41 protein-coding genes, 3 pseudogenes and 1 riboswitch (1 of these 45 only partly in view) are annotated in these 57,671 nt (G+C 39.3%); of the genes and pseudogenes, 23 read left to right on the top strand and 21 right to left on the bottom strand.

The window, feature by feature from the left end:
* Positions 1 to 262: 262 nt before the first annotated feature.
* On the bottom strand, positions 263 to 790 hold the full coding sequence (locus MR181_RS05575) for a GNAT family N-acetyltransferase (protein WP_242335875.1): 528 nt from the start codon (positions 788 to 790) through the stop codon (positions 263 to 265).
* Positions 791 to 965: 175 nt separating this feature from the next.
* Between MR181_RS05575 and MR181_RS05580 the strand changes: the two genes are divergently transcribed.
* The gene (locus MR181_RS05580) at positions 966 to 1,607 is read left to right on the top strand and encodes an endonuclease III domain-containing protein (RefSeq protein ID WP_242335878.1); all 642 of its coding nucleotides are present in this window, start codon (positions 966 to 968) and stop codon (positions 1,605 to 1,607) included.
* Here MR181_RS05580 and MR181_RS05585 read toward each other — a convergent pair.
* Entirely contained in the window at positions 1,596 to 2,423 is an 828-nt protein-coding gene (locus MR181_RS05585; RefSeq protein ID WP_242335881.1) for a glycosyltransferase family 8 protein, read from the bottom strand. The two genes, MR181_RS05580 and MR181_RS05585, sit on opposite strands and share 12 nt — an antisense overlap.
* A 71-nt stretch (positions 2,424 to 2,494) precedes the next feature.
* Between MR181_RS05585 and MR181_RS05590 the strand changes: the two genes are divergently transcribed.
* Complete coding sequence (locus tag MR181_RS05590; protein WP_191913219.1) at positions 2,495 to 3,151, top strand: HD domain-containing protein; 657 nt, start codon at positions 2,495 to 2,497, stop codon at positions 3,149 to 3,151.
* Positions 3,152 to 3,196: 45 nt separating this feature from the next.
* On the opposite strand, the gene MR181_RS05595 is transcribed toward MR181_RS05590, so the two are convergent.
* Together MR181_RS05595 and MR181_RS05600 are read right to left on the bottom strand one after the other, a co-directional pair.
* The gene (locus MR181_RS05595; RefSeq protein ID WP_242335884.1) at positions 3,197 to 3,826 is read right to left on the bottom strand and encodes a hypothetical protein; all 630 of its coding nucleotides are present in this window, start codon (positions 3,824 to 3,826) and stop codon (positions 3,197 to 3,199) included.
* Positions 3,823 to 4,701, bottom strand: a complete 879-nt coding sequence (locus tag MR181_RS05600) for a DegV family protein (RefSeq protein ID WP_102169344.1) — start codon at positions 4,699 to 4,701, stop codon at positions 3,823 to 3,825. Before MR181_RS05600 ends, MR181_RS05595 begins: the two co-directional genes overlap by 4 nt.
* Positions 4,702 to 4,914: 213 nt before the next feature.
* Here MR181_RS05600 and MR181_RS05605 point away from each other — a divergent pair, with 213 nt between their 5' ends.
* On the top strand, positions 4,915 to 6,603 hold the full coding sequence (locus tag MR181_RS05605) for an NFACT RNA binding domain-containing protein (RefSeq protein WP_242335887.1): 1,689 nt from the start codon (positions 4,915 to 4,917) through the stop codon (positions 6,601 to 6,603).
* An 82-nt stretch (positions 6,604 to 6,685) separates the two neighbouring features.
* Here the strand turns inward: MR181_RS05605 and MR181_RS05610 are convergent, their stop codons facing one another.
* The 5 genes from MR181_RS05610 to MR181_RS05630 all read right to left on the bottom strand — a co-directional run bounded on the left by MR181_RS05610 (position 6,686) and on the right by MR181_RS05630 (position 12,153).
* Positions 6,686 to 9,175, bottom strand: a complete 2,490-nt coding sequence (locus tag MR181_RS05610) for an ATP-binding protein (protein WP_242335890.1) — start codon at positions 9,173 to 9,175, stop codon at positions 6,686 to 6,688.
* Positions 9,175 to 10,257 (bottom strand): carbamoyl phosphate synthase small subunit, encoded by a 1,083-nt coding sequence (locus MR181_RS05615; RefSeq protein WP_102169341.1) that lies wholly within the window; start codon positions 10,255 to 10,257, stop codon positions 9,175 to 9,177. The genes MR181_RS05610 and MR181_RS05615 overlap by 1 nt, the downstream gene beginning before the upstream one ends.
* A 131-nt stretch (positions 10,258 to 10,388) precedes the next feature.
* Positions 10,389 to 11,306: an RluA family pseudouridine synthase gene (locus MR181_RS05620; protein ID WP_242335893.1), complete on the bottom strand. Its 918-nt coding sequence runs from the start codon at positions 11,304 to 11,306 to the stop codon at positions 10,389 to 10,391.
* Positions 11,303 to 11,755, bottom strand: a complete 453-nt coding sequence (gene lspA, locus MR181_RS05625) for a signal peptidase II (protein ID WP_242335896.1) — start codon at positions 11,753 to 11,755, stop codon at positions 11,303 to 11,305. The genes MR181_RS05620 and lspA overlap by 4 nt, the downstream gene beginning before the upstream one ends.
* A 2-nt stretch (positions 11,756 to 11,757) precedes the next feature.
* Entirely contained in the window at positions 11,758 to 12,153 is a 396-nt protein-coding gene (locus MR181_RS05630) for an EbsA family protein (RefSeq protein WP_102169338.1), read from the bottom strand.
* 39 nt (positions 12,154 to 12,192) lie between these two features.
* Between MR181_RS05630 and MR181_RS05635 the strand changes: the two genes are divergently transcribed.
* Complete coding sequence (locus MR181_RS05635; protein ID WP_191913213.1) at positions 12,193 to 12,582, top strand: ribonuclease HI family protein; 390 nt, start codon at positions 12,193 to 12,195, stop codon at positions 12,580 to 12,582.
* Positions 12,583 to 12,702: 120 nt separating this feature from the next.
* The gene (locus MR181_RS05640; RefSeq protein ID WP_242335899.1) at positions 12,703 to 15,237 is read left to right on the top strand and encodes a M1 family metallopeptidase; all 2,535 of its coding nucleotides are present in this window, start codon (positions 12,703 to 12,705) and stop codon (positions 15,235 to 15,237) included.
* Positions 15,238 to 15,450: 213 nt separating this feature from the next.
* Here MR181_RS05640 and MR181_RS08810 read toward each other — a convergent pair.
* The 4 genes and pseudogenes from MR181_RS08810 to MR181_RS05665 form a co-directional block, all read right to left on the bottom strand.
* Positions 15,451 to 16,430: pseudogene (locus MR181_RS08810) on the bottom strand (IS3 family transposase); the annotation flags it as partial.
* A gap of 63 nt (positions 16,431 to 16,493) precedes the next feature.
* Positions 16,494 to 17,402, bottom strand: coding sequence for an IS3 family transposase (locus MR181_RS05655; RefSeq protein WP_242335992.1), 909 nt, complete (start codon positions 17,400 to 17,402; stop codon positions 16,494 to 16,496).
* The gene (locus MR181_RS05660) at positions 17,339 to 17,938 is read right to left on the bottom strand and encodes a helix-turn-helix domain-containing protein (protein ID WP_242335995.1); all 600 of its coding nucleotides are present in this window, start codon (positions 17,936 to 17,938) and stop codon (positions 17,339 to 17,341) included. The genes MR181_RS05655 and MR181_RS05660 overlap by 64 nt, the downstream gene beginning before the upstream one ends.
* 175 nt (positions 17,939 to 18,113) lie before the next feature.
* Entirely contained in the window at positions 18,114 to 18,263 is a 150-nt protein-coding gene (locus MR181_RS05665) for a helix-turn-helix domain-containing protein (RefSeq protein WP_340139458.1), read from the bottom strand.
* Positions 18,264 to 18,687: 424 nt separating this feature from the next.
* Here MR181_RS05665 and MR181_RS05670 point away from each other — a divergent pair.
* A pseudogene (locus MR181_RS05670) lies at positions 18,688 to 19,661 on the top strand (IS30 family transposase); the annotation flags it as partial.
* Between the two features lie 90 nt (positions 19,662 to 19,751).
* Positions 19,752 to 20,967 (top strand): annotated as a pseudogene (locus MR181_RS05675) (ISL3 family transposase).
* Between the two features lie 235 nt (positions 20,968 to 21,202).
* Here MR181_RS05675 and MR181_RS05680 read toward each other — a convergent pair.
* On the bottom strand, positions 21,203 to 32,323 hold the full coding sequence (locus MR181_RS05680; protein ID WP_242335904.1) for an MBG domain-containing protein: 11,121 nt from the start codon (positions 32,321 to 32,323) through the stop codon (positions 21,203 to 21,205).
* Positions 32,324 to 32,957: 634 nt separating this feature from the next.
* On the opposite strand from MR181_RS05680, the gene MR181_RS05685 reads away from it, so the two are divergent.
* Positions 32,958 to 33,311: a transposase gene (locus MR181_RS05685; RefSeq protein WP_242335907.1), complete on the top strand. Its 354-nt coding sequence runs from the start codon at positions 32,958 to 32,960 to the stop codon at positions 33,309 to 33,311.
* 11 nt (positions 33,312 to 33,322) lie between these two features.
* Entirely contained in the window at positions 33,323 to 33,616 is a 294-nt protein-coding gene (locus MR181_RS05690) for a hypothetical protein (RefSeq protein WP_242336001.1), read from the top strand.
* A 207-nt stretch (positions 33,617 to 33,823) separates the two neighbouring features.
* Here the strand turns inward: MR181_RS05690 and asd are convergent, their stop codons facing one another.
* The 7 genes from asd to lysA are packed head-to-tail and all read right to left on the bottom strand — an operon-like array spanning position 33,824 to position 41,077.
* Positions 33,824 to 34,921 carry an aspartate-semialdehyde dehydrogenase gene (gene asd / locus MR181_RS05695; RefSeq protein WP_242335910.1) on the bottom strand — a complete coding sequence of 366 codons (1,098 nt, stop codon included), beginning with the start codon at positions 34,919 to 34,921 and terminating at the stop codon, positions 33,824 to 33,826.
* An 18-nt stretch (positions 34,922 to 34,939) separates the two neighbouring features.
* Positions 34,940 to 36,124, bottom strand: a complete 1,185-nt coding sequence (locus MR181_RS05700) for an aminotransferase class I/II-fold pyridoxal phosphate-dependent enzyme (RefSeq protein ID WP_242335913.1) — start codon at positions 36,122 to 36,124, stop codon at positions 34,940 to 34,942.
* A 12-nt stretch (positions 36,125 to 36,136) separates the two neighbouring features.
* The gene (gene dapB, locus MR181_RS05705) at positions 36,137 to 36,916 is read right to left on the bottom strand and encodes a 4-hydroxy-tetrahydrodipicolinate reductase (RefSeq protein ID WP_242335916.1); all 780 of its coding nucleotides are present in this window, start codon (positions 36,914 to 36,916) and stop codon (positions 36,137 to 36,139) included.
* A 19-nt stretch (positions 36,917 to 36,935) separates the two neighbouring features.
* Complete coding sequence (gene dapA, locus MR181_RS05710; RefSeq protein WP_242335919.1) at positions 36,936 to 37,853, bottom strand: 4-hydroxy-tetrahydrodipicolinate synthase; 918 nt, start codon at positions 37,851 to 37,853, stop codon at positions 36,936 to 36,938.
* A gap of 15 nt (positions 37,854 to 37,868) precedes the next feature.
* On the bottom strand, positions 37,869 to 39,014 hold the full coding sequence (locus tag MR181_RS05715) for an N-acetyldiaminopimelate deacetylase (protein WP_242335922.1): 1,146 nt from the start codon (positions 39,012 to 39,014) through the stop codon (positions 37,869 to 37,871).
* Between the two features lie 9 nt (positions 39,015 to 39,023).
* Complete coding sequence (gene dapD, locus MR181_RS05720; RefSeq protein ID WP_242335925.1) at positions 39,024 to 39,734, bottom strand: 2,3,4,5-tetrahydropyridine-2,6-dicarboxylate N-acetyltransferase; 711 nt, start codon at positions 39,732 to 39,734, stop codon at positions 39,024 to 39,026.
* Between the two features lie 32 nt (positions 39,735 to 39,766).
* Entirely contained in the window at positions 39,767 to 41,077 is a 1,311-nt protein-coding gene (gene lysA / locus MR181_RS05725; protein WP_242335928.1) for a diaminopimelate decarboxylase, read from the bottom strand.
* A 90-nt stretch (positions 41,078 to 41,167) separates the two neighbouring features.
* A riboswitch (Lysine riboswitch) is annotated at positions 41,168 to 41,347 on the bottom strand.
* A gap of 199 nt (positions 41,348 to 41,546) precedes the next feature.
* Between lysA and MR181_RS05730 the strand changes: the two genes are divergently transcribed.
* From MR181_RS05730 to MR181_RS05795, 14 genes are all read left to right on the top strand, one after another.
* Complete coding sequence (locus MR181_RS05730; protein WP_003717161.1) at positions 41,547 to 42,854, top strand: NCS2 family permease; 1,308 nt, start codon at positions 41,547 to 41,549, stop codon at positions 42,852 to 42,854.
* 640 nt (positions 42,855 to 43,494) lie between these two features.
* The gene (locus MR181_RS05735; RefSeq protein ID WP_242335931.1) at positions 43,495 to 44,856 is read left to right on the top strand and encodes an aspartate kinase; all 1,362 of its coding nucleotides are present in this window, start codon (positions 43,495 to 43,497) and stop codon (positions 44,854 to 44,856) included.
* A 14-nt stretch (positions 44,857 to 44,870) separates the two neighbouring features.
* Positions 44,871 to 45,860 (top strand): diaminopimelate epimerase, encoded by a 990-nt coding sequence (dapF, locus tag MR181_RS05740; protein WP_242335934.1) that lies wholly within the window; start codon positions 44,871 to 44,873, stop codon positions 45,858 to 45,860.
* 367 nt (positions 45,861 to 46,227) lie between these two features.
* Positions 46,228 to 47,343: a tyrosine-type recombinase/integrase gene (locus tag MR181_RS05745; protein WP_242335938.1), complete on the top strand. Its 1,116-nt coding sequence runs from the start codon at positions 46,228 to 46,230 to the stop codon at positions 47,341 to 47,343.
* A 99-nt stretch (positions 47,344 to 47,442) separates the two neighbouring features.
* Entirely contained in the window at positions 47,443 to 49,536 is a 2,094-nt protein-coding gene (locus MR181_RS05750) for a KxYKxGKxW signal peptide domain-containing protein (RefSeq protein ID WP_242335941.1), read from the top strand.
* Positions 49,537 to 49,651: 115 nt separating this feature from the next.
* Positions 49,652 to 50,443, top strand: a complete 792-nt coding sequence (locus MR181_RS05755) for a DUF4422 domain-containing protein (protein ID WP_242335944.1) — start codon at positions 49,652 to 49,654, stop codon at positions 50,441 to 50,443.
* Complete coding sequence (locus MR181_RS05760) at positions 50,444 to 51,340, top strand: capsular polysaccharide synthesis protein (RefSeq protein ID WP_242335947.1); 897 nt, start codon at positions 50,444 to 50,446, stop codon at positions 51,338 to 51,340.
* Positions 51,341 to 51,350: 10 nt separating this feature from the next.
* Positions 51,351 to 52,034, top strand: coding sequence for a YveK family protein (locus MR181_RS05765; RefSeq protein ID WP_242335950.1), 684 nt, complete (start codon positions 51,351 to 51,353; stop codon positions 52,032 to 52,034).
* Between the two features lie 9 nt (positions 52,035 to 52,043).
* Positions 52,044 to 52,664, top strand: coding sequence for a sugar transferase (locus MR181_RS05770; RefSeq protein WP_242335953.1), 621 nt, complete (start codon positions 52,044 to 52,046; stop codon positions 52,662 to 52,664).
* 15 nt (positions 52,665 to 52,679) lie between these two features.
* Positions 52,680 to 53,834, top strand: a complete 1,155-nt coding sequence (locus MR181_RS05775) for a glycosyltransferase (RefSeq protein ID WP_242335956.1) — start codon at positions 52,680 to 52,682, stop codon at positions 53,832 to 53,834.
* Between the two features lie 9 nt (positions 53,835 to 53,843).
* Complete coding sequence (locus tag MR181_RS05780; RefSeq protein WP_242335958.1) at positions 53,844 to 54,341, top strand: serine acetyltransferase; 498 nt, start codon at positions 53,844 to 53,846, stop codon at positions 54,339 to 54,341.
* Complete coding sequence (locus tag MR181_RS05785; RefSeq protein WP_242335961.1) at positions 54,342 to 55,574, top strand: hypothetical protein; 1,233 nt, start codon at positions 54,342 to 54,344, stop codon at positions 55,572 to 55,574.
* A 566-nt stretch (positions 55,575 to 56,140) separates the two neighbouring features.
* Positions 56,141 to 57,571: an oligosaccharide flippase family protein gene (locus MR181_RS05790; protein WP_242335964.1), complete on the top strand. Its 1,431-nt coding sequence runs from the start codon at positions 56,141 to 56,143 to the stop codon at positions 57,569 to 57,571.
* A gap of 79 nt (positions 57,572 to 57,650) precedes the next feature.
* Positions 57,651 to 57,671 carry the 5' portion of a THUMP domain-containing class I SAM-dependent RNA methyltransferase gene (locus tag MR181_RS05795; RefSeq protein WP_242335967.1) on the top strand. The gene runs 1,113 nt beyond the window's last position, so 21 of the gene's 1,134 nt are visible here — the first part of the coding sequence; its start codon is at positions 57,651 to 57,653; its stop codon lies beyond the right edge, outside the window.

Below are 57,671 nucleotides of genomic sequence, written 5' to 3' on the forward strand. Positions count from 1 at the left end.
CTTACTCCCCCCCTCGGAATAAAATCAATTGCCTTTTATTTTAGCGAACGACCAGGATGCATACAAGAACTAAATTGTATGCATTACAATGTAACCAGATGATGATTCAATTTTCACGTCCCCATCGATGCGCAGCTAGTCTTTAGAAAAAATAAAACTCCAGAGTTCGGCTTTACCGGGCTCTGGAGTTGATTTGTGGACTCGTATTTTATCTAAGAAGTAGTAGGACTTATGTCACAACCTCGACTCAGATTATAATTGTTTAATCCTTTTGTGTCACTAGTTCGTAAACGTAGGATTCTTCTTCAGGACGGTATACACCATGAAGTTCACCAACTTTAGTGAAACCATTCTTGGTAATCAAATGTTGCATAATTTCGTTGTCTTCATGGGTATCAATCCGGAGGGACTTAATATCCTTCCGATTTTCTTTGATATAATCAATCACACTTTCAAAAAGTCGTGAGGCATAACCATGACCGGCATGCTTTGAATGAATCGCAACCCGGTGAATAACCTGGTACTTATCAGTATCTAGCAACCACTTGCCATCCAGAGCATCATATGAGTGATCTGGAGCATCCACAATTGCTAAGGCACCTACAGTTTGGTCATCGTCTGACTCAACTAGGTATGCCCAACCGTGTTGAATATCTTCCTTAATGTGTTCTTCGTTCGGGTAATCACCCTGCCATTGATCAATTCCTCGTTCTGCTAATTGGTTACGACCATCACGAAGAATATCCATCACTGTATCCAGATCTTCCATGGTAGCTTTGCGTAATCGCATTCGTATTACCTTCCCTTCTGATAAATTGAAATTTAACTTTCACAAATTAACAACCATATTAACTTACCATATTAATAATGACATGTGCAAGCCAAAAGTTCTTCTTCCCTTAATCCTACCGCAAAGACCGGTTTAATGATAACTTAAAGGTATCATCATGAAGAGGAGAAGAAGTATGAAGCTTACTATTACGGAATTATATGAAAAAATGCACCAAAATATGGGAGATTCCGGTTGGTGGCCCGCTGAATCAAAAGCCGAGATCATTGTTGGTGCAATAATGATTCAGAATACTAATTGGCGTAATGCTGATAAGGCTGTTGCCGGGTTTCGGAAGCAAACTAATTTTGATCCCAATCACATTCGCCAACTAACTACTGCAGAATTATACGATCTCGTTCGGCCAGCAGGTTTCTACAAGAATAAAAGCCGAGCAGTTGCGGCTGTCTTTACCTGGTTATCGCAATATAATGACGATTACCGACAGGTTTGCCAAGATCTGGGGCCAACATTGCGGAAAGAATTGCTTAAACTTCACGGAATTGGTGATGAAACCGCTGATGTCCTACTCACCTATATCTTTGAACAACCAACATTCATCAGTGATAAATATGCCCGAGTATTATTTACCCAACTTGGCATCCCTAACCTTACTAACTACCAAAGTCTCGCAAGGCAAGTCAAACTGCCTGCTAACTTCACTAGTGCAGCCGCCCAAGATTTCCATGGTTTAATTGATGAGTTCGGTAAGGTCTACTTTCACCCGCTTACAAAGTTTCAAGAAAGTTTTCTCGCTGGTGATCGGCTAATCCTGTAAACTTGACTGGAGTTTTACTGTCATGTGGAAATACTGTTTATATAAGGCCGTCAGTCTTCCTGAGTTTTTCGTTGGTAACCACGGCTTTTCACGGCCACAATAATGCAAAATCACTGTATTTTTGATCACCCAATCAAGATCCCATTCACCAAGCGATATTGTTTCATAAATTTTTCCGTTACGGGTATCAAAGTTATATAATTGGTCAGGAATTGTTTTGATTCGCTCACTATAGAGTGCATTTAGAACATCCTGATCGGGTAATAGCAAAATGTGGCGGCGGATGTAATCAAAGATTTGATTTGCATCAACCTCCTGACGCATCAAATCAAGATTCATTAAGAGCACCCCCGAGTTATAATAACCATCTGCCCCAAAGTTCTGTAAACGAATCTTATTAATTACGTCAGTAGTATTCGTTAAGCTGGCATGGATTGCTGACGCAAAGAGGTTATTGCCCAATGCGGTATTATATAAGGGTGAAAGGTCATTAATACAAAGTATGTCAGCATCCAGATACAGGATTTTATGGAGAGCCTGAGGAAGCATTTGGTGAGCTAACAATCGGTAATAAATCGTGGTTGGATAGCGATCGGTTACTGGGGCATTTTCAAATAATGATTGTTTGACCATTACTGGATGGTACGTCATCTTTAACTGCTTACAAAAAGCTGCTAATTCTGCTTCCTTCGCTAGCCGCTTTTTCTGTAAAACATAAATGTTGAATTCTTGAGACTTGGTGTTTAAATGAATCGACAGTAAGACGGTTTCTAATTGTTGAACAAAATTGTCATCAATCGCAAATAATAAGTTCATTATGAATTTCCTCCAAACACTCCTGATTATATCAATTATACTAAATTAAAATACTGGAAAGGATTGATTTGATGAATCAAGAACAACAACTAGCGGCAGTTAAGCAATTTACGGTTAATAAACTCGCCAATGATCGGACTGGTCACGGGATGGACCATATTAATCGAGTTGTAAAAAACGCTGCCCGAATTGCTGCCGGTGAGGATTACGATCCCTTCCTCCCCCAAGTAGCAGCTTATCTTCACGATACTGTAGACGAAAAGATTGTTGATAGTGTTATCGCTGCTCAAAATGAGGTCAAGGAATTTCTTCAAAAAATCGAAATGACAACCGAGTACGTGGATACCGTGATGGAAACAATTGATAACATCTCGTTTGCTCATACACTGGAGGGACATCAGATTCAGCTTAGCAAAACAGCCCAAATTGTCCGGGATGCTGACTGGTTAGATGCAATCGGGGCAATTGGAATCACCCGTGCAATCTATTATGGCGGTGCTCATGGCGAGACTATTTATGACCCGAAAATCAAGCCACGGGAAAAGATGAGTAAACAAGAATATCGCAATCTTGACGACGAGACAATTATTAATCATTTTGATGAAAAGCTTCTTGGATTAAAAGACAAACTTTTTACGCCGACTGCACGCACCATTGCCGAACACCGACAACAAGTAATGCTTGATTTTCTTCATGAATTTCATCAAGAATGGGACGCTAAAGCATAAAAAACATCCCTGTAGTTAACACAATTGTTAATTACAGGGATGTTTTTATTTTTGATTATCCTGATCTTTTTTCTTCTGTTTTTTACCCATGTCAATAATTACCGAATCGTTTGAAGACTCATGGTTTGTTGAACTAGGCAACCATTTCTTCCCGAGACGTAATAATAGAATACTAATTGGCGGAACCAAGAATGCATAGCAAAGCCCTGTTAGCAAAGAAGTGGGTAATGCTAATCGAGCAATTTCAATCATTCCATTGCTACTGCCAGTTAATCGCCAACCGACAATTAAGTAGGCAAGTTCTAGCAACACCAGAATGATCAATCCACAGCTAATCCCAATAGTAATCATTTGTTGATGACGTAATTCTTGTGAAGTCGCCTGTTGCCACCTAACTACCCAGCCACTAAAAAGAGTAGCTAAAGCAGTGACCACTACAGTTAACCAATCACTTTGGTTGAACCCTAACAAAATTAATTGGGAAACGACCATTAACAAAGCGGAATTCAACATTCCTAACAATGGGATCGCTGCAATTGCTAGCAAAGAGGTCACCGGAGCAATAACTGTTCCGCTCGGCAATACGCCATGAAGGTTTAGCGGTGACAACAGACAAATCGCTAGTAGGATAACTAGCCAAACGATAACGTGAAATAAACGAACTCTCTTCATCATGATAAAGGCTTCTTTTCCGTATCTTGCAGCCAAGCAAGTGCTAATGCTCCCTGACCCAAATGAACACCAATTACCGGGCCAAAGTAAGACAATTCAAATTTAATATCAGGATGTTCTTCCTGTAACTTGGTCATCCATTTTTCTCCTGCTTCTCTAGCATTAGCATGAAAAACAATTGCCCGTACAGGATAATCGAGTTTTTCAATCGACTCATTGAAAAGCTGTTCACACCGGGCCTTTGCCTTCTTCATTGACCGAACCTTTTCAAAGGCTTCAATATCATGGTTAGGATTATCAAAAGAAAGCAACGGTTTAATCCTTAAAATCGATCCAACAAAGGCGGATGCGTTTGATAATCGTCCCCCACGCACTAAGTTTTGCAGGTCATCAACAACAAAGACATCATGGAACGTATCCCGTAACTCGGTTAATTTCTTTATAATTTCGTCAACGTCCGCTCCTTGCTTAGCCAATCGTGAAGCTTCAATTGCAAGGTATCCCATTAACTTAACCGTGATTCCAGAATCAAAGGGAACAATCTTAATTGTATCTTTCATTTGTTCTGCAAGCTGAGTAATATTGTTGAGAAATCCTGAAATAGTCTTTGTAAGGTGAATACTAATCGCAGCATCATAGCCATCGTCAGCAAGTTTCTGGTAAAGTTCCATCATCTCACCAATTGAGGGCTGAGAAGTACTGGGGAAAGTACTAGCCGTCTTTAATTGATCATAAAATTCCTCGGTGGTGATATCAACACCTTCACGGTAAGTCTTACCATTGAGGATGAACGGGATTGGTACCACATGAATATTATTGGCTGCGATCTCCTCTTCAGAAAGATAGCAGGTACTGTCAGTTACAACAGCTATTTTCATTAATACTACCTCCATTGGAATGTTGTTATTAATGATTAAAGAATAATTGCATAATATAGGTATTTTAACAACATCGTAATAGATATAGAATACCACATCACTGTACAGAAACCAATAATCCTAATCCTTTGAATTGTCCATTTAGTAAAACAAACGGTATAATAGTGATCGCTATGAAAAATCGTTTAATTAAAACAAAGGAGGAACTAACTAATGGCATTTGATGGTTTCTTTACCCATGCAGTCGTCCACGAATTAAATCAGACCCTAGCGACTGGACGAGTAGCTAAAGTTAACCAACCTTACCCTGCAGAATTAATTATGACCATCCGCGCACATCGGCATAATTACTCTCTGCTTCTTTCAGCCAACCCGACATATCCACGAATGCAAATTACACAAATTGCCTACCAGAATCCCGCAGTTCCCAGTAATTTTGCAATGACTATACGTAAATACCTTGAGGGGGCAATTTTAGAATCGATTGAGCAAGTCGATAATGACCGGATTATTAAAATGAATTTTAAAACCCGGGATGAATTGGGAGATCAACAACGACTTATCCTGGTGACCGAAATAATGGCCCGGCACAGTAATGTTTCATTAGTTAACGAAAAGAGCAATAAAATCATCGATACAATTAAGCATGTTGGTTCCGATCAAAACCGTGTCCGCCTGCTTCTCCCTGGAGCAACCTTTGTGATGCCACCGAAACAAGATAAGGTCAATCCATACCTTCCTAATCAAATCTATACGGATCTAATTCGTGAAGACCTCGATGAAAGCGAATTGGCTAAGCAACTTCAAGCACGTTACCAAGGATTAGGTCGCCAGTCTGCTCAAGAACTAGCTCGTGAACTTAAGGCAAGTTCCGATTTGCCAACGACTTATCACACTTTTTTGAAGCGGTTTGAAAATCCGGATCCCGTGATTTATGACGACAATAATGGAAAACGGCAATTTGCGGCATTTCCACCAAGCAACATTAAAGAAGAGCAGCTTACCCATTATGATACCCTTTCTGTAATGCTTGATGCTTTCTATGCACAAAAAGCAGAACGGGACCGGTCTAAAGAATTAGCTGGTCAGGTTCTTAAAGTGCTTCATAATGAACTAAAGAAGGACCGCCGTAAAGTCAAGAAGCTCAACCAGCAACTTGAGGATGCAGCAAAAGCAGATTACTACCGGATTCGTGGTGAAATTTTGACGACTTATTTAGGGAAGCTGACTGCGGGGATGACAGAAATTACCCTGCCGAACTTTTATGATGATAATAAACCACTCAAGATCAAACTTGATCCAGAGCTTTCCCCTTCACGAAACGCCCAAAAGTACTTTACTAAGTACGACAAGTTAAAGACGTCGGTTGATTATGTTAAGGAACAGCTAAAACTTGCCAATGACGAAATTCGCTACCTTGCAAATATTGAGAGTCAAATTGACCTTGCTTCACCAGCTGATATTCAGGAAATTCGTTTAGAACTTCAGCAACAAGGTTACATTAAACAAAAACGACAGAAAAGTAAGAAACGGCGAAAAGTTAGGGTAAGTAAGCCGGAAGAATTTCATACTAGCAACGGGACAACCGTTCTTGTCGGGAAAAATAACCTGCAAAACGATCGCCTTAGCTTTAAGATTGCCAACAAAAACGATATTTGGCTTCACGTTAAGGATATTCCTGGTTCGCACGTCATTATTCGTGATAGTGATCCGGATGACCAAACACTGCTTGAAGCTGCTCAACTTGCTGCCTACTTCTCAAAGGGACGCAATTCTGATAACGTTCCTGTTGATTATCTGCCCGCTAAACGTCTCCACAAACCAAATGGTGCTAAGCCCGGTTTTGTGATTTTTACCGGTCAGAAAACATTGTATGTTACACCACATAAACTAAAAAATTAATCTAATGTTAGATTGAAAATGAGGATTCAAAGCTCGTTAACCCCGGTCTTTGAATCCTCACTTTTTATAATTATGTAATTTTTTAATCCATAAATTGGATCTCAGCACCGATAATCTTATTTGGACCAAGAATTTCTTGAGGCTTCATCTGGAGCGACTCAACTGGAAAAGTGGCACGATAGGTCACGGTTCCTGTTGGTTGCGTGATTTCAGTATCAGCAAGATTAAAGCTCTGATCACTAACAACTCTTCCCAGAAGCGCTGGAAGATTAATCCCTAGTGATTTTGAAAGGAACGCTACTTCCGGAAGGCTAATTGATTGAACTGTTAATGCTTTATATTCCAGTCCATCTTGCTCAAAAATTACCTGATAAAAGCCTGGCTTCGACTGCTGCTCAACTACCTCACAAGCAGTAGCCTGCATTTTCTTTAACTCCTCATCTTTGATTGCAGCCGGTAACTGTAAATTAACCATCTCGTAATCAAAATTAGTGGCAGATTGTAAAGCTGCGGTTGAAGCGAGAAACTTTTCATTTTTCCCGTCCCAGAGGTAATCAAGTGCTACTAACTGGTTAGAGCGTGGTTGCAAATTGCCTAAACGGTCATCTGGCAAGGTAATAACTTTGCTTTGCAAATCATATTGCTTTAACGTTTCTAAGAGATTGGTGTAACTAGCGGGAATGAAAATTAACTGTGGCTGATCGATCTCAACAACCGAAAGAACATTCTCAGCTGATGCGGGTTCAATATACCGCTTGTCGGCAATTAATGTGTTAAGGGTCACAGAACTTGGATTACAATTCATAATAATTGTGTGGAAATTCTGTCGGTGAAGCTGCATCATCATAGAAGCAACAAAAAAGTCCCCAGCATTACTAAGTCCCAATCGTAAGCCACCCGTGCCGATAAATAAAGCACTTGGTTGTGGCAATGTTAATGCTTCATTTTCATCCTCATAGGCCGAATAAAACGTCTGGGTATGTTGATCAAATTCACCAGCAGACGGTTCAACTTCCTTATACTTCACTGTAAGATTATGATCCTGCATCATTTGGTAAATTTGTTTAGGAGTCGTTTCCCAGAGCTTAGCAATTAACTGGTTGCTTAATCCGTTGTGCTTAGCCTTAGCTAAAACCGGCTCTTTTCCTGGATGTTCAATCAATTCGGTTATAAGTTCCTTCATCTTTGCTAGTTGATCAAAATAAAAGGGATCGATCTTAGTCATTTCAACTAGTTCGTAGGCGGTATAGCCACGTTGCATCGCTTCCAAAAGAGAAAATAGCCGTTCAGCATGTGGATGGACTAGCCGATCAACCAATTCATCATCAGATAACTTTGCCTGCGATTGGAGGTGAAAGTCAGTTGGCTCATGATACCGCGATTCAATCGCCTTAAATAACGCTTCCGCTGGGCTTCTGCCAATGCCAAAAACTGTCCCAACAGATTTCTTTTCAGTCCCCAATAATTGCTTTTGCGCTTGTTCCGGACTAAATCCCCAAACGGGTACCCGTGCCGCAATATGATCCATTGCTGGTTCAATTAAGGCCGCATGTTTAGCAAATCCCGGACCTAAATCAATCTCCCGCAATGTTTTGCCTAAATATAACTGGGCGCTCACCATCGCTACTGGATAGCCAGTTGACTGAGCGACAAAGGACACCATCCGGTCAAAGTATGGACTACTCTTAATGACATAAAAATTATCATTAACTGGATCTAGGGCAAATTGAACGTGATTAACCCCAACAATCCGTAATTTTCGAGTAATCGCAAATGCAGTATCCCGCATATCCTGGATTTGGCGGTCAAGGAGCGTCTGCACGGGATTAAAGGCAATCGAATCACCAGCATGAATCCCAATCGGATCCATATCCTCAACCATCCCGAGCATCATCATTGTTCCGGATCGATCACGCTGAACAACCACTTCAATTTCCTTATAGCCAGCAAGACTTTGCTGAACGTAAACCTGCTCTGCTCGCGATTGACTTAGGCACTTGCTGACAGCAGCAGCTAACTCACTTTGGTCGTGAACGATCTGCCGGGTACTTGTAATTTTAGGTAACACGGAGCGAATAATTACCGGATAACCAAGTCGCTGAGCTTCTTCTAGTGCATCGGGATAATTATTAACCGTAACGATCTTCTTCATCGGCGCACCCATTTGACGGAGAGTTCGCTCAAGTAACACTGGGTTATTAACTTGACGCACGGTTGCTTCCGGTACTCCAAGAAGTTCAATCTCCTTTTTTCGCAAAATTCCCTTTTCAAGCAACTCCTGCGTAAGAAGAAAAGCTTGCCGATTACCTAATGTCGGCAGGATTGCCCGTGGTTGGTATTTTTCGATCAATTCAATCAAATGGTTAACGGTCAATGGTCCAATTGATGAATGATCGATAACGGAAGAATCATTCAGGCTATAAGAAAATGGGTTATTGTCCGCTAAGATAGTGGTAACACCAGCTCGACGAAGGTAGGTTGCTAGCTGATAAGTTGCGGAATCAACTTCATCCCCATGCTGAATATTGTTCGGACCAGCACCGATAATCAAAATTGATTTTTTATTTGTCACTACCGTCGTTCCTCCTTCCGCTTCATCGTGTCAATAAATTCATCAAATAAGCCATCTGTTTCATCTGGTCCTGGTGCACCATCCGGGAAGAATTGGACGGAGAAAGCTGGAAACTGCCGATGACGCAATCCTTGGACGCTACTGTCAATCATATCAGTATACGTAACGAATAATTTTGACCGATCGACTGTACTCCAATCAACTGTATAACCCTCTGATTGGTTCGCATAAACGATGTGATCAGTAATGATTTCCTTAATTGGGTGATTCATCCCGTGATGCTCAACACCAAGCGGCATTACCTGAGCGCCATTAGCCAACGCAAATAGTTCATGGCCAAGGCCAATTCCGAAGAGCGGTACTTGTTCCTGAACTTTTCGGATCATTTCCAGGACCGCTGACTTCACATAATGCGGATCGCCAGGACCACTTGAAAGGACTACCCCGTCAGGATCAAGCCGTAAAATTTCGTCGGCAGTCGCGTTATATGGCAGAACAGTGACATTGCACTTTCGCCGACTCAGCTCCCGAAGGATCCCGTTCTTTAAGCCAAAATCAACCACAACCACACTCATTCCAACTCCAGGATTAGGATATGGTTTAGGTGTCGAAACCTGGGCGACCTGCTGATTCGTCAAAACAGTCGCGTGAAGCTGATCAAAGGCATGGTCATCAGGAACCGGAACGATACTTCCCTTTAATGGTTTGCCAGCATCACGAAGTTTATGGGTGATTGCCCGAGTATCAATATTAGTAATTCCCGGAATATTCATTTGGTTTAAATATTGATCCAGGGTTAATCGACGGATATTATCGGTTGCTACATTCGATAACGAGCGAACAATTACCCCTTTAATAGTCGGGACAATTGATTCATAAATATTCCGTTGGATCCCGTAACCGCCAATATTCGGTTGGGTAAAGGTTACAATTTGATTATCGTAAATCTGGTTAGTAATAATTTCCTGATAACCCGTCATGCTTGTATTAAAAACTACTTCACCAAAGGTTACTGCTGGTGAGCCAAATCCATCACCTTTAAAGATGGTTCCGTCTTCAAAAATTAGGTAGCGTGCTGCCACAGTGCTCACTCCTTTTTTCACCGCATTTGTTTCCTTAACTATTATATAAATGATCGGAAATGTTTCAAAGAGCTATTAAATAAAAAGCCTAGCAAATTTTAAAAATAGTTTGCTAGACGTTTACCAATTCACTATGAAGGGCGATCCGTTTTTTCTAAGCGAGCGATCATTTTTTGAAAATACTCCGGGAGCGGCGACGTAAAGGTCATCTGCTTACCTGTCCGAGGGTGCTTAAACCCTAACAACCGTGCATGAAGATACTGACCGTTACCAGAAAGTGTTTTCCGTGGTCCATATAGTGGATCGCCTGCTAACGGGTGGCCAATATACTTCATATGAACACGAATCTGGTGTGTCCGTCCCGTTTCTAACTGGCAGCTGACCAACGTATAGTGCTGAAAACGTTCTAAAACCTTAAAATGGGTTACCGCGTGCCGACCATCTTCAACCACTGCCTGCTTTTTCCGATCCTTCTTTGATCGACCAAGCGGCGCATCAATCGTTCCACGCTCTTCCTTAATCACACCATGAACCAGGGCGACGTATTCCCGTTCATTAGTCTTTGCTTTTAGCTGAGCAGCTAATGAGCGGTGGGCGAGATCATTTTTAGCAATCATTAATAACCCAGAAGTGTCCTTATCAATTCGGTGAACAATTCCTGGACGAAACTCGCCGTTAATTGTCGACAATGGCGAATGGTAAAGAAGAGCGTTAACTAGGGTATGGTTGGGATGCCCGGGAGCCGGGTGCACGACCATCCCCTGGGGCTTATTAACGACAATTACGTCATCATCCTCATACACAATGTCTAAGGGGATGTTTTCTGGCTCTAAGTCAATTTTCTGTGGCTTTTCCGGCTGAACAACAACCTCGTCGCCAACAGCAAGCTTGTACTTTGGCTTAACGGTCTCACCGTTGACGGTAACGTTACCGTCCTCGATCCACTTTTGGAGTTGTGAACGGGAGATATCGGTTAGATGGTGGGCAAGCTCCTTATCAATTCGCCCAGTCATTGCTGAATCAATCGTTAACTTCAACTCATCTGTCACTTTTCATCATCCTCACGAAGCACAATAATAATCAGCATAATTACCCCAATCGTTAGGCACATATCCGCAATATTAAACACCGGGAAATTAACTGGTAAAAATTCAAACATATCAACGACATAGCCTTGAAGCAAGCGGTCAATAAAGTTGCCAATTGCCCCTGCCAAAATTAGACTCAAACATAGTAAAATCTGGTGACTTTGACGAAAGCGCCAAAAACAGTATCCAATTCCCACAATTACAACAACCGTTACAATGCTGAAAAATAATTGCTGACCCTGAAACATACTCCAAGCAGCTCCATAGTTATGGAGGTTAGTTAAATCCATAATCCCAGGAATAAAGTGTTGACTGTGATTCAACGCAATATTAGTGCTGACCCAAATTTTCAGCCATTGATCAAGACAGATTAAAGCAAGGATCAATAAGAGGTAACTAAAAAAGATCATCCCTACTGTTCCTCCTTTAAGTTGCTCAACGCCAGTTTCAGTCGCCGAATAGCCTTATTTGAAAAGGCAAAGTTAAATACTTCCCCATTTACAGTAAAACTAACCGTATGTTTAGTGAACCGTGGCTGACGAATATCAGCTAATGGAATTACTAAATAGTCTTTTTGCAAAACTCTGCTAAAGACCATTTTACTTGGAGTAATTAGCACGGTCCGCCGAAAGATTCCCAAAAGCGTTACAATAATAAAAAGCAAAAAAAGAAGGGCTGTTAACCACTGGAAGTGAGTAATCTCAAGCCAGACAACTAGACCAGCGATAAAAATCAAGAATGTCCAGCACCAGCTAATAATTGTCGTGGTAAGGTTAGGTTGGTAAAAATAACGAGTTTCTTCTTCCATAAAGTAAAGTTTTCCTTTCAATTGGGGTGAATTAATTTTATGCTAAAAATATATACAGATGCTGCAACTAAGGGTAATCCCGGACCAACAGGACTTGGAATCCTAATTATTAATCAGCACCAACAGCAACAACTCTCACAAACTCTTGAGTCCGCAACAAACCACGAGGGTGAATTTGCGGCAGCGATTGCTGGTTTTCAGTACCTAGTTGACCATTATGACCATCAGGAAACAGTTTTATTCTATACCGATAGTCGGTTATTAAGCGATGCAATTGGTAAAAATTATACTAAACATTACCAATCGCAATTAAAACAGTTAAATCAGCTTCTTAGCCAATTTACAACGGTGGTTACCCAGTGGATTAGTGAGCACGAAAATCACGGTGCCCATCATCTAGCCAATCAAGCTCTCCAACAACTTGAATGAAATCGCCCACTATTATAGCAAATTTTAGGCTAAAATGCTGTCTTATTCAGCTAAGAACCAAGTTACGGTATAATGGTAAAAGAATTTGTTAAAGCAGTTAAGTAAAGGACTGGTGAATTTATGTCAACAATTAAACATCTTTATGAAAAGTTTCAACCTTCCCACTACGATGTCTTTATTGATATCAATCGGGAAAAGAAAACCATCACTGGTAACACAACCATTACGGGAAATGCAAGTGAACCCCAAATCAGTGTTAATCAAAAATTCCTCACAATCTCATCCGTCCAAATTGCTGGTGAAGATGTTCCCTTCACAGTAAATAACGATGATGAAACGGTAAATATTACCGTACCGGAAACCGGAGAAGTTACCTTAACAATTAATTACTCTGCACCATTAACAGATACAATGATGGGGATCTACCCTTCATACTACAAGGTTAACGGTGAAAAGAAGCAAATCATCGGAACCCAATTTGAGACTACCTTTGCTCGTCAAGCGTTCCCTTGTGTTGATGAGCCTGAAGCCAAGGCTACTTTTAGTTTAGCAATTAAATTCGATGAACATCCAGGAGAAACAATCATCGCTAACATGCCAGAAGATCACGTTTCAGCTGGAGTACACTACTTCCAGCAAACCGTTCGGATGTCGACTTACCTAGTCGCCTTTGCTTTTGGTGAACTTCAATCCAAGAAGACAACTACTGAAAGCGGTGTTGAGGTCGGTGTTTTCGCCACTAAGGCTCACCAACCAAAAGAATTGGACTTTGCTCTTGAAATTGCGAAAAAGGCAATTGAATTTTACGAAAAGTTCTACCAAACTCCATACCCGCTTCCCCACTCATGGCAATTAGCGCTCCCTGACTTTTCTGCCGGGGCAATGGAAAACTGGGGATTGGTAACATACCGAGAAGCGTACCTCCTTCTCGATCCAGACAATACTTCATTAGATATGAAGCGCCTTGTTGCTACTGTTATTACTCATGAATTGGCTCACCAATGGTTTGGTGATCTGGTCACAATGAAATGGTGGGATGATCTCTGGCTTAACGAAAGTTTCGCTAACATGATGGAATACGTTGCGGTAGACGCAATTCATCCTGAATGGAAGATTTGGGAATTGTTCCAAACTTCTGAAGCACCAATGGCTTTGCAACGGGATGCCACCGATGGTGTCCAATCAGTCCACGTTCAAGTTAACAATCCGGCTGAAATTGATGCCTTGTTTGATGGCGCAATTGTCTATGCGAAGGGCGCACGGATGCTGGTAATGGTTCGCGCATTAATTGGCGATGATGCTTTACGTGAAGGGCTGAAGAACTACTTTGAAGCTCATCAGTACCATAATGCAACTGGAGCGGATCTCTGGGACGCTCTTGGTAAAGCCGCTAACCTTGATATCGGTGCCATCATGAAGTCATGGCTTGAACAACCTGGTTACCCAGTTGTTGAGGCAAAAGTGGTTGATGGGCAGCTTCAATTAAATCAACAACAGTTCTTTATTGGTGATGGTCATGATACTGGTCGGTTATGGCAAATTCCATTAAATGCTAACTATAAGGAAGCACCGCAAATTATGAAGGAACAGACCATTAACCTTGGTGACTATCAAGAATTACGCCGGCAAGAAGGGAAGCCATTCAGGCTCAATATTGGCAACAATTCACACTTTATTATTAAGTATGATCAAACCTTAATGAACGATTTACTTGATCACCTCGATGAGTTAACCGCGATTGATCAACGACAACTACTTCAAGATTTCCGGCTCTTAGCCGATGGTCAACAATTATCCTACGCGGACATCATTCCGCTCCTGCCGCGCTTTGCGGATAGTCATTCCGAAATCGTTAATACCGCGCTTTATGCAATTGTGAATAAGTTAAAGCAATTCGTAACTCCCGGTAACGCAGAGGAAAGTGCCCTAAAGAAATTTGTGAACCAATTAAGTGCCAAGCAGGTTAGTCGACTTGGCTGGAAGCCACAAAGCAATGAATCAAATGATGATCAATTAACTCGGCCAATCGTCTTAGGAGCTGCACTCTATGCAGAAAATCCAGAAGTAATTAAGGCTGCTCATGAAATCTTCACTAACAACTATCAGCGGTTAGAAAAGCTCCCTGCTGATATTCGACCATTAGTATTGCGGAATGAAGTTAAGCATTACGGAAGCAAGGAACTCTTCAACGAATTGCTTGAAGATTACCGGGAGACAACCGATGCTAGTTATAAAGGTGACTTAAACGGTGCAATTACTAGCACTCCAGATAATTCATTAATCACCGAACTAATTAATGAATTTGAAAACGCTGATACAATTAAGCCCCAAGACCTTCGTGGCTGGTACCGCAACGTTCTTGCAAACAATGCCGGTCAACAAGCAGCTTGGGATTGGATCCGCAATGATTGGGATTGGCTTGAGAAGACTGTCGGTGGTGATATGGAATTTGCGACCTACATTACTGTAACCGCGAATGTATTCCATACTTCAGCCCGTCTAGCAGAATTCAAGCAGTTCTTTGAACCAAAGATTGATACCCCAGGATTAACCCGTGAAATCAATATGGACATTAATGTGATCGAAAGTAAGGTTAACCTGATTCAAGCCGAAAAGGATGCCGTTGTTAAGGCTCTTCAATCGGCCACTCGTTAATAAACTAAGATCATTTAAAAAGGAAAGGGACTGTGACATAAGTTCCTAATAATAAGCGGAGTTAGATGAAATCTTCGGATTTCATTTAACTCCGTTTTCCTTTAAAATATGTATTAGTAAAAGAAAAAGACACCGACCAACCTGTCGATGTCTGACATGTACCCATAAAGTTGGAAGCTGAATATTTCAACTGAAAAACTGAATAATAATTTCTTAGGCAACTAAGCTTTGCTCATACTGGAGTGGAGTTTGGTTGCCTAATTTTGTTTGGATGCGTCTTTCATTGTAGAAGTGGATCCACTTTTCAATGGCCTGGATTAATTCTAATTGGTTACGATAACTTGTGTCAGGGGCAATTTCCGCTTTTAACTTACTAAAAACTGTTTCACAGGCTGCATTATCAAGGCAAGTAGCTCGGTGTGACATGCTTTGTCAGATGTGACCTTTCCGTAATAAATGGCGCCAAGCCTTGTGTTGATACTGCCAACCCTGATCGGTATGAAGGGTTAATTGATAACCAGTATGTGGTAGCTGCATAAGCAGCTGTTTTAATGGAGCCAGTGAGAAATGGAGATTGGGATGCAGGCCAAGGGACCAAGTTAAAATCTGGTTGGTTGCCAAATCTTTAATAATTTCTAGATACACGGGTTTCTGATTCTGAGCCTTAAATTCCGTGACATCACAGACTATTTTTTGATACTTACGATCGCTCATAAAACGACGACGAAGTTTATTTTTGGCCTTTTTACCATTCGGTCCTTTAGAAGAATCATACTTGCGAACTCGGCGATTATACTTCGTGCACTTCAGTCCCATTTCATGCATCAAGCGCTGAACGCGCTCATTTGCTTGCCAATCAAACGGTAATACTCGCGGACTTGAGCACTCAGCTGACGAACCCCATATTCAGCTTCAAAGTGCTCGAAGAGCCCTTTGATGACCTCTTTCAGTTCTTCTTCATCCTCATCCGGATGTTGGAAGCAGTTTTGCCAGTATTAGTAAGTTGACATTGAAATGGGGAGCGCCTCAATCAGGTTCTTTAATAGGTACTTCGCCTTGAGCTCATAGATTACTTGCGCGATTTCTTTGTTGGATACTTTCTCAAGGCTTGTAATTTTTTTGAGGCGTCGAGTTGTATCTTTAATAATAAGTTTTCTCTTTGTAGGGTTTGATTCTGCTTTTGGAGTTGATGCAGTTTGTTGGATTGATGTTCGTGGTACTGTGCCCTGTCAAGTTTACACATTAAATAATAAAAATTAGTTGGCCTTGCCAAAGCGGTATTCCGCTGCGGTAAGGTCATTTCTCTTCGCTGAGATAAATTTTTCAGTGAAATAGGTAATTCCTTCTCTAACTTGTTCTTCTAGTTCTAATAATGTTTGTGCTTTAGGTAGATGTGCGATCCAAATAGCCTTAAAATCTGCCCACCAATGTTCTATTACGGCATTGTCAGCCGGTGTCCCTGGTGCTGAATAACTGTGTTGGGCACCATTAACTACTAAATACTGATTAAATGCTTTGGAAGTATACGCCGCACCACGATCAGTATGAATTAACGGAGCTAGTGCTCCTTCTTTCATCCGTGCTTGCTCGAACACTTGAACTACTTCTTCAGCGGTTTCTGTAGGTGTAATTAACCAGCTTACTGGGTATTGACCATATAAATCTAATACTATATGTAGACGAACTTTATTAAGCCAGATTCCGTAATTCAGTTCCGTCGTATCCGTAACCCAAACTTGGTTAGCTGCAGTTTGGTCAAATTGTCGGTTAAGAATATTTTCAGCTTCATAAGTTTGCTGGGCTTGAATACGTTTGTGGGTTGGCTGACGATAGTCGGCCTTGATACTATGGCCTTTCATAATACGAATGACTCGTTTCTTATTAACGGTATAAGAGATCTGCTGACTTAACTTGATTAACCTAGTCATTTTGTCATAACCAACGCTTTGCTTATGTTCATTTTCTAACTGTTTAATCAATTGGAGAATCTCCGATTCTTCAATCTCATATTTAGTCGGTTCATGTTTCAACCATTTGTAGTAAGCCTGTCTAGTAATTCCAGCGACCTTGGCCAATTCACTAATGGAATAACCTTCATTGTTCATTTCTTGAATCGCTTGATATCGTCCGGTCGTTTCACCTCCCGATTGCGTATTTCGACTAATTTTTTTGCGAAAGCGATTTGCAGCTCCCGTTCACGGTCACGAGCTTCTAGCTCACGAACTCGTTTCCTTAGTTTTTCTAGTTCATTAGTGGGCTCTTTTCCTTTATTACGCCCACGGTTATCTTTTAGTACTTCCCAGTCGCTATTTACTCGGTACTTCCGTACCCAAGAATAAACTCGTTGGTAACTAATATCATACTTCTCTGCAGCCGCTTTATAGTTATTGCTATGTTCAATTGTCCATCGGACAATCTGCCTCTTTTCATCAAAGGTTACTTTTCGTCCCATTTTTCTGACTCGCTTTCTCGTTGTCTGATTAACTCGGAGTTTGTCATTATTGTAACTGATAACCCATTGATGTAGTTGAGAAATATTTCTAATTTGATACTGCTGGAGAATTGCTTGATTAGTATACTTGCCAGAAAGATAAGCTTTTACAGCAGTTAACTTAGTCTCTAATGAGTACTTCTGATTATGCTTAGGTCTAATTAATCCCGCCAATCCAGCGAGTAGGAATTGCTTAATCCACTTACTCATGTTTGCTGGTCGGACACCATGGTAATCGGAGTACACCGTTAAACCATAATCCGATTTCTGATAATCATGAAGTAATTTAAGCTTTTCAATAGTTGAATAACTTACAATGCAAAACACCCCCTAGGATTCACACTTTTATTATTTAAAGTGTCAACCCTAAGGGGTATTGTACGCGTCATGACGATTGACCATTTTTCGTTTTCCTTCCTGAGCGCAATCGCAGTAAGGCTTGTGGTCCTTGCTTATTGTAAAGACATTCCCATTGATATACGAAACCAGGAGAACGATAAGCAAAGTGAATGCATGTCTCGGCAATTGACGCCAGATTAGTTTGTTTCTACTTTACCAAATTCACTCGAAAATCCCCAGTTACAACTGGCGGATGAAGTAGTACTTCCTTACCAAATCGTGCATAAATTCCCACTAAAATTTGAAAATCAAATCTGGCAATCCCGTATTTCTTAGCTACAGACATTAAACTGTCTATGCCTTTCGCGTACTCTTGAATCGCCTTAACCTTAGTATTGATACTGATTTTTGTTATAAAAATACCCCCAGAGTTGATTTCCAACTCTAGGATACACGTCAGTCTTCAAAATACCGGGTATACACTTTTTGGTATTGATGAAAAATCAATACCAGTTTTTTGTGGCGAATTTACAATTGAAATGCAACACAAAGTAAAAAAATAAACCCATACCGGGTAGAATATGTTTAACGACCAAATCAAACAATTCGAGGTACCCGGTATGAGCTATAAACATCTTACTATAAAAGAACGTGAAATGCTTATGTTTTTACGAGCTAAGGGGTTATCTATCCGGGCTGTTGCGTTACGGCTGGGACGAAATCCAAGTACTATTTCACGAGAATTAAAACGTTGTGCAGGTAATTATTCCCCAAGTAAAGCAGAAAATGACTATCATCAAAAGCGGCAGAATTGTCATAAGAAGCGGCTATTAGACAGCCATCCACAACTACGCCGTCAAATTGTTCATTACATCTTAGATCTGCACTGGTCACCAGAGCAGATTACCGCTCGCTTTAATAAGGAACATCAATGGTGTGTTAGCTACAACTCCATTTACCGTCATATCTATCAACACAATTTAGGTGAGAAGTACTCCTCACGTGGTGATACCGGTATTCAGCGCCATCTCAGACATAAACATCGGACTCGGCATTCAAAGAACACTAGACGACATCGAGCAGTACAGACGGACTATATCTCAATTCATGAGCGCCCTGGTTTTATCAACCAGCGTCAACGTATAGGTGACTGGGAAATCGATACTGTGATTGTTACTTCATCCTTTTAACGGTTGTCGATCGGCTTAGTCGGCTTACTCTTATCAAAAAGGTTGCGCAAAAGGACTCGCAGGAGATAAATAAAGGCTTAGTTGAACTGTTAGGGGCCATTCCTAAAGAATTTGTTCATTCTATTACACCAGATCATGGGACCGAGTTTCTTCATCTTGATGAAATCAGCGAAAGGTTAGGTGTTATTGTCTATTGGCCTGATCCATATTCCCCCGAACAGCGTGGAACAAATGAGAATACAAATGGATTAATCCGGGAATATTTTCCCAAGCGAACAGATATTGATAATTATACAGAACAGGACGTTGAGCAGTGCCAAAAGCAGTTAAATCAACGTCCGCGCAAGGTGTTAAACTATGAAACCCCATATGAAGTATTTTTTGACAAACCGTTGCACTTAGTTCGACAATTCGCCGTACACAAAAAGGACAACTACTGCCCTCGTGCTGTACAATCAATTCACCACAAAAATCATATAAAGAAAGTTATACAGATATTCCTAAATAATTCTATCCTAAATCTCCTCGGAATTGAAGACCAAAACATTAAAGATCTTAACGTTGAAACGACTTCGAAAAACAATGATCAGCTTAAAGTAATCCATGCTTCCTTATCTTATCCGGTGTCACGCTATATAAATTATGGATTTAAAATTGTGGTCAAAAATGGCTTTCGTAAAACTCATCTTCGCTTAGCTAGTCTTAATGGCATGCGGTATGAAATGATCCTGGCCAAGCAACGTTATTACTGTTCCAATTGCCAGACAACCTTCGGTGCGACAACTGATTTAACTAAGCCCAATCAGACCCTTACTCGAAAACTCAAAAGTCAAATTATGCTATTTGCTCATGAAGGTATGAATGGCGAGCTAATCGCTCGCCTCTGTCATTGCTCGCCCAGTAGTGTTCGGCAGACGATTATCGAACGCGTTAAACCACATTATCGGATGGCCGTTCTTCCTAAACACCTCTGCTTCGATGAGTTTCGTTCGACTAAGTCCATCGTGTCATTTATTTGTTGTGACAGTGAAAGCCACCAACTAGTGGTTAAACTTCACAATCGGCTTTCACCATCGATTATTGATTACTTTGAAAATCATCGTTATAGTCAAACCGAACGAGCTCTCGTTATCGACCTCAATGCACAATACCAGAGTTTTATTTACCGTCTATTTCCGAATTATTGATCGTTTTCATATCGTCCAATTGGCCGGCTGAGCTTTAGATAACTGTCGACTTAATATTCTTAAGTTCTTAGATAAACACAGTCGCGAATATAAAATCATGAAAATTCAATGGCGTTTATTTCATCTTAAGCAGACCGAACTTCACCCTGAGAAGCCTGTTTATCTCCGGGAGATAAATGAATATATGACGAAGCAAAACGCCGTTGACTTAATCACCAGTAAATTCACTGACTTTAAGGGCGTTTACCAAACATATCAAGCAATTACTCAAGCCCTTCGGAAGCGTGATCCTAAACTTCTTCAAGCGGTTTTACAAAATTACCAGACTACCAATACTGAAATGGATACCACGATTAACACCCTTAGGAAGAACCAACAAGCGGTAATTAACAACACCAAGTATGAGTTTTCGAATGGTCCATTAGAGGAAATTAATTGGAAAATCAAAACTCTTAAACGAACCTGTTATGGGTTTGCCAATCAAAACTTCTCCTTTTTAAGAATTGATTGCCTATTTGCATAAAAAATACCACCCACATTTCTGTGAGTGGCATCGATATCCATCAATACCAGTTGACAGATACCCCATTTTGTTAGTTCTTAACTATTATAAAGATAACGTGCGAAATAACTACAGAGCTAGTGTCTAACTACGAACGCTAGCCGTGCCCACTATCGTTCTAGGTTAGCCATACATCCTGTCAAGAAAGTTATTTCTCACTCACTTGTTTAGCTTGGTTTCGCTCTTAGTTAAAATACTATTTCTCGCGTTTTTTCTTCATCCCAGCTAAACCAAAGATACCTGCAAGGGTTGCAAATGCAAACCCAAATAAAGAATTATTATTTTGATCATTACCAGTTTGGGGAAGAACATTAGCTTTTGATTTTCCTTTTATTGGAATCTGAACTAATCGATGTGAGGCAAAGTGTTGATTTGTAACATGTTGGATTACCTGTTCAACTGGTTTATTTTTCGGCTGATCATCAGTTACCTGCTTGTCACCACTACTTGTTGGTACTACTGGTTTAATAGGTTCTGATGGTTGATTATCCTTGACGTATTCAATTTCAATATTTTCGTTTTGATCACTAGGAACAACCATTTCAGTTGGCACAGTAGTCTGACTAGCTATATAACCATCAATTTCCGGCACAGAATATGTTGGCCATTCATTACTACCATTAGCTTGCCAACCACTATAAGTTACCTTGCCAGTAACCGCATCAAATGTTGCAGTCCGTATAAATTTAACCGTTTGAGTAATTACCTGTCGTTGTCCATCAGGTAATTTAACAGTAATGATCCGCATTACCTCTTTTGTTAGGGATTTCATCTTTTCATAAGTAGTTGATGGATTACCCGGAACTTTGCCAGTTGGAATATCAGTCGTAGGAGTTTCCGGAGTAACAATAATTGTACCATGTTCAACCTGGATTACCACAGTTGGAATACCTTCTGCTGTTGCTGTAACAGTCTTTGGAATTTCTTGACTTGGAACTAGCTGCCAGCCTGCTGGAATTTCCGGTTTAACTGCTACTGCCTCTCCAGTCTTTCCGCTAAGTGGACTTGTACTAATTTCATTACCTTCTTTGTCTTGGTAAGAAATAATACCACTTTGTTCATTAGCTGTATAAGTAACCTCGATAGTCTCATCTTTTTGACCATTCTTAACTTCAACAGCTGGAATTACTTCTTCACTTGCGGTGTAGCCCTTGACTTCTGCTGGAACAAATTCGCTCCAATTTGCAGTTGACCATGAACCATAAGTTACTTTACCTGTTACATCATCGTAACTCGCGTCACGGTATATCTTCGCAGTTTGAACTTCTGTACTCTTAGTTCCATCTGGGTTAATTACATTGATCGTCCGAGTAATTGCTTGGTTCAAGTCATTTTCATGAGCTCCATCAATTTCTTTACCCGTTGGTGTCTTTTCACCTTCTGGAACTGGATTATTATGATCAACATTGGTTGTCCCATGCTTAATCATAATTAAAGTAGTCCCATTATCAACAATGATTTCAGTAGGTACATCACTTGGATCACTTGCTACCCAACCTACTGGAATTTCAGGAGTAAATGGAAGTTTTGTTCCTTTTATATGACCATCAATATTAACTGAACTAATTACATTATTATCGGCATCCACGTAGTTAATAGTTTGGCTACTATTTTCCAAAGTAAATGTTGCTGTTGAACTAAAGTCAATATTGTAATTTGGATTTTCATGACGAATCTTATTGATTACATCTCCACTAAACTCGACATCATAAGTCCCAGCTTCAGTTAATTGAGCTGGATGACCATCTTTACTGAATACAAAATCACTCGCTGTTAATCCAGTAATAGTTTGTTGTTGTCCATTTAACACTACAACAACTGAATAGTTATGAGGATCAAGTTCTAAGTCTTGAGTAGTTTGAGAGCCACTTATTATTGCATTCGTCTTAGCAGGAATAATTACTAATAATCCCTGACTGCCGTCATAGTTGTAGTTGTAGTTACTATCAGCTACTTTGATAGCATCAATACCAGCTTGACTTAATTCAACTTGATAAGTACCTACATTTATTGGATTTCCAACAACTTGAATATCTTTATCAGTTAAGTGATAAGTTTGACCATTAGAAAGTTTAACTTCAAATTTATCAGGATCTAATGTCACTGCACTTCCTGTATAAGGAGTTTCTTGATTGCCATTAAAGCAAATTGTTACATTCGCTTTACTAATTGTGACACTAGCTAAACCACTGAAGTTCCAAATGTAGTTATTGTTAGTAGCAATTTTACTTTGACTAGAGTCCTTAAGCTTTAAGTAATAAGTACCAACATTTATTGGGTTTACAATCACTTTACCAGTTTCATCAACCCACTCATAGTCATCAGCAGATAAAGTAGGTGCCATAAGATTTACGCCATTGTTAGTTACAATGCTATTAGTAATCTTATCAACATTAATTACAGGAATTTGACCATTGTAAACCACTTCATATGAACCTGAAGTGGTTACATCAGCGTTAGCTTTTTCAATTGTAAAGTCTACCGTATCATTATTATAAGTATAGTTATAATGATTACTTTCAAGATTTCGAATTTGACCTAATGCTGCTTCGGTTAATCTAACCTTGTAAGTACCTGCATTAGTTGGTGCAGGAATTGGATTGCCTTGATCATTTACAAATTCAAGATCTGTCGGCTTTAAGACATAAGTTTGGCCATTTGATAACTTCACATTAATGCCGTTAACAACTCCATCAGTAGCTGGAATAACTACTGGATTTCCCGTGTAAATTGTAGAACCGGCACCGTCAAGGGTAATGGTTGCAGTTGCCTTTTCAATATGATAATTACCCGCGCCTTGGTAATTCCAAGTATAGTTGGCATTTCCAGCAATCGCATTTTGAACTTTTTGCCAACCAGTTTGGCTCAAGCGTACTTGATAAGTTCCAACTTCACTTGGTGTAGAAATCACTTTTCCATCTTGCAAGAACTCGTAATCGCTTGCCGTTAATTGCAAATCACTCGGCAACGCAATTGTCTGTTCATTTGGATTATCGGTAGTGATTTCTGGAATAAAGTTAGCTGGCTTAATTGTTGCTGGATTACCAGTCCAAGTAATAGTTTGAGTACTAGTATCTGTCAAAGTGATCGTAGCGTTAGCTTGATTAATCTTATAAGTGTACTCACCACTAATTGCGCCAGTGGCAAAACTATAGTTAGGGTTAGCAGCCTGAATCTTAGCGATCGAACTATCCTTAAGCTTCAAGTAGTAAGTGCCGGCATTAGTTGGTAAGCCAGTCATTTCAGTGTAAGTACCGTCTGCATTCTTGGTGTACCAAGCGTAGTCATCAGCGGTTAAATTAGAAAGATCTAAACTTTGACCATCGACTAAGCCACTTGGCGTCCAAGTAATTGAATTAAGAACATCACTAACTGAAGTTCCTTGACCGTTGTAAAACTTATTGCCATTTCCGCCTAAAGTATCAGTAGCTGCTTTTTGATTAATCGTGTATTTAATCGTGCCACTTGCGGTATTAAAGCTGTAGTTAGGATTATTCTTTTGCAATGCTTGCAGAGCAGAAGGTTTCAAACGGGCTTCATAAGTGCCAGCATCAGTTGGGATCGCATCTAGCTTCTCACCTTGGGCATTATACCAATCAAAATCACTGATAGTAATACCTTTCATTGATAATGGGTTATCAGTAACAAGATCATTAGCGTTAATCGTTAAGTCTTTTACATCTAAACTAGCAGGCTGACCATCGTAAGTCTTTTCTTGATCCTTGCCCGAAATAGTTACATCGGTAATTGACTGAGGAACGATTTCAAAGGTAGCTGAACCAGTTAAGCTGTCCGTACTAATTTTTACATTCCCTGAACCAGCATATTGATCAATTGCAGCTTGCAAATGAGCCAAACCAGCTTGGGTCAAGTTAATAGTGTAAGTCCCTACATTAGTTGGTGCTTCACCATTAACCCAAATGTAATCACCATCTTGCAAGTGGTAAATGCTATTTTCAGTGCTACCAGGGAAGGTCAAGTTAACAATAATGTCACCACCATTGTTAAGTTCAGCGGTAGTTACTGCTGATCCATTAAATGTCATTTGGTTAGAACCTGACAAGCTTGCACTAGCCTTAGTAGCTGCATTAATCGTATAAGTGGCCTTAGTATTAAATGTCCACTTGTAGTTATCGCCATTGTTACCAGTTAAATTCTTCAACTTAGCTTCACCGGCTGGTGATAATTCAACCGTATAAGTTCCAGCATTAATAGGATCGCCATTAGTAAACTGCAAATCATCACTAGTTAACTTAATTATTTGTGCAGTACCGTCTGGAGCATAAACAGTTGCTGAATAAGTTAAATTATACTTACCAATGTTCAAATCAGCTGGTGTAGTAACTTTCCGGTCGTAGGTCTTACTATCGCTACCATTTAAGCTAATCGTTAGTTTACCTGAGTTAACGGTAAAGGTGCCATAAGAAGTTACATCACTTGCGGCCTGGGGATAAGCATAGTTAGTACCCAAGGCCGCCTTGATATTATCCAGGCCTTGAGATGATAAGACAACTTGGTAACTACCAACGTTGCCTGGTGTTTGACTAAAAATCAAATCGCCATCTTTAGCTTGGTAATTTAAAGTAGTACCATTTTCGGTCAGCACAGTTAGGGTGTAACCTTGAGGATTCTTCTTAATAGCAGTTAACCAATCAGTGGAACCATAAATTACGTTTTGCTCATTACCACCGACAGTAATCGTTACTGGCATTTGGTCAACAAAGAAATTAGCTCGTGCTGCAGAAGCTTGCGTCCAATTATAGTTCGTTGATCCAGTTAAATCTTGGAGTTTCTTTAGACCCTGAGCAGACAATTGCACTTGATAAGTGCCAACATTACCTGGAGTAGTTACAAACTCTAAATCGCCTGTTTCAAGCTTCAAATCTGTATAAATTGGCTCATGTTCATTGTCAGTTGTCGCATTCTTGACCGGTGCAGTAATGGTTATACTGTAACCATTATCGCCGCCATATTGAATCGTCGAATTTTCACCATATTTAATGCGCTCAACACCATTAATCATAATAGTAGTATCAGCAGGGGTAATTACATATGTTGCTGGTTCATGCTCTGCATCGACAATATTTGCATTAGCCGAACTATTTTTAGCGCTACCATTTGTTTCAATCACAGTGTCCCAATCATAATCTGGGAAGGCAGTCTTTAGTTTCTGCAATAATTGATTAGAAATCTTAACTTGATACGTACCTACATTAGTTGGCATTTGACCATTGGTAAAGCCATCAATGTAAACATCACCAGTTTGCAAACCACCAATTGCTTTAATAATTTCAGCAGCGGTTGGCACAGGAATATTATTATCAGTCCAGTTAGTCAATTCAACATGGTAGGCATTTGGATCAAGGGGTAAATTAGTTCCGTAAATGGTCGTTTGATTACCATTTAAGGTAACCTGAGCCTTGCGGGCATAAATCAAAAAATCACCAGTTGCATTACCTAAACTAATATCATAATTACTTGCGCCGGTTAGGTTCTTAATCTTATTAAGTGCAGAACTTGTTAAACGAACATAATAAGTTGGATTACCTGTTTTATCGTTTTCTTGGGCGTTAGCATGGCTGACTGGATTACCAGCAATATCAACCACTTCTAAATCTTCTGGGGTTAAAGTGAAGCTTCCCAATCCAATTGGCTCATCATTTGAGTTACCCCATACTAGTTTAATATCACCATTATCAAGCTGTGTTTGGGTAATGGATGCATTTTGACCATTATAAACTTGTGACGCAGTTCCACTTACGCCGATAATCAAGCTTGCTGGATAAATGTGGTAAGTAATGCGGCCTGAAATCGTACTATTTCCATCCTTAACAAATGTGTAGTTAGGGTTAGCATTCGCAAAAACGGACTTACCTTTTTCATTCAATTGGAGGTAGTAGTAACCTGCATCAGTTGGTGCAGAAATTGGGTTGCCATCTTGATCGACCCATTCAAAGTCATCAGCAGTTAAATCTGGAATAGTCAAACCTTCAACATTATTGAAGCCAAAGTTCTTCTTGGTTTCTTCATTATTTGGATCGAAGCTGACTGCGTGACCATTGTATTCACTCTTTTCGTTACCATCTAACTGAACGTCTGGTGACACGGCTTGTGTAATTTGGAAAGTGGCACTCCCTGTATTGTCCTTAGACAAGATAACATTGCCTTTACCAACGGCTTCATCGATTGCAGCTTGAATTTTATCAAGACCTGCGCTAGAAAGAGTCAGAGTATAGGAACCGGTATTAACAGGGGCTTTACCATCTGGAGTATTCCAAACGTACTCTCCATCTGCAAGAGTAAAACTAGTTGGTAAGTTAACAATATTATTACCACTAATAGCTACCTTGATGGTTGAACCATCAGTATACAAATCAGCTGTCGTTACTGAGTTGCCATTATAAACCATCGAATTGTGACCGCTAAGTTCAGTATTAGCGCTAGCAGGAGTAATGGTGTAAGTACCAGTTCCACTAGATGCGGTGGCAAACCAAGTTACATTATCACTATTAATTTCTTTAATACGATCCCAACCGGCTTGTGATAAGCGAACTGCATATTTTCCAACATTAACTGGAACAGCAGTAGTCCAAGTCCCATCAACATTAAATTCAATATCACCAGCAACTAAGTTATAGGTTGGATTATTTGGTTCATTCAGCTTGATTGAGAAGCCGTTTAAGTAATCACTATTAGGACTACCAGTGTAAGTGTATGAAGGATTGCCACTAAATTCTGCAGATGCTTGAGCCTTGTTAATAACTAAAGTACCAAAACTCGTGCCTTGGCTAATCTTGTAATTATCACCAACCGCTTGTTGAATCTTCGCAACACCAGTATCAGTTAGGACAATATGATAAACATCACCAGCATTTGTTGCAGTGATAGGCTTACCGCTGACATCAACAATTTGGAAATCATCAGAATCTAGTTGTACATTGCTTAAGCTAGCTGTTGCTCCATCTTTAGAGCTAATACTTACTTGAATGCTGTTATTCCCATTAGCATTATAATCAACGCTAATTGGTTGGCCCGTGTAAGTTTCGGTTTGTGTTCCATCCACACTTACAGTATTTTCAGCAGCATTAATTGTATAACTAGCACTTCCAGTAAAGGCATTATCAGAAAATACTACATTCGGTGTGTTATTTTGACCAGAACCTGCTAAACCAAGAATATATTTTTCAAGGTTGGAAATACCATCCGGTGTCAAAGTAATCGTGTATGACCCAGCATTAGTTGGTGCAGAACCACTACTCCACTTGTAGTCACAATCTTTAAGAATATAGGTCTTGTTAGCATCAGTAACACCTGGGAAGGTTACCGTTACACCAATTTGCCCATTGCTATTTACTTCAGCAGTTGTAGTAGCTTGACCATCGTATGTCCGTAAGTTAGAGCCACTTAATACCCCACCTGCCTGAGCTTGTGTAATAGTGTACTCAGCTAATTTATTACCATTAGTCAAAGTAAAGTTAGGATTATCCTTCTGTAGAGTAGAGAGCGCAGAGTCCTTAAGTTTTATGTGGTAAGTTCCAACATTTTCAGGATTACTGATCAAATTACCCTGAGCGTCTACCCACTCATAACTATCATTAGTAAGGCCAGTAGTATTTAAAGCAACCTTGGCATTGTTAAAGTTAGTAGTAATTGTTAATTTGGAAGGATCGATGCTAGTCGTTGGTTGGGCATCATAGATCTTAGTATAATTTCCAGATGTCTGGTTGCTTAAAGTGAAAGTAACTGGTGCCGGATTAATAATATAGGTGGCAGTACTGGTAAAGGTTGAATTACCCTGAGCATCTACCCATTTAATACTGTTATTACCAAATTCTTTTATAACATTTTGCTTACCTTGTTCCGACCAACGTAACTCATAGGTGCCGGCATTAGTTGGCATTTCAGTCGTCCAAGTTTGACCATTATCAGATGAAAATTCAACATCTCCCGCTTGTAACTCATAGACATTTCCAGTTGGCCCTGTAATTCCAATTATGATTGGATTGTCACCATCCCCATTATTAAGGTCATCAAGAGTGATTGGACTGCCAGTATAAGTTGACTCATTAGTACCTGCCAAAAATGCTGTTGCAGTTGCCATATAGGTTATATTAATTACAGTCGGAAGTGTATCGATAGTGACAGTTTGAGCTGGAATAGGTCTATAGTTAGGAATATCTAACGTTGTTTCAGTAGTTGTCCCATCAGGATGAGTAACTATTTGTTTAATGTCTGCTGATGTATAGCCTGTAGGTGGCATTATTGGAAACCTACTCCACTTACCTGTAGTCCAGCCACTACCATCAAAACCATCAAATACTACTCCGCTATCATCAGCATTTACGCGTACAGGTCTAGTAATCGTTGCGGATTGAGTTATAGTTGCTGGTCTAGGGCTTATAATGTTAATTACACGGTTAATAGTTTTTTGCGTCAATGATTTAGGTACATAGTAAGTCGTTAATTTACTGGTGATATTATCGACCGTACCAAAGTCCGTAGTTAACTGCCCATTAACTAGAGAATCCGCTTTTTCATAGCCGTCAAGATCAGGGGCAGTGATAGTGATCTTAGAACTACTATCTGTTGGTAAAGTCCAAGCTCCACTAACTATTTGGAAGCCATTGCTACCCTTATTTGTATTTAATTGCCAGTCACCATAAGTAACTTTACCAGTTACCAAATCTTTAGTAGCTTTGCGAATGTAGTAAACATCTAAAGTGGCTGAATCAAAAGGTGTAGCTTCGAGTGTGCAATTTTCATTAATCTTAACAAAATCAGCCATCACCGTGCGTGTTTCTTGTGCAGCTGGATCAGTATTAGTTACGTCTTGAGTTTTATGAACTAAGTGAACCACAACATTTGCACCATAGAATGAAGAAGCGGCCTCAGTCGTCCATCTATAATTTGGTATTGTCCAATTACAACTTGAATCTGTAAATGATACCCAGAAATCCCCAGCAACTGTTGCTCCTGCAGGTACTCCAGAGACACTAACAGATTGATACTTAGCTGGATTTACGCCATTTGGAAATGTAAGTCGAGTATATGCCCCATTACCAGCATTTTTTATATCAAATTGAGTAATTTCCTTATTTTCCGTATCATCCCAGTAAGTGATCGTAAACTGCATTTGTTGAGTAACGGTAACATTAGCAGTAGCTGGAGCAGTTACGGCAGTGTATTGCTGGCCATTCACAGAAACTGGATAAGTGGCAATAATTTTAACATTATATGTTCCTACTTGATTCCAGTTTGGTTCACTATTATCAGCAAATTCAAATGTAGTACCTGATGGAAAATCAGCCACATTAGCAACTAAATCTTTAGCTGTTAAAGTCTTCCCCTTATAGGTAGTCTTATCTTGAATTTGAAGATTTTTCTTTTGATCTGCCGGGATAGTAACAACTTGGTATGTAGCAGTTGCATAGTTAACCAAGTGATTGTTGTGACCAGTTACATCATCAACAGGGTCAGTTGAAACTCTCTTTAATACATAGTTATGTTCAGTAACATAATCCTCAAGCTTTTGATCAACTATGTCTTTGTAACTATTAATGGCATCCGTCATGTTACTTGCGCTAGCTGCATCATAAACAACCGGGAACGAAAGGGTTGTACTTTGTCCACCATCTACATTATTAATAGTAATATTGTGGGTAGTATTGTTTTTACTGGATAAAAGAGTGTAGAGATTACCACTAGCTAAAATGATTGGCTGAGTAAAGCCGCCATTGGCAATACCCAAAGTGTTTAACTTATCAGCAGTAAGTGTGGAGTTATTGCCGAGATAAACAACTGACTGAGTATTATTTATGACATTAGATGCACTGGTTACCTTACTAAAGTCCCAATTAGAAAAATCAACATACTGAGCCGATGAACCAGCAAACAAGTTTGTCATATTGGTAACATTACTCGTATTCCAGTTAGCAATCGCACTTGCATCAACTAAGGATCCTTCATTGGCAAAAGTTGCTTCAAGATTAGTGACCTTACTGGTATTCCAGTTTTCCAAACCATGCAGGCTTGTTAATTCGTGGTTAACATTAAATGCCCGATTCAAATCAGTCACATTGCTAGTATTCCAATTAATTAAGGCACTAATGTCAGTCAGATTAGCATCACTCATAAAAATGACACCCATGTCAGTTACATGGCTTACATTCCAATTTTCTAGACCTTGTAAGTTTGTAAAACTATTATTAGCAAATGCAGTGTTGAGTTTTTGTAAACTGTCAGTCTTCCAATTGCTCAAAGGAGAAAGATCTGTAACTTTGTTAATATTGTTGAAAATCCGAGTCATATTCGTAACTTTTTGAACATCCCAGTTTTCCAAACCAGTTAAACTAGTCACGCCCGTCGCATTTTGAAATAAAAAGGCCATATTAGTTACATTAGAAACATCCCAATCACTAATTCCAGTCAAAGAGGAGAGCTTAGTAGTACGTTCAAAAGTACTTTGCATCGAAGTAACACTACTGGTATCTAAACTGTTGGCATCTAAATTGGTCAAAGTAGTGTTATTTTGGAAAGTATTATCTAAATTAGTACTTACAAGCTTAATCTTCTTGTCATCAGTCTTACTAAAAGCAATAGTAGTAGCATTTTGCCAGCTTTTAATTAAATCATTAGAGATCGATACTTGAAGATTATTAGTTGATTTTCCAGCTTGCTCAAAGTCAGCTTCATTAGGCACAATAATGTGAGTTTGATCGCCAGTGTAGCCAGTTAATTGGTAATAATTGTTTCCATCAAATGTCGTGTTCTGCCCTGTCCACTTAGAAGTATCTAATGTCCCCCAAGTAGCAGCATCATATCCGCCGTTAGTTGTGGCTGTTGTTGTAGCAATCTTATTTTCTTGAAGTGCTTCATTGGCAGGATTGTCAGCAGTATTTACATTGAGAGTAAGAAAAGCATTTTTATTTTCTTCTTCACTATTAGTTTTATTTGCAGAAGAAGCGGCACTTGAATTTTCAGTATCTTGAGCAGTTGTAGTCTTTTGTTCACTGGTTTTAGAAATGTCAGTAGTATTAGCTACAATATTTCTCTTCGCTTCATCAGTATTTTGGGCAGTCTCAGCCACTGAACTTTGCGTTTGCGCCGGTTCAGCTGAAATTGAAGTGACAGAAATGCTACCTGCTTGCGCTGTTGCTGGGGTAGTCGTATCTGCTTGGACACTAGCATTTACTACTGCAGTTGCCCCAAAAGCCAACATAAATGTGGCACAAGCAGTAATCCACTGCTTCTTGGCCTTATATAATTTATAATTCTTATTTTTTGGAGTCATACTTCGTAAAGGATTATTTTTACTCATAAGATCTCCTCCGTTTCTTAATCATTTATCTTCTTATAATTATAGACTAATCTAAATCTTTTTAAATCATTTTTTATTATCCCCTTATAATTAAAAGTCAACATAATTTATACTTAGCATTATTAAGAGCAAAATTAATAAAGAACGAATGGTCGCTTTACACTTAATACGATCCGCTACCGCAATACATTAGTCATTGCTTTTCGTTGTTTCTTTCGGCTACTCCTTTGCAAATAGGTAATACACAAGTCGGGCAACCAGTGCTTGTAAAACAATCGTGACTACGCTTTGTGCAAGTTTTCTTTCCCATTCATAATTTCAGCTCCATTATTCAAACCATTCCTTGTAATTAAAACCAAGATTCCATAATTTTAATTATACTCGTTTTTTATTACTTTGTTTAATAGAATCTTCTATCTAAATAATTATTAATCATCATAATAATCTTTAATTTACCAATATAAGCACCAAAAAAGGGGGCTGTGACATAAGTCCCTAATAATAAGCGGAGTTAGATGAAATCTTCGGATTTCATTTAACTCCGTTTTCCTTTAAAATATGTATTAGTAAAAGAAAAAGACACCGACCAGCCCGTCGATGTCTTCAAAATACCCTCGAAAGGATATATAAAACATTGGAAACTAATTATAACATGAATCAACTTAGTTTGAACATACCTACTGCCTATGAACCTGAATTAAACCATCCTGCTCGTTATATTAACCAATTAGTTGAAGGCCTTGCGATCCGCAAGCCTAATATTATGGGGCGACCAAGGGAATACAATCCGAGAATGTTATTAAAATTGGTCCTTTTAGCCTACAGTTACGGTATTATTTCCTGTCGGAAAATTGAACGCTTTGCTCGTGAAAATATTGTCGCAATATGGTTAACTCAAGAACAGCGACCGACTTACCGTACGATTGCTCGCTTGATGATTTCTAAAGACTTAGCCAAAGCAGTTTTAAGGAGTTTCATGACTACCTGAAAGCTCAAGGAATGATTGATGAGGCTTCATTTATTAATGGCACTAAAATTCTGGCTAACGCAAATAAGTACTCCTTTGTTTGGAAGAAGTGTACGATCAAATATAGTGAATTAAACGTTGAAAAAGCCCGTAAACTGCTTCAAGAAATCAAGCAAGCTGAAGTTAAAATCGCCGTTGACGAGAATAACTTTGACGTTGATCAGCTCGATACTATTATTGCGCTTCTTGAACAACGTATCAAAGAATTGAATCAACAGGTAAGCGAAACCGCTAAGGTTTCGCCTAATCCGGCCAAACAAGAATGACGCCACGCCAAAAAATATCGCCGCGCTTTAGAACATTGTCGCCAAAAAAATTTAGAATATCGTACTCAAATGCAGATCGCCGGGAGGTTGTCCATATTTAGTATTAATTTTAAGAAAAGGAAGAACCGCTCAGAATTTCAAATGAAATTCCGAACGGTTCTCTTAATTTAAAGGACTTATGTCACAACCCCTTTCTTTTTTATACTACTAATTCCGTGGTTCTAAGTAACCCTTAGCTGCCAAAAGTTCGGCTAGTTCAATTGCTCCACCAGCAGCTCCTCGAGCAGTGTTATGGGATAAGCCAACAAACTTCCAATCGAAGATCTTGTCAGGACGAAGCCGACCAATTGAAATTCCCATGCCGTGTTCAAAATTAACGTCGTAGCGGACTTGTGGACGGTCGTCATCATTCAAGTATCGAATAAACTGACGTGGTGCACTTGGCAATTCCAACTCTTGGGGAACCCCACTGTATTCCTCCAACGCTTCAATTAATTGTTCCTTACTTGGCTTTTGCTTGAAGTTAATAAAGGTAGCAACGGTATGCCCATAAAGTACGGGAACCCGCAAACACTGACTCGTAATCACTGGGGAGTTTGCCTTCACGATCTCCTTCTTTGCTGAATCAAGGTGACCAAAGATCTTTAATGGTTCATCTTCAGACTTAGCCTCTTCACCGGGAATATATGGGATAACATTATTTTGGATTTCAGGAGCAGTCTCAAGAGTTTTTCCAGCACCGGAAATTGCTTGGTAGGTACATGCCAGTACTTGGGTTGGTTCAAACTTCTGCCAAGCAGCAATTGCAGGGGTGTAACTTTGAATGGAGCAGTTTGGCTTAACGGCAACAAAGCCTCGCTGTGTCCCTAACCGTTTCCGTTGTGCTTTAATGACTTCAATGTGATCGGGATTAATTTCCGGAACCACCATCGGAACATCAGGAGTCCACCGATGTGCACTATTATTTGAAACTACTGGAATTTCGTGCTTAGCATACTCATCTTCCAGCTTCCGGGTATCTGCCTTATCCAAATTAATTGCTGAAAAAATAAAGTCAACTTGTGAAGCAACCGCAGCAACATCTTCTGCATCAAGCACTGGCAAATCCTTAACCGCATCCGGAATTGGCGTTCCCCCCATCTTCCAGCGACCGCTAACGGCTTCACCATACGTTTTTCCAGCACTGTGCTTACTAGCAGCAACTGTTGTTACGTCGAACCAGGGATGGTTAGCGAGCAGGGTAACATAACGCTGACCAACCATTCCCGTTGCCCCGATAATTCCCACTTTTAATTTTTCACTCATCATAAATTCCTTCTTACTTTAATTTAACTGTTCCATAAAGGATCCTAACCGACTAATTACTGTTTCAATATCGTCGTCCGAAGCAGCATAGGAAAGACGAATGTGTCCTTCACCACCAGGACCAAATGCTTGACCAGGAATTACCCCGACCTTAGCTTCATGGGCTAACTGACGAGCAAACTTGAAATCATCACTACCAAACGCTGCTGGGATCTTAGCGAAAATGTAGAACGCCCCATCTGGTACCGCAATTTCAAAGCCCAGCTTCTTCATTGCTCCTGCCAAGCGATCTCGCCGCTTTTGGTAATGCTGCTTAAATTCAACTGGATCAGCAGCACCGTTAGTCAGAGCTTCAAGCGCTGCTGCCTGAGCAGTATCGTTTGGCGCCGTTACCATGAACGAATGCATCTTTGAGATCTGATTGATTGCGTCTTGCGGGGCAGCCACGTAGCCTAATCGCCAACCCGTCATCGCATGAGACTTTGAAAGGCCACTAATGACAATCGTCTGTGCAGGAAGGAGCGTTGCCAACGAGGTAAACGGTTGATCGTAAATTAACTCACTATAAATCTCATCTACAATCGCTAACAGGTGATGTTCCTTAATCACCTTTGCCAACGAAACCAATTCATCTCGGGAATAGGATCGGCCGGTAGGGTTATTCGGGTAATTAAGAATGATTGCTTTAACCTTGCTTCCCTCACGCTGAAGAACCTTTTCTAATCGGTCTGCAGTTAGCAAGAAGCCATCATTTGAAGTATCAACTTTGACTGGCGTTGCTCCCGTAAGTGAAACACTCGGAAAGTAGAGGGAGAAGGTCGGTGTCGGAATAATCACCTCGTCTCCGGGATTTAGCAGAGCAAAAGTCGTCGCTGTAATCGCTTCGGTTGCCCCAACGGTTACGATAATCTCTTCCGCTGGATCATAATGAACTGACCGGGTCTTCATTAAATAATCACTAATTGCTTTACGCAACGGCAGCGTTCCCCGACTTGCCGAATAGTGAGAATCATTGGCATTAATACTATTAATGGCTGCTTGTTTAACGTGTTTTGGAACGTCAAAGTCTGGTTCACCCAAAGTTAACTTAACAATCCCCGGAATCGCGGAAATTTCATCATCAAATGCCCGAATCTGTGCAGGAGGTAATTCAGCAACCCGCTGATTGACAACCTGTTCTAGTTGTTGATCTAATTTTGGCATTTCAAATTCCTCCTACAAGATCTTTTCGAGACCAACGACGAGGTGATCTAAGTCACCTACCTTCTCTAAAGCAACTTTAACCCCGCTCATAAAGGATTGCCGGTCAAATGAGTCCTGACGAATTGTCAAGGCTTCCCCGGCACCACCAAAGAGAACCTGCTCATGGGCGATGTAGCCGGGAAGACGGACTGAATGAATCTTAATTCCGTGGTAGTCACCACCACGAACACCAGCCAAGGACTCGGTTTCATCGGAATTACTTTCGTGTGGTTCACGAACCTGATCAATTAACTTTGCTGTACTCAAAGCAGTTCCAGAGGGAGCATCCTTTTTATCTGCATGGTGCATTTCAATCACTTCCACATCTGGGAAGTACTTTGCTGCTTCTTGGGCAAACTTCATTAGAAGAACCGCTGACATCCCAAAGTTTGGTGCAATTAAGCCGCCAAGATGCTTACTTTCACTCAGTTCAATCAATTCTTGTTCTTGCTCATCAGTCAACCCGGTGGTCCCAACAACTGGCAATAACCCGTTATTCAGCGCATACTTAACGTTCTCATAAACGGCACTTGGAACCGTAAAGTCGAGCCAGATATCTGCTACTGTTGGATCAACATCCGCTAATGAATTGAACACCTTCACATTCTCACTTAAATGGTATTGCTCCCGGTCAGAAGCAGCTAGGTGAGGCGCCAAAACAGCGGTAATTTTCATATTTGCCATTGAGTTAACTAGATCAACCGCTTTTTGCCCCATTGCACCGGTTGCTCCTGCGATTAATACGTTTGCCATTAGCTATCTCCCCTCCATTTTATAAATCTAACGGAAGTGTCTTATTTTCTAAGGAATCTGCTGGTAAGTCAAGCGCTTGTTCAAGCTGAGTCTGCTCTTCTTTGTTAAGTGAAAGGATTGGTAGACGACAATCACCAGCATTAAAGCCTTGAGCATTCAGAACGGCCTTTACTGGAGATGGGGATGGGAACATGAAGCAAGCTGCCATCCGTGGAGTTAACCACCGTTGAAGCTTTCCGGCAAGCTTGTAATCACCACGGTAAAGGGCATCGAACATTTGTCGCATTTCCTTAACATAAATATGCGAAGCGACCGAAACAACCCCATTAGCGCCTAATACTCGTGAAGTCAATGCTTGGGCATCTTCACCGGTAAAGACAAGGAAGTCATCTGCTTTATGTTCAATGATGTATTCCATATCTTCTAGTGGTGCACATTGCTTAATCCCAGCAATATTAGGGTGTTGGGAAAGCTCAACAACTGTTTCTGGTGCCATCTTTGAGCCGGTCCGTCCTGGAATATTGTAGATAATGATTGGTAAGTTAACATTGTCTGCTACTGCCTTAAAGTGAGCTAACATCCCCCGTTGGTTTGGCTTGTTATATGGCGGAACTACTACTAAAGCGTAGTCAATCCCGTTAATTTGGCCAACCTCATTAGTAAGGGCAATTGTTTCCTGAGGATTATTACTTCCCGTACCAGCGATCACGGGAACCCGGCCATCAACGATTTCGCCAAACCGGGTATACAAAGCAATCTTCTCATCATGGGTTAATTCTGGAGTTTCACCAGTAGTTCCCCCGATGACAAAACCGTTACAACCACGGTCAATCAATGAGTTAGTTAATTTTTCTAACGCGTCAAAGTCAATCTCGTTATCACTATTAAAGGGCGTTACAATCGCTGTTAATAAGTCTGCATTTGCTAATGTTGTCATATTCTCTTCCTCCAATTATTCTGTCATCCGATATTCTAAGAAACCTGTAATCGCATCAACGCCGCGCTGAATTGCTTCTTCCTTTGGTTTTAGGGTTGCCGAGTGCAATTGCGAATCATCATCGACTCCCAACCAAAACATCGTTCCCGGGAACTTTGCCAAAAGGAAGCCAAAGTCTTCTCCGGTCATTGCTGGTTCAGTCTCAATAAAGTTTACATTAGGTGTTGATTGCATGTATGAGATAAAGCGCTTGGTTAACTCAGGATTATTCTCAACTGGCCAATAGCCACCCTGATTTAATTCCAAATTAACTGTCATGTTATAACTTCGACCGATTCCTTCACAAACATCTTTTAACCGCTGATCAATTGTTTCAATCATCTTTTGGGTTAGCCCGCGGATCGTCCCTTCGATTCGGGTATGACCAGCAATCACGTTTCTGATCGTTCCGCCATCAATCTTTCCTAAAGTAATTACCCCGCTCTGAATTGGGTCAATACTCCGTGAGATTATCGTTTGTACCTGGCTGATCAACATTGCCGCTGCAACAATTGTATCGTTAGCGTCCTGCGGGTAAGCGGCATGACCACCCTTCCCGGTTAAGTCAATGTTCACTTCAGTTGTTCCGGCAAACAGTGTTCCCAGCCGACAACCAATCGCACCAGCAGGCAAATTAGGATTATCGTGCAAACCATAAAATTCGTCGGGACGCCAGCGACCATGAAATAACCCTAGTTCATACGACTGCTTACCACCGCTCTCACTTTCTTCTGCTGGTTGGAAGAAAAAGAGGAGGTTGTCCTTAGGCTGGTGCTCACTAAAGTAGGAAAGAACTCCTAAGGCTACAGTCATGTGAATATCATGACCGCAAGCGTGCATCACGCCCGGGTGCTGAGAAGAATACGGCAAGCCAGTCTGCTCTTCTACTGGTAACGCGTCAATATCTGTCCGGTACCCGATTGTCCGTTGCGGATCAAAGCCGTGAACTAACACCATCATTGAGGTTGGTAATTCACCTGGATTACGAATTTCTAAGAATTCCTGGTTCATCGCCTTCACCGTTTCTAAAAGGAACTGGTGAGTTTCAGTTTCCTGAAGTGCTAGTTCTGGGATTTGATGAAGATGACGACGAATCTTAATTAAATCACTTTCGCTTAACATTTTGCGCTCCTATAACTTCCGCAAGTCGTCTTCCAAGCCGGTCTTACTTTCAGTCTTTGCATCAACCTTTTTAACAAACTTAGCTGGTACTCCGGCAACCATTGTGTGTGGTTCAACATCATGGGTAACGATTGCTCCCGCAGCTACAACGGCGCCTTCACCAACATGGACCCCTTCGATAACCACGGCATTGGCACCGATTAACACGTTATCGTCAATTCGTACTGGTTGGGCTGAAGCAGGTTCGACAACTCCGGCAAGAACGGTTCCCGCACCGATATGACAATGCTTACCAACAATTGCTCGGCCGCCAAGGATTGCTCCCATATCAATCATCGTGTCATCACCAATTTCAGCACCAATATTAATTGTTGCTCCCATCATGACAACAACGTTATTTCCAATTAGGACCTTGTCACGAATGGTTGCTCCTGGTTCAATCCGGGCATTAAGTCCTTTTAAATCAAGCAGCGGAACTGCAGAATTACGGCAATCATTTTCAATGTGGTAATCTGCAATCAAATCAGCGTTTTCCTTTAATAACGGTTCAACCACTGACCAATCACCGAAGATTACACCGGTATGATCATCAATAAATGATTGAACTTCTTCCGGAAAGTTAATTTCATTTAAGTTCCCCTTTAAATAAACCTTTACGGGTGTCTTCTTAGGAGCATTGCCAATGTAGTTAATAATCGCTTGCGCATCTAATTCAGCCATCGTTGTTACCTCTTTCTTCCTATTATTAGTCATTATTGTTGATATTTACGATCTAAATGAACCAAGTCAGCTAAGGACTCCCGCTCAATCACAAGCTGGGCCTTGCTGCCTTCTGCAAAAACAACTGCTGGTCGGGGATTACGGTTGTAATTTGAAGCCATTGAGTAACCGTAAGCTCCAGTATCAAGCATGGCAAGAACGTCACCTGGTTGAGTTTCCGGTAGACCCTGATCCTGGGCTAAAATATCACCAGACTCACAGTACTTTCCGGCAAGGCGGACATGTTCTTTGATTGGTGCTTGCGGATTACTTGCCAGAACGGTTTCATATTCAGCTTGGTAAAGAGCTGGTCGAATATTATCACCCATCCCCCCGTCAACCGTGACGTATGGCTTCAAACCCGGTACATCCTTACGGGAACCAACCGTATAGAGGTTATATCCTGCTGGTCCAACAATTGACCGTCCTGGTTCAATCCAAATAGCCGGCATCGAGAGTCCTTTTGCTGCGGTTTCCTTTTTAATTGCCTTGATAATCGCATCGACGAACTCCTCAGGCTTAAGAGGATGGTCGGCAGCAACATAACGAATCCCAAAGCCACCACCAACGTTAATTACCTGTGCTTCATAGCCAAATGCATCTCGCCAATGAGCGGCAACTTCAACTAACTTCTTTGCCACGCCTTCAAAACCTGCTAGTTCAAAGATTTGTGAACCAATGTGAGCATGGAGACCACGCATCTTCATCCGCGGATTAGCCAAAACCTTTTGCAATGCTTCATCCGCTTGACCAGATTGAAGGTCGAAGCCGAACTTGCTATCAACTTGCCCGGTTTGGATGTATTTATTTGTATGAGCTGAGATTCCGGGGGTGATTCTTAGCATTACGTCGACGGTTGCATCACGTTCCTCAAGCGCCGCAGCTAATAATTCAATCTCATGGAAATTATCAATCATGATCGTCCCCACATGGTGGTCAACCGCCATTTCCAGCTCTTCACGCGACTTATTATTACCATGGAAACTTACCCGTTCCATCGGGAAGTCAGCCTTAATTGCTGTATAAAGCTCTCCAGCCGAAACGACATCAACGTGAGCCCCTTCGACAGCAGCAACCTGATACATTGCAATTGCGGCAAAGGCCTTACTTGCATAACTGACCGCGTAGTCGACCTGATTAGCATCAAATACTCGCCGAAAGCTCCGAATTTGCTGTCGGATTTGGGAAACGTCGTAAACAACCAGTGGCGTTCCGTATTCCTGAGCTAGTTCAATTGAATCACAACCACCAATCATCAGGTGTCCCGCGTCATTCAATTGGTCAGCAGTAATTTGTTGGTTCATACTCATTCCTCCATTACTCATTCGGGGAAAACAAAGTGATAAAAAAATCCACTGTCTGCGCGAAGACAAACAGTGGATGCATTTTATCCGTTTTGTCGATAGCGCAACGTGGGCTGATATTGTCCCACGACAGTCCGTAACTTATTCAGCCACGCCCCAGTGCCTTAACCGTGCCAGGTTAAGTACTTCGGCGACCGCCCTGTTCATCAATTCTCATTGCTTGGCAGGCTAAAATTGATTACTGGTGTTGGCCGCGCCTCTTCGATTTATAAATATAATAAAGTTATTAGATTAGAATGTCAACGGAAACATTAAATTTTCTCATATTTGTTTAATTATCTTTCATTACTAATTGAATATCCCGCTCATATTTAGTCAATCTTCAAGTTCGGCAATCATTAGGCAGGATTCTGTGATATTCTAGTAGGAATAAGTTTTTAAATTTGTTTTAAGAAGAGGAGAATTGATCGTGTTAGAACGGATCTTTCATTTAAGCGATGCTCATACCACCGTCAAGGGCGAATTAATTGCTGCCCTGACGACTTTCGTGAGTTTGTCATATATTCTATTTGTTAACCCGAACATCCTGCATGCGGCAGGAATTAACAAGGGTGCCGCCTTTACGGTTACCGCAGTCGCAACCGCAGTCGGATGTTTCTTAATGGGATTAATCGCCAACTACCCAATTGCCTTAGCGCCAACGCTAGGAAGTGCTGCTTTCTTTACCTATAATGTTGTTATCGGTATGCACATTAACTGGCAGACAGCCTTAGCCAGTGTCCTCGTAGCCTCATTCCTATTTATTTTAATTACAATCCTAAAGTTGCGGGAAAAAGTGGTTGATGCGATTCCACAAGATATTAAATACGCGATTTCTGCTGGGATTGGGTTATTCATCGCATTCATCGGTTTACAAAACGGTAAACTAATCGTTAACAATTCATCATCCCTGGTTGGTCTTGGCTCATTTGGTAATCCAGATGTTTGGTTAACCCTCTTTGGTTTAATCCTAACCGTCATTTTAATGGCTGCCCGCGTACCGGGGTCAATCTTTATTGGAATGATCGTTACCGCTATTTTCGGGATGTGCATCGGTCAAATCCCGCTACCTCACGGAATCATCTCTACAGCACCAAGCATGGCCCCGACATTTGGTCACGCTATCTTCCACTTAAAGGACATTAATACACCACAGCTATTTATGGTTGTCCTCACCTTCCTGTTAGTTACCTTCTTCGATACTGCAGGAACATTAATTGGAATGACCCAGCAAGCTGGAATGGTTGATAAGAATGGTAAGATTCCCCGGATCGGTAAGGCCTTCCTCTCTGACTCTCTTGCCATGGTTGAAGGGGCAATTTGTGGTACCGCACCGCTAGGAACTTCTGTTGAATCCAGTGCCGGAATTGCCATGGGTGGTCGAACAGGATTAACCGCTGTCTTTGTCGGTATTCTATTCTTGATTTCCATGATCTTTAGTCCTCTGCTAGCGGTAATTCCAACAACGGTCACCGCACCAGCATTAATTATTGTCGGGGTTCTAATGGCAAATAATCTGAAGTACATTAACTGGGATCGCTTTGAAGTGGCCTTTCCTGCCTTTCTTGTTGTGGTCGGAATGCCATTAACCTACTCCATTTCCGATGGTTTAGCCCTTGGTATGATCGCTTACCCAATTACCATGATTGCTTCCAAGCACCACAAAGACGTCTCTCCAATGATGTACGCCCTCTTCGTCATCTTTATTCTGTTCTTTGGAATAACAAATATGAAGTAGAGGGAAGTGCGAGCTGGGTAATGCCTTACGGAAGGCTAGCAATTTCTCCTGACGAAGGCGACTTGCGCCTCGGAGGGAGGTTGCTAGTCCTAGTAAGGCACCAGCGAGCACATTATGACTCTGCCGCCTAGAATCGTTAGTTCTAGCAAGTCCCTGGGAAACACGTTATGGCAATGTTGCCCGACAATCATATTATGACTAGGTTGATTTCAGCCTAGTTTTTTTGATCTCTTTATGATGGCTTAAGTTGTGCCTCACACTCTAATCCGAAATGTATTTGCCCAAGTCTTTTAGCTGTTACATGGTTAAGATCTGCTCGCCAGAGACTTGCTAGAGTTACTTCTACTGCAACTGTGTCAAAACATGCTTCGCCCGAGTTTCTACTTTTACCAAGTTGAAACGTGCATCGTCCAAGTTTCTTAGCTGTTACATAGTTAAGATCTGCTCGCCGTGACCGCAATCTCCGTCTAACTATCCCGTCCTTGATTGCAAACCAATCATCGTCCGGGATTCCTTAGTACTCGATTGCTAGTCCGTCACGGCTCGCACTCTAAATTTTTCTCTTGCATATTTATCAATCAATGTTAAAATTCGATTAAAAAGTTTGCGTGGGGTTCTCATGCAAGAAGGAGAATTGAGAATGAAAGTAGTTAAGTTTGGCGGGAGTTCATTAGCTGATGGGGCCAGCTATGAACACGCAATTAAGATTATTACGAGTGATCCTGAACGGCGAATAGTGGTTACTTCGGCTCCCGGGAAAAGAACTGCTGATGACATTAAGGTAACTGATCTATTAATTAAATATGCACATGCCATTATTAAGAATGATGATCAAGAAGCAATGGTCGTTCGGAAAAATATTCTTAGTCGCTACCAAGCAATTGCGGACTATTTTGATTTACCTAGTGGTCAAATGCAACCACTAGCTGAGCGACTTGCTAATTTACCTAACGGGGACTATCCGAATAATAATTACCTACTGGCCGCGTTTAAGGCTCACGGTGAACGATTAAATGCCGAATTAATGTCATTGGTTCTTAACCGTCTTGGGTACCCTTCCCGATTCGTCACTCCTGAAGAAGTGGGTTTAAAGGTTGCTGGGACACCAAATAATGCTACTGTGATTCCGGAAACTTATGCGCGGTTAGCCAACTTCTCATTCAGTAAGCACGACATTATTGTTTTTCCTGGCTTTTACGGAATCACGCTTGCCGGTCACATTGCAACCTTCTCTCGGGGCGGTTCTGATATCACTGGAGCGATTCTTGCACGGGGACTACATGCCGAGATGTATGAGAACTTTACTGACGTTGATGCAATCTACTCTGCTAACCCTAACGTTGTTAAGGATCCTCAACCAATCACAAGAATGACCTATCGCGAAATGCGAGAGCTCTCTTATGCGGGTTTTTCTGTCTTCCATGACGAAGCGTTAATTCCAGCAATCCAAGGAAATGTTCCGATCAACGTTAAAAATACCAATAATCCTGAAAAGCCGGGAACCCTAATTGTTCCTGATCATTCTTTCCAGCCAACTGATATTATTACGGGTGTCGTTAGCGGGAAGCACTTTGCAGCTTTATATTTACATAAATACTTGCTAAATAAGGAATCCGGGTTTACTTTACGCATTCTTGAAATTCTTGCCCGCCATGATGTTTCATATGAACACATGCCATCCGGGATTGACGATATTACAATTATTTTCGACAAGAAAGAACTCGATGATGAACTTGTTGATATTATTTGTAACGAAATTCAGGAAGAAATTAATCCTGATCGGCTAGAATGGATTGATAACTACGCGATTACGATGGTTGTCGGCGAAGGAATGCGTAACCGGACTGGCGTTATCAATGATATTCTGAACCCCATCGCTGAAAAACATATTGCAGTACCAATGATTAATATGGGGGCTTCTCGAATTGCAATTATGATTGGGACCTACAACCAAGATGCTGATGCTGCAGTTCGCGCAATTTACCACCGCTTTTTTTGTTAACTAGGAGGGAAGTTATGACTGAATTATTAAAAGTTCATGGTTCGCAAAATTGTTTCTTTATTCTGGACCAAACGAAACTCCAACAGGAATTAACCGATGATGAATTAGTCGCCCTTGCCCGACAAATTACCAGTGAGGAGCATGGCCTCCTGGATGGCGCTGATGGTGTGTTAGTAGTCAATCGCCCTGTCCGCAAGGGCGCTACGGCACAAATGCGGGTGATTAATGCTGACGGCAGTGAAGCTTCCATGTGCGGTAATGGGTTGCGGACAGTTGCCCGGTATGTCGCTGAACGTGACGGCCTAGATGATTTTAAGGTTGATACGATGGATGCCAGTCTAAGGGTTAGAAAGCAACCCGACTTAGCTCCTGGAGTACCAGCATTTGCCGTTGAGATTTCACCTGTTCGTTTTAATAAGGAAGCCTTGCCCTATGATCACTTGGGTCACGAACGCTTACTAAACACGCTTGTTCCGGAACTTCTTCCTGGATTCCGCTTTTCGGGAATTGCCGTCCCTAATCCCCACTTGATTTCATTTATTGATGAAGATGGCTTTAAGGAATTAGGACCATTAGGCGAGTGGCTTAATGGTGAAAATCCCTACTTCTCGGACGGGGTGAACGTTAACTTTGGTCATATTCTTGGACCAAACAAGATTTTTGTAAAAACATATGAACGTGGCGTGGGCTTTACGAACGCCTGTGGTACGGGGATGTCCGCTACTTCGCTAGCTTTTGCCCTGATTCATCCTGAATTAGCTAGTTTTGGTAAGCCAATTACCGTTTTCAACCCAGGAGGAATGGTCCGGACAATTCTTCACCATGAATACCATCGTTACTGGATTGAACTAATCGGGAATGCCACTTTTACTCACCGAATTGAAGTCCCTGAAGACTCATTGCACAATGCAACAGTTACGGATCAAAATTCTAAAGTAGTTCCTACTGGCGAACAAGAAGACTACCTTAAATTCATTAACGACTTGGATAAACCAGAATTTTAAATAATTATCCATTTAGGGCTTGCGATACTATCAGATAGGCACTATAATGTAGATGTTATAAAAAGTTCTGGGATCCAGTAATTTTACAGTTCTAGAAAAAAGAGACGTGATGTTTGGTCACGTCTCTTTTTTTGATCACTATTAGGTTATTAGAAATACTTAACTTTTCTCGTTTATTCCAAGCTTTCATTGCAAGATCATACTTATCAAGCAACTGTTGATTTGACTGTCTTATCCATAGATTAATTAAATAAAAAAACAATTATATTTTTTAGAGTAAAAAATTTATCTTTGAGAAAATTTTATTTTAAATTATACATTTATTCCGCCACAATATAGGCAATTCTAGAAGAAAGGAATTAAACCTATGTGGATAGAACAACGAACAGAAAATAATTATAAATTTGTTGAACAATATAAGGATCCCCTAACAAATAAATATCATCGTGTAAGCATTACTTTTGACCGTAACACAACTCATACCAGGAAAAAAGCTAACCAAATTCTTGAACAAAAAATTCATTCTCGTTTAAGCCACTACGGACTTTTCCAGGTTAAAAAACATGTTACATTAAACCAATTGGGCAAAGAATGGCTTATTCATTTCCAGCACGAGGTTAAGTTCAATACTTACCGAAATAACAAGAGTCGAGTTAAAGAAATTAACTATGGCCTTGGTGCAAACACATTAGTTGAGAAAATAACTCCTTTGATCCTTTCAAACTACCTAGAACAACTAATCTATGATCAGGGATATCGAAATTCAACTGTTCAAAAATTCAAAGGAACATTAAATTCGATGTTTAAATACGGAATTAAGCACCAATACCTCAATCAAAATCCGCTTAACCTAGTCGATATTAATTATCGCAATAGTGAATATCAGAAACGCCCCGAACAAAAGTATCTCGATGAAGATGAACTACAGGCAGTTCTCAAGTTTATGTATCAACAATCTGCTCATTATGGACGTTTCTGTGAATTCTTATACCTTACTGGAATGCGGTATGGTGAAACTGCTACCCTTACTCCTCAGGATATTCAGTTTAATAGTTCGGGAGATGTATGGGTAGCAATCCAAGGAACAATTGTTAATGGAAAAAAACAACCATCTCCTAAATCAAGTAGCAGCTGGCGAAACGTTACTCTTCCCCCGCGTGCTATCAAAATCTGCCAAGATGAACTATTAAGTCATCCTAAGCGACAACAATTTCTTTTTGTCTCTGAAAGAGGTAAATATCTTGGGAATACCGTTTTAAATAACTGGCTCCATAAAGCTAAAAATGAACTAAATATCAATAAAGTATTAACCCTGCATACTTTCCGTCATACCCACATCTCTAAACTGGCGGAATTAGGTGTTCCACTTTACTTAATCCAAGCTCGAGTCGGTCATAAAAATGCGGCAACTACCACTAATATTTACCTTCACGTAACAAAGAAAGCCAATCACTTACTTAATAGCAAACTTAAAGATTTATAATTCCCCCATTTCTCCCCTAGCTATCTAGTTACTAACCCTCAAAGTCTAATATAACAGTATTTATCCTCCCAATGTTTATTCAAAGGGAGGATTATTATTATGGAAAACCGTAATAATGCTTTACATTACAAGATGTACAAGTCTGGTAAGAGCATCGTATATGCTGGACTTGCTACTACTGCCGCTTTGGCAGGTTTAGTATTAGCTAACACTAATGCTACTGCTGTTCACGCTGATACTGCTCCAGCTACTGAACAAACCGCTACTCCAGCAGCTTCTACTGCAACTTCAGCACAGATTTCAGCTGCACAAAAGGCCGTTTCTGATGCTAGTGACCAAGTAACTTCTGCCTCTGCAGCAGTTACTTCAGCTCAAAGTGCTGTAAATTCTGCTGAACAACTCAATTCAGGTGTTACTGCTGTTAACTCAGCTAACCAAGCATACAAAGATGCATTGGCTAACCAATCTAATGCAACCAGTGATTGGGTTGACGCTGTAAACAGTTTCCAAAATGCTAATAGTGCTGCTCAAGAAAATATTGATTTTGCAGCTCAACACGCTGGCTTTGATGCTAGTTCCAAGAATGCTGCTTCACAAGCAACCGCATTTTACAATGGTGTAGTTTCTGACAACACTGCTGTTGCATCACAATCACAATCTGATTATGATGCTGCATCTGCTTCAGCTAAGAGTCTTCAAACTCAATACAACGTTTCATCAGCTAATGCACAAGACCTTAGTGATAAGGTTGGTGCTATCCAAGCACAAATGGATGCTGCTGCAGTTGCTGGTGACAAAGATTCACTTGCTGTTTTAGGTGGTACTAAGCAACAACTGCTTAACCAATTAGCTACTGCTAATGCTTTAACTTCTAAGCTTCAAGACGAATTGAAGAAGCAACAAGATATCATGGCTTACCACAAGCAACACATCGCTGACGCTAACGGTGCAATTGCTAATGCTAAGAAGGCCATCGCTAATATCGCTGCTGCTAAGTCAGCTGCTTCTGAATTGAATGCTGCTGTTGCAAAGAAGGACGCTGCTAACAAGGCTGTTGTTGCTGCTGAAAATGCCTATGTTAAGGTAATGAACAACTACAACCTTCCTAATAGTCAACAACTTCAAAAGTTAGAAGATAATGTTGCTAGCGACGCTACCTTGGTAGCTGCTGATAACAACACTATTAGTGCTGCTCCAGAATACGCTGCTTATAGTGCAGCTACTTCAAACGTTAACAGCCTTTCAGCTAAGGTTTCTAACCAAACTGCTGCTGTTTCAGATGCTCAAGCTGCTGTAACTTCAGATACTGCTGCTGTTTCAGATGCTAATACTGCATACAACAGTGCAGTTGCTGCTCAAAAGGCTCTTCCTTCTGATGCTACTGAAGAACAACAAATTGCTGCTCAAAAGGCTGTTAACAATGCATATGAAGTACAACAAAAGGCTTTACAACAATTACAAGTTGATTCAGCAAAGCTTGGTACCGCTAAGAAGACTCTTCGTGATTACAACAAGCTATTAGATGCTGCTAAGAAGGCTCAATCTGCTGCTGCTAATGCTAAGTTTACTGATGCCAATGGTAACCAAAACAGCATTGCTAATGTTCTTGCTGCTAAGGCTCAACACCAAGCTGCTCTTGATGCTGCACAAGCTAAGTTAGATGCTGCTAAGAAGAACCTTGCTTCAGCTAGTGATGCACAAGCTGCTCTTGATGATGCAAATGCTCAATTAACAGTTGCTCAACAAGCATTGAAGGATGCACAGACTAACTACCAAAACGCTTTGGATGCTTTGAAGGCACTTCAAGGTAACACTAACCCAGATCAACCAACTAATCCAGACCAACCATCTGACAAGCCTGGTCAAAACACTGGTGATAACACCAACAACAATACTAGTGACACTAATAACAAGGACAATGTTGCTCCTAACTTCACTGGTGAAAAGAACGGTAACTACTACGTAAACGGCAAGCAAGTAACTAAGGCTGCTTACGATGCTCATGTTGCTGCACAATCACTTGCTACTGTTAAGACCTCTGCATCAGTTAAGGGTGCTAGTGCCGCTGCTACTGCTAACGACTCCAAGGCATTGCCACAAACTGGTAACGAAAATGCTTCAGCTGTTGTAGCATTGGGTGCTGTTTCTGCAATGTTTGGTCTTGGCCTTGCTGCTAAGAAGCGTGAATTCTAATTACCTCCCGAGATAACTAGAATTATATTTGTTCGTACTAATAAGGAAAGGTCTCAAGCAATAACTTGAGACCTTTTTTTCGGGATACATATTTAAGATTGATGGTGATGAAATAATGGTTGTTTACGTAATGACCCACAAAGAGTTAGCAATTAATTTTCCGCAAAATTATCAACTAATGATGTTGGGATCAACTAATAAAGTCGTTCCCCCACGATATTTACGCGATGATTTTGGTCAAAATATTTCTTTAAAAAATGATAGTTATTGTGAACTTACAGGTCTTTACGAGATATGGAAGAACTCTGACGAAAAGTATATAGGACTGGTTCATTATCGTAGATTCTTTCTTGATCGAAATTATCATTCTCGTTTTTTCTTATATTTTCATTTGTTTATAAATAGTCATTTAAGATTAGAACCAATTCCGGAAAAACAACTAAAAAAGTATATGCAAGGCTATGATTGGATTGTTTCAACACCAGAAATCGAATTTGGAAAAAGCTTATGGAAACATTGGGGTAAATATCATCATATGAAAGATATAGAAGTCACGGAGAAAGTAATAGCAGAACTATATCCGGAATATCTGGATTCTTTTAACCACGTTCTTAAGCATAATAATAAAATGTCCCCATTCAATATGTTTTACACAAGTAAGACTCAATTAGATAAATATGCTAGTTGGTTATTTTCTATTTTGGAAGCAGTAGAAGAAAGAGTTGATATTTCTAACTATGACACGTATCATCGACGTCTTTTTGGTTTCCTAGGTGAAGAATTATTTAATGTTTGGCTTTATCACCATAGTAAATTAAACATTAAATACCTGACTGTATACAATACACATCTTTCAAACAGGAGAGAGATTCTTAAACGATTCCAAGATCGGGGGCGTATTAAATAGATGGGAAATTCATCATTTTTACTTGCAAAAATTCTATATAGGCTTCCATTTCTTGATAGGGAAAGTATAAGATTTAATAATTATCGTCATACAAAAATTAATAAAGCACTATTACCAATATTTGAAGAAGCATATCAACAGACTAAAATCCAATCTTTTAATAGAACCGATAGTAAGAAGAAAGAAATTATTTGGTTTTTTTGGTGGCAAGGAAAGGAATCGATGCCTGAATTAGTTTCAAAGTGTTATCAATCAATTTTAAGTAATTCAGGAAGATATCGGGTTCAGTTGATTACTAAAAGTAATATTAATAGCTATATTAAAATTTCAGATCAAATAAAAAGAAAGCTAAGCGAAGGAACAATTTCGTTAACTCATTTCTCTGATATTGTCCGATTTAAGCTTCTTGAAGAATATGGTGGCCTTTGGCTTGACGCAACAGTTTATGTTACTAAATCACTTGAAACCATTGATATAAGTAACTTATTCACTTGCAGTGGCTACCCAAAGAATAAAGATTTTAACATTGCTAAAGGAAGATGGACTGGATTTTGTATTGGCGGTCCTAGCCGAAACTTATTATTTATTTTTATGAATAAATTCTTTGAAACGTATTGGAGTAAGTATAGTTACCAGTTAGATTTCTTTCTAATTGATTATGCTCTTAACTATGCATGGGAAAAGGATCTAAGCGACTTTCAGACTATAATTAGAAAGTATCAAAATTTTGATCCCCAAATGTTTAACCTTCTTCCGATTTTAAATAAACAATTTAATGATGAAATAGCAAGCCAATTAGTAAAAGACAGTTTTATTTTTAAACTTTCTAATCGCAAAAAAATAACCAAAAATAATAAAAACTTTTTTACAAATCTTTCTAAATTACAAAATAAGTGAGGAAATTACTGTGGATACAAGACGTCAATATGATCATCGTAAGAATACGGGTATGAGCTTTCAAAAGTTTATTGATATATGTTTCAAAAAATTCTGGATTTTTATTCTTTGGGCAGCACTAATTGGAGGCTTGGGGTTTGCACTTGCAAAGTATGCTGTGACTCCTCAATACTTAGCAACCACTGAGATATTAGTTAATCAACAAGGTAATAGAAATTCATCACAAACTTTTGATAATCAACAAGCTGATATACAAATGATCAATACCTACAAAGATTTAATAACTAGTCAAAGTCTCTTAAGAAAGGTTAAGAGTCAACTTGCTAATCCAGATTTAATGGCGACTAAATATAAATCTAATGAAACTTTTAATGTTTCAATTAAAAAACTGAAAAAATCGGTTGATGTCACAAATACACAAAATTCTCAAATGTTTACGATTAATGTTAAGGCACCCCATGCAAAAGAATCCGCAATTATGGCGGATGTGATCACTAACGTTTTTAAAAATGAAATAAAAAAATATATGCGTGTTAATAACATTACTGTAGTTTCCCACGCTTATGTTCCTCTTCAACCATCATTCCCCAATATTAAGTTATTTACCATAGTTGGTGCCATTGTAGGCTTTATTTTGAGTTTTGTAATTGTTTTAATTCGCGAGTTAGCTAAATCTGGTGAAAATTTGAGGTAGAAACAAAAAATGATAACTCAACAGAACAAAGTGGATTTAGGAATATATCCGAAATATGTAAAAAGAATTTTGGACATTATTTTAAGTTTTCTTTTGCTTATCATATTTTTGCCATTGCTTATTGTTAGTTCACTAGTCATAAAGCTTACGTCACCTGGCCCAATCTTTTTTACTCAAATTCGAATTGGACAAAATTCTGCAAAGTTTAAAATTTATAAATTTCGTACGATGTCAATTAATGCACCACATGAAAAGTCTACCGCTGAACTATCAAACGCGAAAGATTACATTACAGTACCGGGAAAGTGGTTAAGAAAGACTAGTATTGATGAATTACCTCAACTAATTAATGTTTTCTTAGGTCAAATGAGTCTTATTGGTCCACGACCACTTATTGATTCAGAGAATCATGTAAATAACTTAAGACATGAAATTGGAATTGATAATTTAAAACCAGGCATTACGGGACTTGCTCAAATAAATGGAAGAGATTTGCTTAGCGATGATGCAAAGGTTAAATATGATGAACAATATTTTAACAATATTAGTTTCATGATTGACCTAAAAATATTTTTCAAAACTTTTAGTAAAGTTTTGAAACGAAAAGATATAAAGGACGAGACAAAATAAAAGGTGGTGAATTTTATGGGTTCAAATAATATATTAATGGTCGCAAATACTGCATCAATGATTAAACTTTTTAATATAAGGAATATTAAAATACTCCAATCCCTAGGATATAAAGTTTATGTTGCTGCTAATTTTTCACAGCCTGGAACAATCTCCTCTGAGGAAGCCAATAAGTTCAAAGAAGAACTTCAAAAGTTAAATGTCAAATACTTTAATGTACTGTTTCCAAGAGGTATCGGTAATCCAATCAAAAATTATCAGTTAAAGAAACAGCTTTGTCACATTATAAAAGAATATAAAATTGAAGCAGTTCATACTCATGCTCCGTTAAGCAGTATTATTACACGACGTGCAGCTCACAAAATGGGAATTAAATGTATATATACTTCTCATGGCTTTCAATTTTTTCATGGGGGTCGCTTAAAAGACTGGCTTTTGTTCTATCCAATTGAATGGTTCTATGCCCACTGGACTGATGCATTAATCGTAATAAATTCTGATGACTATAAAGTTGCAAAACATCTTCCAGTAAAGAATATTTATCATATTCCTGGTATTGGCGCAGATATTAAAGAGTCCATTAATCTGCCGACTAAAGAAAGAGAACTTATTCGTAATGATAAAAGAGCAGAATTACGTATAGCTGAAGATGATTTTTTAATTTTATCAGTTGGAGAACTTACTAAAAGGAAAAATCACTCAACTGTAATTAAGGCAATTGCAAAACTAAATAATCCTAAAATTAAATATATCATCGCTGGAATTGGACCTGAAAAGCACAATTTACTAAATATGATAAAGTCACTAAAACTTGATAAGCAAGTTCAATTATTGGGATTTAGGAAAGATATTCGCGATTTGTATTTAGCAGCTGATTTAAATGCTTTTATTTCAAGACGTGAAGGACTAGGAATGGGAGGATTAGATGGAGTGGCATTAGGCCTTTATACAATTGGCACGGCAAACACTGGTATTAAGGATTATGTTTCTGAACCTAGTAATGGGATCTTAATTGAAGATCCGTTAGATACCGATGAAGTTTCTAATGTTATAAAACAGATTATAAAAAATAGACCTATTACAAATACCGGTGAAGGAAGTCTAATGAAATTTGATAAGAGTAATGTTGATCGTTTGATGGAAGAAATATATATTCGCGAATTAAGGTAGGATAAATTAATGACTTTTTTGAATGAAATCAAGAAAAATCCAGGGTTACTGCCTAAATTAGTAATTTTTATATATCGTTTTGGCAACTTTACATATTTTCATGTTCACATTCCGATAATTAGGCAAATTCTTTATCTAATTTACAGATTATTCGATTTAATTTTTTTAAAATTATTTCTGAATTGTGATATTCCTGGATCAACTAAAATTGGACCTGGCTTTAGAATATTCCATCCCTATGGAATTATAATTAACACCGCGTCAGTAATTGGTAAAGACTTTTTAATTCGTGGAGAGACTACCATTGGTAATAAAGGTACTTCTGATGATTGTCCAGTTATTGCCGATAACGTTGAAGTAGGAATGGGTGCAAGGATTATTGGCGGAATAACAATTGCCAGTAAAACTAAGATTGGTGCTAATGCAGTAGTTACTAAGTCATGTCAACCTAATAGTATACTAGTCGGTATTCCTGCACATAATATTCAAAGAAAGAGAGAAAAGTAAATGTTTGCGGTCGGTTATTTACTAACTATTTTAATATCGTTAGCTATCTTTCTTTGTGTTAGATCAAGTCTAAGTATGAAAGTTTTTATTGTAGCCACGCTATTCATGATATTTTCTTTTATTATTATTCCCAAACTTGATAGTAAAGTAGATGCCTTACAGTATTTTTCATCATTGGATGCTATTAGAACGGCACGAATTAACCATGGATTGACTGAAGCATGGCGAGTTATCAATACTAATCCTACTGATACTAGTAATTCTATTAATAGTGTGATGTCTTTTAGTGCAACCCCAGTTATGGCATTGGTTATGCTGGGAATGTCATATTTTCCAGACATAGTTCTACTATCAGTGGTCTGTTTTATTGACTACTTCTTTGCATTAAAGATTATCCAATTAGTAGTTGATAAAAATAAATTATCAATATCATATTATTGCTTTGGATTTGTTATCTTTTGCTGTATTTTCGCGTACAGCATTGCGGTGAGCGGAATTAGAAATAACATGGTAGGAACAGTATTTGCTTATTTTACTCTTAAATATTTAGAGAATGAGCGCGCCTTTTTTTCGTGGTCAACCATTTCTCTCCTGCTGATTATAATACTTCTGAGTTTAGTTCATCCGTATACTTTGTTATTAGGGCTATTGCTTCTATTGGTGATTGTTTTTTGGAAATATAAACCAATATTAAGAGTTATTGACGGATTAATGCTTTTTCAAAGTTTTTTTCAAAGGGCGATTATAATGCTACTAATTCCATTAGCAGGTATTCCTTTCTTTTCGAGTATCATTCTTAAAAGTAATCAATATCTAGGGAAAAACGCGACTATTTTGATTTCTTCTACAGCAAATTTATTTCGAGACATCGGAAGGTTATTAATATTTGGTTTATTACTAATAATTACTTTATGGATAAAACAACAATTTATTGACCAACGTTATATAGAATTCATAACAATCTTCTTCTGCTTTGCCTGTGGTGCTTTTTTTGATCAATTGCTCTTCGAAAGATGTATGTTGGTATCACTACCAATTATCTTGCCACTTATCATTGTTCTACCGGCAGAGTTTAGTTCTGAATTAGAAAGTAATAAGTCTATCTCGTTGAAAACGGTTGCTATTTATTTAATGATAATAATTCTTTGCTTATATGCAGGATTTTGTCTTGTAGATAATCTTCGAGCTGGTACTTCATACTATGAATTATTCACTTTTGTTGGGAAATATTAATATGATAGTGTTTGGAATAGGCATTTTTCTATGGTTATATTTACTTTATGTTCTTAAGAGAACAAAGTTAAATGCGTTTTTCTTCATAGTTGGTAGTATTGGGTTATTCCTTGTTATTTTAACTTTTAAGGATTTCTTTATCCAAGGCTCAATAAAAGCAGTTCTTTACATTATGAAATCTTTATCTTTCTTCTTTAAAGGATATTCAATTAATATGTCCCATGATTTTGTAAGTTTTTATGATTCGAAAGTAAAGATTACATATGAATATACTGGAGTTATTGAAATAATTTCGCTGGAAAGTTTACTGTGTTTTTTCCCAATATATACTGTTTTAGAAAAATTTATTATTGGCTTTTATAGTTGTATTTTTATATTTATAGCTACTATCTTTAGACTGCTATTAATTATCTATCTAAGTCGCTACCTGGGTGAAACAATAACCCAGCTTATTATTTGTCGATTATTATTCTATGTATTTATTGTTGTCGTCTTTTATGAAGTGTTTACTCGTCCACAAATTATTAGGTGGCATTAGATCACTATAGAGTTAGGTTGGTAATAAATTGAAAATAAAGAACAATTTTATTAAAAGTGTTTTCACAGTTATATTTAGTAATATTTTTATTTTATTAAGTGGTGTTTTAGTTGGATTTGTCTTACCTAAAATAATGGGTGTTGATGAATATGGTTACTATAAGCTCTTTATGCTTTATGCAACGTATATTGTGTTGTTATATTTTGGCTTTGCTGATGGGATGTTAGTTAAATATGGCGGACAAGATGATACTCAGATAGACAGATTCAAAATACAATATATAACAAACTTCTTTATAAAGATGGAGATAGTAGTAAGTGTGGTAATGTTTATTTGCTGTGCTTGCTTTTTAAAAGGTGAATATAGGCTAATCTTTTTACTTCTTAGTATCTTCACCTTATTAAGTAATATCGTAACCTATTACCGATATTTGGCTCAGGCTATGTTGAAATTCAATCTGATTAGTCGGGTAAACATGTTGCAATCACTTTTGACATGCTTGATTGTTATAATCTGTTTTTCTATTGTTAAGCTTAAATTACTATCTCCATTACCAGCAGTAATTTATTTGATTCTCTTTTTAGTTGTGTTTCTAATTCTATTAATTGTTTTACACAGTTCATTAAAAAAAACACTTTCTATAAATAAAAAATTGCTAAGAGAGAAAGTAACGAGCAAGTCTATAGTTGAAATCTTTAAGTTAGGAATTCCTGTTGCAATTTCCTATCAGATAGGAACATTTATTCTCAATATAGATAACCAACTTATTTCAATGTTTTTTGATAACCGTTTATTTGGTATTTATTCATTTGCTTATAGTCTGATTTCAATAATTTCTACTGTGATTGTTCCAATATCTACCGTGATTTTTCCCTTTCTAAATCGTCAAAATGAAAATACCGTAATGGAGCAATATAGCTTTAATACAGCTAGTTTATTTATTTTCATATATGCTTCTCTAATTATTTATTATCCTGTTCGACTTTTTATTGAGTGGTATCTACCAAATTACGATGAGTCTTTAATATTTTTCCGCTTGTTGCTTCCAGGGGTTGGTGTTTCTAGCTGTATCTCGATATTAGTTTTTAACTACTATAAAGTTATTAAGAAATCTAACGTTTACCTTGTTCAAGGGATTGTAACTTTAATTGGCTCACTTGTTCTTAATCTGATTGGGTATTACTTGACTAAAAGCGCTATTGTTATTGCAGTCATCTCTTTAATTATCCTTTTTGGCTGGTATGTTTTTACTAATACTTATTTCATACGGAAGTACAGAATTAATTGGAAAAAGAACACCTTCTATCTTGGAGGAATGATTCTAGTCTTTGAAGCAACCACACAAATTAGTAATATTTGGATTTCATTAATTATTTATCTTGCTATATATACAATTTTAACTTTCTGTGTTTACCATGTTGAATTAAAAAGAATACTAAGAGTTTTCTTGAAAAGATAAGTTAGCTTTATAAAAAAATAAATAGTCTAATATATGGTAAAATTACAGTATTACTTAAGAAGCATAAGGAGTTCTTACTTTGCAAGAATATCAACTAATA

The sequence above is a fragment of the Limosilactobacillus urinaemulieris genome (genome assembly GCF_932750685.1).
Classification (GTDB): domain Bacteria; phylum Bacillota; class Bacilli; order Lactobacillales; family Lactobacillaceae; genus Limosilactobacillus; species Limosilactobacillus urinaemulieris.

What these genes read in the sequence shown, in the direction of transcription:
- MR181_RS05640 (WP_242335899.1), top strand. Translation starts at nt 12,703, where the DNA reads ATGTCAACAATTAAACATCTTTATGAAAAGTTTCAACCTTCCCACTAC.
- MR181_RS05735 (WP_242335931.1), top strand. Translation starts at nt 43,495, where the DNA reads ATGAAAGTAGTTAAGTTTGGCGGGAGTTCATTAGCTGATGGGGCCAGC.
- dapA (WP_242335919.1), bottom strand. Translation starts at nt 37,853, where the DNA reads ATGACAACATTAGCAAATGCAGACTTATTAACAGCGATTGTAACGCCC.
- MR181_RS05770 (WP_242335953.1), top strand. Translation starts at nt 52,044, where the DNA reads ATGATAACTCAACAGAACAAAGTGGATTTAGGAATATATCCGAAATAT.
- MR181_RS05575 (WP_242335875.1), bottom strand. Translation starts at nt 790, where the DNA reads ATGCGATTACGCAAAGCTACCATGGAAGATCTGGATACAGTGATGGAT.
- MR181_RS05755 (WP_242335944.1), top strand. Translation starts at nt 49,652, where the DNA reads ATGGTTGTTTACGTAATGACCCACAAAGAGTTAGCAATTAATTTTCCG.
- MR181_RS05780 (WP_242335958.1), top strand. Translation starts at nt 53,844, where the DNA reads ATGACTTTTTTGAATGAAATCAAGAAAAATCCAGGGTTACTGCCTAAA.
- MR181_RS05635 (WP_191913213.1), top strand. Translation starts at nt 12,193, where the DNA reads ATGCTAAAAATATATACAGATGCTGCAACTAAGGGTAATCCCGGACCA.
- lspA (WP_242335896.1), bottom strand. Translation starts at nt 11,755, where the DNA reads ATGATCTTTTTTAGTTACCTCTTATTGATCCTTGCTTTAATCTGTCTT.
- MR181_RS05660 (WP_242335995.1), bottom strand. Translation starts at nt 17,938, where the DNA reads ATGAGTAAGTGGATTAAGCAATTCCTACTCGCTGGATTGGCGGGATTA.
- MR181_RS05580 (WP_242335878.1), top strand. Translation starts at nt 966, where the DNA reads ATGAAGCTTACTATTACGGAATTATATGAAAAAATGCACCAAAATATG.
- MR181_RS05775 (WP_242335956.1), top strand. Translation starts at nt 52,680, where the DNA reads ATGGGTTCAAATAATATATTAATGGTCGCAAATACTGCATCAATGATT.
- MR181_RS05690 (WP_242336001.1), top strand. Translation starts at nt 33,323, where the DNA reads ATGATTGATGAGGCTTCATTTATTAATGGCACTAAAATTCTGGCTAAC.
- MR181_RS05750 (WP_242335941.1), top strand. Translation starts at nt 47,443, where the DNA reads ATGGAAAACCGTAATAATGCTTTACATTACAAGATGTACAAGTCTGGT.
- MR181_RS05590 (WP_191913219.1), top strand. Translation starts at nt 2,495, where the DNA reads ATGAATCAAGAACAACAACTAGCGGCAGTTAAGCAATTTACGGTTAAT.
- asd (WP_242335910.1), bottom strand. Translation starts at nt 34,921, where the DNA reads ATGAGTGAAAAATTAAAAGTGGGAATTATCGGGGCAACGGGAATGGTT.
- MR181_RS05595 (WP_242335884.1), bottom strand. Translation starts at nt 3,826, where the DNA reads ATGATGAAGAGAGTTCGTTTATTTCACGTTATCGTTTGGCTAGTTATC.
- MR181_RS05785 (WP_242335961.1), top strand. Translation starts at nt 54,342, where the DNA reads ATGTTTGCGGTCGGTTATTTACTAACTATTTTAATATCGTTAGCTATC.
- MR181_RS05745 (WP_242335938.1), top strand. Translation starts at nt 46,228, where the DNA reads ATGTGGATAGAACAACGAACAGAAAATAATTATAAATTTGTTGAACAA.
- dapF (WP_242335934.1), top strand. Translation starts at nt 44,871, where the DNA reads ATGACTGAATTATTAAAAGTTCATGGTTCGCAAAATTGTTTCTTTATT.
- MR181_RS05680 (WP_242335904.1), bottom strand. Translation starts at nt 32,323, where the DNA reads ATGAGTAAAAATAATCCTTTACGAAGTATGACTCCAAAAAATAAGAAT.
- dapB (WP_242335916.1), bottom strand. Translation starts at nt 36,916, where the DNA reads ATGGCAAACGTATTAATCGCAGGAGCAACCGGTGCAATGGGGCAAAAA.
- MR181_RS05715 (WP_242335922.1), bottom strand. Translation starts at nt 39,014, where the DNA reads ATGTTAAGCGAAAGTGATTTAATTAAGATTCGTCGTCATCTTCATCAA.
- MR181_RS05605 (WP_242335887.1), top strand. Translation starts at nt 4,915, where the DNA reads ATGGCATTTGATGGTTTCTTTACCCATGCAGTCGTCCACGAATTAAAT.
- lysA (WP_242335928.1), bottom strand. Translation starts at nt 41,077, where the DNA reads ATGAACCAACAAATTACTGCTGACCAATTGAATGACGCGGGACACCTG.
- MR181_RS05585 (WP_242335881.1), bottom strand. Translation starts at nt 2,423, where the DNA reads ATGAACTTATTATTTGCGATTGATGACAATTTTGTTCAACAATTAGAA.
- dapD (WP_242335925.1), bottom strand. Translation starts at nt 39,734, where the DNA reads ATGGCTGAATTAGATGCGCAAGCGATTATTAACTACATTGGCAATGCT.
- MR181_RS05600 (WP_102169344.1), bottom strand. Translation starts at nt 4,701, where the DNA reads ATGAAAATAGCTGTTGTAACTGACAGTACCTGCTATCTTTCTGAAGAG.
- MR181_RS05700 (WP_242335913.1), bottom strand. Translation starts at nt 36,124, where the DNA reads ATGCCAAAATTAGATCAACAACTAGAACAGGTTGTCAATCAGCGGGTT.
- MR181_RS05760 (WP_242335947.1), top strand. Translation starts at nt 50,444, where the DNA reads ATGGGAAATTCATCATTTTTACTTGCAAAAATTCTATATAGGCTTCCA.
- MR181_RS05630 (WP_102169338.1), bottom strand. Translation starts at nt 12,153, where the DNA reads ATGGAAGAAGAAACTCGTTATTTTTACCAACCTAACCTTACCACGACA.